Source organism: Erythrobacter sp. WG (assembly GCF_026586795.1).
Taxonomy (GTDB): Bacteria; Pseudomonadota; Alphaproteobacteria; order Sphingomonadales; family Sphingomonadaceae; genus Erythrobacter.
Genome location: NZ_JAPFGY010000019.1, coordinates 1 through 56,258, shown reverse-complemented (window position 1 = coordinate 56,258; position 56,258 = coordinate 1). Strand labels below are relative to the sequence as shown.

Here is a 56,258-nt window from a genome sequence, read left to right as displayed (position 1 = left end):
CTCGCCAAGGCGATTGCCGGCTTCGTCGGGCTGACGCTGGTGCTGGTGGTGCTGTTCAAGTTCGTGCCCGTGCCGATCACCGCGACCATGCTGATGGACGGCAACGGCGCGACCCGCGACTGGGAATCCCTGGACAACATCGACCGCAACCTCGTGCGCGCGGTGGTCGCGGCGGAGGATTCGCGGTTCTGCGAGCATTCCGGCTTCGATGCCGAGGCGATCGAGCAGGCCTGGCGCGAGAACATGGAAGGCGGGCGCATCCGGGGGGGCTCGACGATCAGCCAGCAGACCGCCAAGAACGTCTTCCTCTGGCAGGGCGGCGGTTATGTCCGCAAGGGGATCGAGGCGTGGTTCACCTTCTGGATCGAGCTGATCTGGGGCAAGCGGCGGATCATGGAGGTCTATCTCAACGTCGCCGAAACCGGGATCGGGACCTATGGCGCGGAAGCCGGGGCGCAGCGCTATTTCAACCACTCCGCCGCGCGCCTGACCCCGCGCGAGGCGGCGCGCATGGCGGCGGCCTTCCCCAGTCCCAAGAAGCGCGCGGTGACCAACCCCGGCGGATGGCTGGCGCGCCACGGCCGGCGCATCGAACGCCGCATCGGCATCGTCAGGCGTGACGGGCTCGATGCCTGCGTCTACAAGTGACCGCGTGATGCACGCTCATGCCCATCCGCACGATCATCATGGCCACGGGCACGGCCATGGCCACGGACACGGGCACGGGCACAGCCATGCGCCCAAGGATTTCGGCCGCGCCTTTGCCGTAGGCATCGCGCTCAACACCGCCTTCGTGGTGTTGGAGGCGGGCGCGGGGCTGATCTACGGCTCGATGGCGCTGGTCGCCGATGCGGGGCACAACCTGTCCGACGTGCTCGCCCTCGCCCTCGCCTGGGCCGCCAGCATCGCCGCCAAGCGCCCGGCCTCGGGGCGGTTTACCTACGGCTACAAGAGCTCGACGATCCTCGCCGCGCTTGCCAATGCCCTGCTGCTGGCAGTGGCGATCGGCGCGATCGGGTTCGAGACCCTCCACCGGATGCTGAACCCCGCCGAGCCGGAGGGCACCGCGATGATGGCCGTCGCCGGGATCGGGATCGCGATCAACGCGTTGACCGCCATGCTGTTTTTGCGCGGTCAGGACGATCTCAACATCCGCGGCGCCTATCTCCACATGGCGGCCGACGCGGCGGTGTCGCTGGGCGTGGTGGTGGCGGGGCTCGCCATCGTGCTCACCGGCATCGCGTGGATCGACCCGCTGGTGAGCCTCGCGATCCTCGCCGTCATCGCCTGGGGCACTTGGGACCTGGCGCGCGACAGCTTCGCGATGGGGCTGCTCGCCGCGCCCGCGCGGATCGACATTGCGCAGGTGAAACAGCATCTTGCAAGCCTCGAGGGGGTCGTGGCGGTCCACGATCTGCACGTCTGGCCGATGTCCACCACCGAAGTCGCGCTGACCGCGCACCTCGTCATGCCGGGCCGCCCGGCCAAGGACAGTTTTCTGCGCGACCTCGCCCAAAGCCTCGAGCGCCGCTTCGGCGTCCACCACGTAACGATCCAGGTCGAAAGCGGCGAGGAGCCTTGCGGCGCGCCCTGCGGGACCGGCTGCTGATGGCGGCCCACCCTCGCCCCCGCCCCACCAACGACGAGGCCCGCGAGGCGCTGCGCGATGCGATGGCGCGGCTCGCCGCCGGGGACCAGGCCGCGCTCGAGGAAATCTACCGCGCGACCCGGGTGAAGCTGTTCGGCATCACCTTGCGTATCTTAGGAGACAGGAAGGAAGCCGAGGACGCCTTGCAGGACGTCTATGTGAACTTGTGGCAGCGGGCCGACCGCTACGATCCGGCGCGCGCCAGCCCCATCGCGTGGCTGGCCGCTTTCGCGCGCAACCGCGCGATCGACCGCCTGCGCACCGGCAAGGTGCGCGGCGGCGCCGTGCCGGTCGAGGAGGCCGCGCCCCTCCCGGACGAGAGCCCGTTGGCTGACGCGCTGCTGATCGATGCCGAGCAGAGCGCGCAGATCCACAAGTGCCTCGCCGAACTCGACCCGCGCACCCAGGAGCACATCCGCGCGGCCTTCTTCGAAGGCTACACCTACGCCCAGCTTGCCGAGCGCGCCGGGGTGCCGCTCGGCACGATGAAGAGCTGGGTGCGCCGCGGGCTCCAGCGGCTGCGCGCCTGTTTTGAAAAGAGCGAGGCGGCATGAGCGGCCCCGAGACCACACCGGACAACGGCGTGACGCGCGACGATCCGATGCTCGCCGCCGAGTGGGCGCTCGGCCTGCTCGAGGGCGAGGAACTGCTCGCCGCGCGCGGGAAATATGCCACCGACCGCGATTTCGCGTGGCGCAAGGAATGGTGGGACGGCTGGTTCGCCCCGCTCTCCGACGGCTTCCCGGGCGCGGAACCGGGCGCGCACGTGTGGGAAGCGATTGCCGCCCGCATCGCCGCGCAGCAGCCGGCCGAGGGGCCCGCAGCATCCGCCGCGAACGTCGTCGCGCTCGAAGCCCGGCTGCGGCGCTGGCAATGGGTCGCGGGGCTTTCGAGCATCGCCGCGGCGGTCGCGCTGGTATGGGGATTTGTGCTCGCGCCCGCGCGCTCGGGAACGGACGCGCAGCAGGCCAGGACCATCGCTGCCGCACCGCTCGTCGCAACCGTGCCGATCGGCGAGAGCGGCCTCAGGCTCGACGTCACCTATATCCCCGAGAGCGAGCGGATGGTGATCGCCGCGATCGGCCTGACGCCCGACGGGGTGCACGATCACGAGCTGTGGCTGGTGCCCGCCGGGGGCGGAATCCCGCAGTCTCTGGGCGTCGTTGCGCCAGGCGAGGTCCACTCCATGCCGCTGCCGCATCCTCTCGCCGAGGCGCTTGAGAAAGGCGCGGGCCTCGTGCTGACGCGCGAACCGCTCGGCGGCAAGCCCGAGGGCCAGGACGCGGGGCCGGTGGTCGCCACGGGCGCATTCAGCCGCGTCTAGGCGCTTCGCCGCAACCGTGCGACCACTCGTCCCTGTCTTGGGCGAGCAGCGCATCCGATCCGCCGTTTGCGCGTAAACCCTTGTGCAAGCGGGAGGGCTTGCACACGTGACATTCAAGAACGGAGAAAAATCGTGAACCCCAAGACGACCCTGACCCTCGCCGTCGGTGCCGCCCTCGCCGCCACCAGCGGCCTCGTTGCCGTGCCCGCCATGGCCGATATGCACAACGCGGCCGCCAAGGCCGACGCGAACATCGTCGAGACCGCGACCAGCACGGGGATGCACAACACCCTCGTGACCGCCGTGAAGGCTGCCGGCCTCGTCGACACGCTGTCCGGCCCCGGCCCCTTCACGGTCTTCGCGCCCACTGACGCTGCCTTCGCCAAGCTGCCCGCCGGCACCGTCGAGACGCTGGTCAAGCCCGAGAACAAGGCGACGCTCACCGCGGTCCTCACCTACCACGCCGTCCCCGGCGCGGTGACCTCGGCCGATCTCGTCAAGCTCATCAACGCCAACGGCGGCAAGGCGACGATCACCACCGTGCAGGGCGGCAAGCTGACCGCCGCGCTCGAGGGCGGCAAGGTCGTGATCACCGATGCCAAGGGCGGCCGCACCACCGTCACCAAGGCGGACGTGAAGACCTCGAACGGCGTGATCCACGTCACCGACGGGGTGTTCCTCCCCGCTTGAGCGGCCTGATCGGCGGGCGCGGTTTCTCGCCCCCATCCCCTCAACCGAGGGGCCGCGCCTTGCCCGACCCCGCCGGACCTTCCCCTTGGGTCCGGTGGGGTTTTTCTTGGCCGGACAGCAAAGCGCATCGGGACAGGGCTCTGCATCCGGCTGCCGCAGGGTTCCGTAGCATTCGAGGCAGGCGGGAGGGCTTGCCGACCGACCCAACCATCCCGCCACGAAAGGCCCCGCCATGAATACCAAGCACATCCTTGCCGCCGCCGCCGCCGCCCTCGCCATGACCGGCGGGCTTGCCGCCCTCCCCGCCGCCGCGCACGGCCACAAGGCGGCGGCCGCTGCAAGGCCGAACATCGTGGAGGTGGCGATGAGCACCGGCGTCCACAACACGCTGGTCACCGCAGTCAAGGCGGCGGGGCTGGTCGACACCCTGTCGAGCCCCGGCCCCTTCACCGTCTTCGCCCCCACCGACACCGCATTTGCCAAGCTGCCTGAGGGCACCGTGGCGACCCTCGTGAAGCCCGCTAACAAGGGCACGCTGACCGGCATCCTCACCTACCACGCGGTCGCAGGCAAGGTGACCAGCGCCGACCTCGTCAAGCTGATCAAGCAGGGGCACGGCGAGGCGGTGATCGAAACGCTCGCGGGCGGCGAACTGACCGCGCGCCTCTCGGGCGGCAAGATCGTGATCACCGACGAAAAGGGCCGTGCCACCGCCGTGACGCAGGCCGATGTCGCGACGTCGAACGGCGTGGTCCATGTGACCGACGGGGTGTTCCTGCCGGCCTGAGTCCGGTTTTCCGGCTGGCGCTGCCCCTCTCCCCCTCATCCCCCACCCGAGGGGCAGCGCTTCCTCCGACCCCGTCCGGCCTTCCTCCAGGGCCGGGCGGGGTTTGGTTTGCGTCGCCGGCAGGAAAGCTTAACCTTTGGCCATGAAAGTCGCCCGAAACGCTCGCTTTCGCACCACCATCATCGCCTCCGCGATCGTTCTCACACTCTCGGCCGCCGCTGTCTGGCAGCTCTCGAAGGCGCGCTGCTTTCAACTGGTGGGCGAAGTGACGTGCCGCGTGAACACCGAGGGCAAGGTGGTCGCCCTGACGTTCGATGACGGGCCCACCCCGGAAGGTGTCGACGCGGTGCTTGCCGCCTTGGGGCCGCGCGGGATCACCGCCACCTTTTTCCTCATAGGCAACCGGATGGAGCGATTCCCCGGTCAGGCCGAGCGCCTCGTCGCTGCCGGGCACGAGCTCGGCAATCACACCTACTCGCACCAGCGCAACCTTGGCCGCTCGCAGGCCTTCTATGCCGCTGAAATCGCGCGAACGGACGCACTGCTGAAGGCCGCGGGAAGCGACACGAACCTATTCCGCCCGCCATTCGGCAAGCGGCTGATCGGCTTGCCGCTGGAAGCTGAGCGCGCCGGTTACCGGACGATCATGTGGGACGTCGAGGATCAGCCCGAGAGATTCACCGAGCCCCGCGCCTTTGCGCAGGACATTCTGGCCCGTGTCCGGCCGGGATCAATCATCCTGATCCACCCGATGTATCAACACAATCACGTCGCGCGCGAAGCGCTGCCGATCATCCTCGATGGCTTGCATTCGCAGGGCTACGAGGTTGTCACCGTCTCCGAGCTGCTGAGGCGCTCCGGGAGCCGCTGACCGGCCGCGCAGCAACCGCAAGGCTGTACACCCGCCCCAGCTTATGGCCTCAAATAGCGAAGCGATGGGCCAACAAAGACGTGAGGAAAGCCAGGGCGGACGGATTTCCGCCGCCCGGCTATTAAGGGCGCAATGACTTACGCCGCCTCTTCCTTCTTCGCAGCCTCGCCGCCATGCACCCGGATCGGTTCCTTCTTGCCCGCGACCACATCGGCGTCGATCACGATTTCGGTGACGCCTTCCATGTCGGGCAGGTCGAACATCGTGTCGAGCAGCAGGCCCTCGACGATCGAACGCAGCCCGCGTGCGCCGGTCTTGCGCTTGATCGCACGCTCGGCGATCGCCTGGAGCGCATCGTCGGTGAAGGTAAGTTCGACGTCTTCCAGCTCGAACAGCTTGCGGTACTGCTTGACCAGCGCGTTCTTCGGCTCCTTGAGGATCGTCACCAGCGCGGGCACGTCGAGATCGTGCAGCGTGGCGATCACCGGCAGGCGGCCGACGAATTCGGGGATCAGGCCGAACTTGAGGAGATCCTCAGGCTCGGACTTCTCGAGCAATTCACCCACGCGGCGCTTATCGGGATCGGCGACATGCGCGCCGAAGCCGATCGAGCGCTTCTGCAAGCGGTCGGCGATGATCTTGTCGAGGCCGGCAAAGGCGCCGCCGCAGATGAACAGGATGTTGGTCGTGTCGACCTGCAGGAATTCCTGCTGCGGATGCTTGCGCCCGCCCTGCGGCGGAACGCTCGCGGTGGTGCCTTCCATCAGCTTCAGCAGCGCCTGCTGCACGCCCTCACCCGAAACGTCGCGGGTGATCGAGGGGTTCTCGGCCTTGCGGGTGATCTTGTCGATCTCGTCGATATAGACGATCCCGTGCTGGGCCTTCTCGACATTGTAGTCGGAGGCCTGGAGCAGCTTGAGGATGATGTTCTCGACGTCCTCGCCCACGTAGCCGGCTTCGGTCAGCGTGGTGGCATCGGCCATGGTGAAGGGCACGTCGAAGGTGCGCGCGAGCGTCTGCGCGAGCAGGGTCTTGCCCGAGCCGGTGGGGCCGACGAGCAGGATGTTCGACTTCGCCAGTTCGACATCGCCCGCCTTGCCGGAGTGCTTGAGCCGCTTGTAGTGGTTGTGCACCGCGACCGAGAGCACGCGTTTCGCCCGGTCCTGGCCGATCACGTAGTCGTTCAAAGTGGTGAAGATGTCCATCGGCGTGGGGATCTCGCCGTCCTTCTTGCCGGCGATCCCGGCCTTGGTCTCTTCACGGATGATGTCGTTGCAGAGCTCAACGCATTCATCGCAGATGAACACGGTGGGGCCGGCGATGAGCTTGCGCACCTCGTGCTGCGACTTCCCGCAGAAGCTGCAGTAGAGGGTGCTCTTGCTGTCGGATCCGCTCAATTTGGTCATTCCTGTGTCCTCGAATCCGCGGCCCGGGGTGCCGAGACAGCCCGGGCGGATTCTGCAAGTGTATCGTTCGCGCGCGATGAATCAACACATCGCGCGGGTTTTCGTGCCCTTACCATGGGGCACGCCTTCGCGAAGGCGCGGGAAAACCACGGCTTGTCGCAGCCTGTCCCGCCGCGGTGCAGATGGCGGGCGCAGCGAGGTAGGGGGTGTTACTCAGGCGCGCCGCCCGAACCGTCCTCGACGCCGGTTTCCTCGTTCTCGGGCCGGGTCTCGAACACCTTGTCGACGAGGCCGAAGGCACGCGCCTCCTCGGCCTCGAGGAAGGTGTCGCGGTCCATCGCCTTCTCGATCTCTTCAAGAGAGCGGCCGGTGAACTTGACGTAGAGATCGTTCATGCGCGCCCGGATGCGCAGGATCTCGCGCGCCTGGATCTCGATGTCGGCGGCCATCCCGCGCGCCCCGCCCGAGGGCTGGTGGACCATGATCCGCGCATTGGGGAGCGCGATCCGCATCCCCGGCTCGCCCGCGGCGAGCAGGAAGCTGCCCATCGACGCGGCCTGGCCGATGCACACCGTCGACACGCGCGGCTTGATGTACTGCATGGTATCGAAGATCGCGAGGCCCGCCGTCACCACCCCGCCCGGCGAGTTGATGTACATGGAAATCGGCTTCGAAGGATTTTCGCTTTCGAGGAACAGCAGCTGGGCGATGATCAGCGAGGCCATGCCGTCCTCGACCTGGCCGTTCACGAAGACGATGCGCTCACGCAGCAGGCGGCTGAAGATGTCGAAGCTGCGTTCGCCCCGGCTGGTCTGCTCGACCACCACCGGCACCAGCGCGCCGGTGACCGGATCGCGGGTGAATTGCCCCTGGGTGCCGTAGGTCTCGCCGGAGTTGCCGAACAGGTCGATCATGTGGGTTCTTCGTCCTTCAGGTGTTTCGTCACGGCTATGTCGGAGCCTCAGGGGCAATTTCAAGGGCGTTTACCTTGTCCCTGTGAATTGCCCGGGGGCGCGCGCCGACGTCACAGGTGTTTTCCCACTTGAGCCGTGGCGCAGGCGTGGCACATCTGTCGGCCATGATCCATCGCACCATCGGCCGATCGGCCCTCGCCCTGCTTCTTGTTACCACCGCCAGCGCCGCGTTTGCACAGGAAGCCGCCGCAGACGACAAGCCGGTGGTCCGGATCGAGGTGCCGAAAGTGGAGCTGCCGCCCGGCGTCGAGAAGCTCGGCCCCAGCAGCGGCCCGGCCGAGGCCACCGCCGTCGGCCAGGTGTACCGGATCATGCGCTTCGACGACGGGCCGCAGGGAATCAACGCGGTGATCGCCCTGGCGCCCGACATCACCGCGCAGGTCCGCGCGGCCCAGCGCCTCCCGCTCAAGGGGCGCACGGTGCTCGTCAAGGACAACATCGAGACCCGCGAACTGCCGACCACCGCCGGCTCCCTCGCCCTCAAGGACAACGCGACGGGCCGCGATGCGCCGCTGATCGCCAAGCTGAGGGCCGCGGGCGGCGTGGTGCTGGGCAAGGCCAACCTCTCCGAATGGGCGAACATCCGCTCCAGCGGATCGACCAGCGGCTGGAGCGCGGTCGGCGGCCTCACCCGCAACCCCTACGCCATCGACCGCAACACCTGCGGCTCCTCCTCCGGCAGCGGCGCAGGCGTGGCGGCGGGCTTCGCATGGGCGGCGATCGGTTCGGAGACCAACGGCTCGATCACCTGCCCCGCGAGCATCAACGGCCTCGTCGGCTTCAAGCCCTCGGTCGGCATCGTCAGCCGCACCCACGTGGTCCCGATCTCCTCGAGCCAGGACACCGCCGGGCCGATGACGAAGACCGTCTACGATGCCGCCCTGCTGCTCACCGCCATCGCGGGCGAAGACCAGGCAGATCCCGTCACGCTGGAGGCGAAGCGGGTCACCGACTACACCGCCGGGCTCGACACAGCCTCGCTGAAGGGTGTGCGGATCGGCGTGCTTCGTGATGCGGCAGGGAGCCGTGCCGACGTGAAGACGCTGTTCGAGGCGGCGCTCGCAGACCTGAAGCGCGCGGGCGCCGAGGTGGTCGATGTCGAGTACAAGCCCTCGCCCGAGATGTGGGCGGCCTCGCTGCCGGTGCTGCTCTACGAGCTGCGGGTAGAGATGGACAAGTACCTCTCCACCCGCCCGGGCACCGGCGGGCCGCGCAGCCTTGCCGACCTCGTCACCTTCAACGCCGCCAACGCGCGCGAGGAGTTGCGCTGGTTCGGGCAGGACCTGTTCGAGCAGGCGCTGAAGACCACCGACGCCGAGGCCTATGCCAAGAACATCGCCACCCTGCGCCGCCTGACCCGCGCCGAGGGGATCGACAAGCTGCTCGCCGACAACAAGGTGAGCTTTCTGGTCGCCCCCACGCAGGGGCCCGCGTGGAGCACCGATCTCGTCAACGGCGACAACTTCAGCGGCCGGATCGGCGCGGGCTATCTCGCCGCGATCGCGGGCTATCCGCATATCACCGTGCCGATGGGCGGGGTCGAGGGGCTGCCGATCGGCCTCAGCATCATGGGCGGCCAGTGGCAGGACCACGAGGTGCTGAAGGCCGGCGCGGCCTACGAAAAAGCGCGGACAGCCAAGCTGCCCGCGCTGACCTTCGCGCCGTGGAAACCGTCGCCCTGATTCTCCCCCTCCCCTCGGGGAGGGGGTCAGGGGGTGGGGGCTCTACCGTCAAGGGAAGGGAGAAGCCCACCCCCCAACCCCTCCCGCAAGCGGGAGGGGAGTTTGGCGCCTTACTTCTTGGCAGCCGCCTTCTTGGCCGGGGCCTTCTTGGCAGGCTTGTCCTCGGCCGGAGCCGCATCCGCCTTGGGCGCGGCCTTCTTGGCGGCAGCCTTCTTCGCGGGCTTGGCTTCTTCTTCGGCAGCAGGCGCTTCCTCGGCGGCCGCTTCCTTCTTGGCCGGAGCCTTCTTCTTGGCGGCAGCCTTCTTCGGAGCCGGAGCGGGCGCGGCGCCGTCCTCGGCCTCGATCGCGGCCTGGAGTTCCTCCACGGTCACTTCACGTTCCGTGACTTCGGCCTTGTCGAACAGGAAGTCGACGACCTTGTCCTCGTAAAGCGGCGCGCGCAGCTGGGCGGCGGCCATCGGCTCGGACTGGATGTACTGCACGAAACGCTCGCGATCCTCGGGGCGATACTGCATCGCCGCCTGCTGGATCAGCATGGACATTTCCTGCTGGCTGATCTCGACGCCGTTCGCCTGGCCGATTTCCGAGAGCAGCAGGCCGAGGCGCACGCGGCGCTCGGCGATGGAGCGGTACTCGTCCTTCTCGTCCTCGATCTGCTTGAGCGCGGCAGCCGGATCTTCCTCGCTGGCGGCTTCCTGCTGGAGCTGCTGCCAGATCTGCGCGAACTCGGCCTCGACCATGGTGCCCGGCACCTCGAAGCTGTGACCCGCGGCCAGCTGATCGAGCAGGGCGCGCTTCATCGCGGTGCGGGTGAGGCCGGCGGTCTGCTGTTCGAGCTGGCCCTTCATGATCTCGCGCAGCTTGTCGAGGCTGTCGAGGCCGAGGCTCTTGGCGAAGTCCTCGTCGATCTTGGTCTCGCCCTCGACCTTCACCGCCTTCACGGTGATGTCGAAGGTCGCTTCCTTGCCGGCGAGGTGCGCGGCCTGGTAGTTCTCGGGGAAGGTGACCGTGATGGTCTTTTCCTGCCCGGCCTTAACGCCGACGAGCTGGTCCTCGAAGCCGGGGATGAAGGTGCCCGAGCCGAGCACCAGCGCGGCGTCCTCGGCCTTGCCGCCTTCGAACTCGACGCCGTCCAGCTTGCCGACGAAGTCGATGATCAACTGGTCGCCGTCAGCGGCCTTCTTCGTCTTGGGCGCGTCGGTGTAGCTCTTGTTCTGCGACGCGATGTTGCCCAGCGCCTCGTCGACCTGTTCGTCGGTCACGGGCACGACGAGCTTCTCGAGCTTGAGGCCGTCGATCGCCGGCGCCTCGATGGTCGGCAGCACTTCGAGGCTGACGGTGATCGCGGCGTCCTTGCCTTCCTCGTAGTCCTCGTTGAGGCCGATCTCGGGCTGCATCGCCGGGCGCAGCGCCTCGTCGCGGATCAGCTTGTCGACCGATTCGCGGATCGTGTCGTTGACCACTTGGCCGTGCAGCGCCTCGCCGTGCATCTTCTTCACGAGGTTCGCGGGCACCTTGCCAGGGCGGAAGCCGGGCATGCGGACCTGCGGCGCGATCTTTTTGATCTCGGCCTCGATCTTGGCGGCGAGTTCCGCGGCGGTGATCGTGATCGTGTAGCCGCGCTTGAGGCCTTCGTTGACGGTCTGCTGGGTCTGCATGGGAACTGGTGGTGCCTTCTACGCTAGAAATCCGTAAGGTCGGGACTGGCCGCGCGCGGCGAATTGGTGCGGGCGAAGGGACTCGAACCCCCACATCTTGCGATGCCAGAACCTAAATCTGGTGCGTCTACCAATTTCGCCACGCCCGCTTGCCCGAACGAAGCCGCGCGGGAAGCATGGCCCCCCGCGCGTATCAGCGAGCGCCCTTATCCGTCTCGCGGGAAAAGGGCAAGCGCAACACGCTTGATGCCCGGCCAATCCACCGATAGAGGCGCGGGCCATGAGCGAAGAAACCCCCGAAACCGCCCCCGTCGCGTCCGGCAACGACGTTCCGCCCGATCGCCTGTCGGTCAATCCGCGCAGCGAATTCTTCGACGCGGAGAAGCTCCAGCGCGGGGTCGGCATCCGCTTCAAGGACCGGGTGCGCACCGATATCGAGGAATACTCGATTTCCGAAGGCTGGGTGCGGGTGCAGGCGGGCAAGGCGGTCGATCGCAAAGGCCAGCCGCTGACGATCAAGCTCACCGGCCCGGTCGAGGCGTGGTATGAGGATCTGGGCGACAACCCGCCGGTCGCCCGAAAGGACTAAGGCGCAGGGCTGAGGCCCCTCCCAGCTTGCCAAAAGGGGCGTTTGCGCCCACTTGGGCCGGGCCATGTCCCTCCCCAAGAAGCCTGAAGTCGTCATCATCGGCCGCCCCAACGTGGGCAAGTCCACGCTGTTCAACCGGCTGGTGGGCAAGAAGCTCGCGCTGGTCGACGACCAGCCGGGCGTGACCCGCGACCGCCGGATGGGCGACGCGGTGATCGCGGGGCTACACTTCACGATCGTCGACACCGCCGGGTGGGAGGACGAGGACGAGCTTTCGCTCCCCGGGCGGATGCGCAAGCAGACCGAGGCGAGCCTCGCGGGCGCGGACGCGGCGGTCTTCGTGGTCGACGCGCGCGCGGGGCTGACGCCGCTCGACGAGGAAATCGCCCGCTACCTGCGCGAGCAGGAGGTCCCCGTCGTGGTCGTCGCCAACAAGGCGGAAGGGGCGGCTGCCGAGGCGGGGGTGCTGGAAGCCTACGCCCTCGGCCTCGGCGAGCCGCTTGCCATGTCGGCCGAGCATGGCGAGGGCGTCGCCGATCTGTTCGGCGGGCTGTGGCCGATCATCGGCGCCAAGGCCGAGGAATGGGAAGAGGCGAACGAGATCGCCCGCGCCGAGTGGCGCGAGATGGACGAGGAAGACCGCCCCTCCGGCCCTCTAAAACTCGCCATTGTCGGGCGGCCCAATGCGGGCAAGTCCACTCTCATCAACCGGCTGCTCGGCGAAGACCGCCTGCTGACCGGCCCCGAAGCCGGCATCACCCGCGATTCGATTGCGATCGACTGGCAATGGACCGATCCCAAATCGGGCGAAACCCGCGAGATCCGCCTGATTGACACCGCGGGGATGCGCAAGAAGAAGAACGTCACCGAGAAGCTCGAAAAGCTTTCCGTGGCGGATGGGCGCCGGGCGGTGGACTTTGCCGAGGTCGTGGTGCTGCTGCTCGACGCGACGCAGGGCCTCGAGCATCAGGACTTGAAGATCGCCAGCCTCGTCCTCGAGGAAGGCCGCGCGCTGATGATCGCGATCAACAAGTGGGACGTGGCGGAGGACGCGAGCAAGCTGTTCAACGGCATCCGCGCGGCGCTCGACGATGGGTTGGCGCAGGTGCGCGGGCTACCGCTGTTCGCGGTGAGCGCCAAGACCGGCAAGGGCTTGGACCAGATGCTCGGCGCCGCCTTCGAGCTGCGCGAGGCGTGGTCGAAGCGTGTCTCCACCTCGGCCCTCAACCGCTGGTTCGATGACGCGATGGAAGCCAACCCGCCTCCTGCCCCCGGCGGCAAGCGGATCAAGCTGCGCTACATCACCCAGGCGGGAACGCGCCCCCCGCGCTTCGTGATCTTCGGTAGCCGCCTCGACCTCCTCCCCAAGAGCTACGAGCGCTATCTCGTCAACGGCATCCGCGCGAAGCTCGGCTTCGATGCGGTGCCGGTGCGCGTGACGCTCAAGACCAACAAGAACCCCTACGCCAAGGACGGGTGATGGCGAGCCTCGACCTCCTTGCAGCGGTCCTCCACACACCCTTCGCCAGCGAGCTCCTCGAGCGCACCGCCTCCACCCCGCGCGTGCAGCAGGTGGTACAGCTGAGCCTTGCGCCCGCCTTCCTCCTGTCGGGGATCGGCGCGATCATGAATGTCATCATGAGCCGCATGATCTGGATCGCCACGCGGATCGAGAACCTCGAGGCGCGGATCGAGGAGCAGCGCACCGCCAAGCAGGCGCGCGAGATCGCGTGGCTGATACGCCGCCGCAAGCTGATGCAGGGCGCGGTCATGTTCACGACGGCGGCGGCGGTGATGATCAGCCTCGTCATCGGCCTGTTGTTCATCTCCGCCTACATCCTCGCGCAGATCGGCACGCTGATCGCCGGCTTCTGGGTGCTGACCATGGCGCTGCTGGTGACGGGCCTCGGCTTCTTCCTGTTCGAAACGCGCCTGGCCGCGCGCGGGCACCAGCTGCACAAGGATTAGGCGGCGCCGCGGGTAGCGAAAAGGCCGAAGGTCTGGCCGCGCCCGATCGTGTGCCAAGAAGCGGCAGACGACGAGCGACCCGCGGGGACAATCCATAAACGAAGGGGCAGGATCGCGCCACGACCCTGCCCCATTTTTCATCAGCCCTTCGGCTTTCCCTTAGCGACTCAGCTGTCGCCTGCCGGGGCGCTCTGCAGCTGCACGTAATTGTGCAGGCCCATGCGCTCGATCAGCTCGAACTGGGTTTCGAGGAAGTCGACGTGCTCCTCCTCGTTCTTGAGGATGTATTCGAACAGGTCGCGGCTGACATAATCGCGCACGCTCTCGCTGTATTCGATCGCGTCGCGCAGCAGCGGGATCGCCTCCTCCTCGAGCGCGAGGTCGGCGCGCAGGATCTCCTCGACGGTCTCGCCGACCTTCAGCTTGTGGATTGCCTGGAAATTGGGCAGCCCGTCGAGGAACAGGATCCGCTCCGCCAGCTTGTCGGCGTGCTCCATCTCCTCGATCGATTCCTTGCGCTCATAGGCGGCAAGCTTGGTCACGCCCCAGTGCGAGAGCACGCGGTAGTGTAGCCAGTACTGGTTGATCGCGGTCAGCTCGTTGGTGAGCGCCTGGTTCAGATAGTCGATGACCTTGGGGTCGCCCTTCATGGGAATGTCCTTTGCGCAATGTCAAAGCCGGGTTGCGGCATTGGCGTCAGTTTAGACGCTGCCGAGGGCTCTACGCAAGGGCGGGCGAGGAAAAATCTTTGCGAATCAGTCGCTTGCGAGCCGTTCGCAATCGCGGGTCAGGCGGCTTCTACTGCGAGGAAATCGCAGCGCGCAGCGGCGCGTTCGGCGTCGATGATTTCCTGCGCTTCATCAAGGCACTGGCCGCAATTCGGGCGCTTGCCGAGGCAGGCATAGGTCGCCTCGGCATCGCCATCACAGGCGAGCGCGGCTTTGCGCAAATCATTCTCACGGATGGCGTTGCAAATGCAGATGTACATGACCGCTCGAATCACTCCTGCGAGGCGTTTGCAGGAGCGAATGTATGCGAGTTATTCTCAATAACAAGGGCGTTCTCGCAGGAGCCCTCATCGGACGAACCCTGATGCGGCTCACTTCCTGAGCGGGAAGACCTTCCGATAGGTGAGGCAGCGCCACAGCCACTCGAGCGGGCCGTAGTTGAAGCGCGCGAGCCATGGCTTGGACCACACCAGCATCGCGATCCAGGCGAGCACCATGACGATGTAGAGCTTCGGCCGGTTCAGCTGCCCGAACAGCCCGAGCGCCCAGCCGTGGAAGACGAACATCATCACGATCGAGGTGCCGAGGTAATTGGTGAAGGCCGCCCGCCCTGCCGCGCGCACCCGCTCGCCCAGCCAGCCGGTCGCCGAGGGTGCCCAGGCGACCAGCAGCGCGGCAAGGCCCACGGTCATCACGAGGCGCGGCAGTGCGCTCATCCCGATGAAGGCGGCGAAGGTGCCGTAGAAGCTGAAGCCGTCGGCCTGCATGACGAGACCGATCGCGAGGTGCGCGAGCGCGCCGAGGACGAAGGCGGCCGCGCCCCAGCGGATCATTGTCGCCCGCGCGAACGCGCCCGAAAAGAAGCCGAACCGGTAGAGCGCCATGCCGATCAGCATCAGCGGCAGGGTCTCGAAGCCGAACAGGAGCAGGTTCTGGAACGGCTCCAACCCCTGCTCGCCGAGGCGGTGCGCGGTCAGCGCTGCGTAGTCGCCCGAAGCGATTGCGTCGCTGGGGATGTCGTCGCGGGCGAGCTCGGTGGCGATGCCCTGCGTGAGGGCGGTGCGCTGCTCGGCCAGCTCGGGCGTGGATTCGCCGAAGGGCGTCGTCAGGATCAGCCACGGCACCACCGTTCCGGCATAGAAGAGACAGCCGAGGAGGTAGCCCGCGATCCCGATGCCGAGCTGGGTCTTGGGACGCCACTTCATGCACAAGAGCGCGAGAAGGCCGTAGGCGGCGTAGCCGAACAGGATGTCGCCGAACCAGATGAAATAGAAATGGATGAGGCCGAAGCAGGCGAGGATGACAAGGCGCCAGGCCTGGAGCCAGCGCGTGCCCCCCCGCGCCCAGGCCTTCTCCATGAACAGCACCATGCCCGCGCCGAACAGGAGCGTGAACAGCCCGCGCATCTTGCCGTCGATGAGGACGAACTGGACGATCCACAGCCAGCCGCCGGGATCGCCCGCAGGCACAAGGAAGGAGGCGGGTTTGAAGTAGGCGCTGGCGGGCTGGCCGAAGGCGACGATGTTGGCCCACAGGATGCCCATCACGGCAAGGCCGCGGATGAAGTCCAAGGTCTCGATGCGCTCGGCCGCCGCGACGGGCGCGATCGCGGCGCCTGCGGCAGCGGGCGTGACGGTCTCGTAATCCGCGGCGCCCGCGACAATGTCGGTCATGGCTGATCCCCCAAAGCCTGTTGACGGGCGGGAGATTAGCGGTTCCGCGCGCCTTGGGAAGACCCTCCCGCCCTGCTCTGCACGTCTTTCGCCGAGCGGGTCAGCCCTGCCCGGCGACCACGCAGGCCTTGCCTTCGCGCTTCAGGGAGGCACAGGCGCGGGCCGCGTCGGCCTCGCTGGCAAAACCGGTGGCGAGCAGACGGGTGAGATTGCCGCTCGGCACCAGCGCCTTGCTGGTGCCCGAAAGCGCGGCGTGCCTGCCGACCTCCTTCCACATCCGCTCGGCATTCGCCGCAACGCCGAAAGCGCCGAGCTGCACGCGCCACCGGCCCTTGCCGGCATTCGCCTGCGGTGCAGGGCGCGGCGCCGGGACCGCGCCGGGCGCGGCAGCGATCATCGTCGCAGGGGCAGCGGCCGATTTCGGGGCCGGCGGCAGCCCGGCGGGCTTGGGAGCGACGATGGCAGCGGCGGCGCGGCCCGGCTGGGTCACGGCAGCAGGCGACCGGGGGCCCGGCGCCTTGCCGGAGACAGCCGCAGGCTGGACCGCAGGCCGCGCCCCCAATTCGGCGGCGGCGAGCTCGGCGGAGCGCTGCGAACGCGCGCGCGCCTCGAGGTCGCGCGCGAGCGACTGCGCCTGCACCTTCTGCGGCTGCGGCACATACTTGTCCATCTGCGCCAGCGCATCGCGCGCCTGCGGCAGCCCCGCCCCGTTGGCCAGGGTCATCAGCGCATAGGCGCGCACCCAGTCCTTCGCCACGTAATCGGCGTTGAAGTGCGACAGGCCCAGCACATATTGCGCGCGCGGATCGCCGCGCTCGGCAGCCGCCTTGATGAGCGGCATCGCCTTGGCCTGCTCGCCCTCCTGGAACAGCATCAGCCCGTAATTGTCGGCCGCCTTGACGTGGCCGAGGCTGGCGGCCTGTTCGTAGAGCTTGCGCGCCCGGGCATTGTCGATCTCGACCCCGCGCCCGAGGCGATAAGCCTGGGCGAGGTTGAACAGCGCATCGGGATCGCCCGCAGCGGCCGGTCCCTGCCATTCGACCACGGCCTTCTTGAAGTCGCCCGCGCTCCAGGCGTCGACCCCGGCCTTGACGTCGGCCAGCGCCGGCCCTGCCAGCATCGCCAGCGCCGCCACGCCTGTCGCGGCAGCGGTCAGCCGAGCGCCCATGCCCGCAAGGTTCCACAGCTTGGTCATCGTCATCGCTTTGCCTCGTTCAACGCGGATGGTGAGATTCCTTCGCTCGGCTTTAGCGCGAATATGGTTAGCAAATGGTAGCCAACCGATCAGGCCCCGACCGCCGGCACACGGCCATTCGGCGTGCCGCGGGATGTTTGTCGCCCTCAAGGCGTTAACCCTAAATTAGGGGTATCCTGCGAAGCCATGCACGACCCGCCGTTGTCAGGCGCCGCAATCGGGCGGCACGCAGCGGCATCATGCATGGGGGACCCAGGCGTTGCGTGTACTCGCTTTGGCATCGCAGAAAGGCGGATCGGGGAAGACCACCCTGTCCGGACATCTCGCCGTTCAGGCCCAGCGCGCCGGCGCCGGGCCGGTCGTGCTGATCGATATCGACCCGCAAGGGAGCCTCGCCGACTGGTGGAACGAGCGCGAGGCGGAATATCCCGCCTTCGCCCAGACCACCGTGGCCCGGCTCGCCAATGACCTTCAGGTGCTGCGCAGCCAAGGCTTCAAGTTGGCGGTGATCGACACCCCGCCGGCGATCACCATGGCGATCCAGTCGGTCATCTCGGTCGCCGAACTGATCGTCGTGCCGACCCGCCCTTCCCCGCACGATCTGCGCGCCGTGGGTGCCACCGTCGACCTGTGCGAGCGGGCGGGCAAGCCCCTGGTGTTCGTCGTCAACGCCGCGACGCCCAAGGCGAAGATCACCTCGGAGGCCGCCGTCGCGCTGTCGCAGCACGGCACCGTCGCGCCGATCACGCTCCACCACCGCACCGACTTCGCCGCCTCGATGATCGACGGCCGCACCGTGATGGAAGTCGATCCCGAAAGCCGCTCGGCGGCCGAGATTGCCGCGTTGTGGCGCTATATCGCCGACCGGCTGGAAAAGAACTTCCGCCGCACCGTGTTCTCGCCCGCCCCGAACGGCGCGATGCAGATGGGCGGCGTCCCGCGTCCGGCCGGCGGCTTCGGTCGCCGGGTGGCCCAGTAAGCGCGAACGGGGGCCCGAGCACCATGTCCGAATCCGGTTTCGCCTCGCTCGGCCCGTCGCTGCTGGCCCGCAAGGGCGGCGCCAAGCCCGCCATGCGTCCGCAGGTCGCCCCGCTGGTCGCCGACGCGGTGCCCGCCGGGCCCATTGCCGAGGAACAACTCGAGGATCTCGGCTGGAACGACATGGGCCACGATGACGACGCCGGCGGCGAAGTGGTCCCCATCAGCACCGCAATATCGCCCGATTTCGAAGCGCCCGGTCCGATCATCCGTCGCCAGCAGCGCCGGCTCGAGGAACGCGTGCTCGCCGATGCGGCGATGACCGGTCCCGAAAATCACGACGCGGCAGGTGACGAGGAAGAGGATTACGAGGAAGCCGACGAAGCGCTCGACGGCGAGTATGCCGGCGAATCGCTCTACGCCCCGCTCGCGCCCGCGCCGGTCGCCGCAGCCGCGCCGCGCGTCACGGCGGCCCGCACCTACACCCGCGTGCCCGCCGTGCAGTCGGGCCGCCGCGCTGCCTTCACCCTGCGGCTCGATGCCGACCGCCACCTCAAGCTGCGCCTCGCCGCGACCATGCAGGGCGTGAGCGCGCAGGTGCTGGTGACCGAGGCACTGGACCGCCTGCTCGCCGAATATGACGAACTCGATCTCATCGCCAACCACCTCAAGCGCCACTGACCGGCGCGAAGCACGACACATGAACAGCCAGGATCAACGGGGGAATTCGACCATGGACCGCAAGCTCAAGACCGGACGCCTGACGGGCCCGCGCCTCGCGATGGCCGCCACCACCGCCATCGCCGCGCTGGCCCTGCCCGGCTGCACCACCGCCTCCGCGCCGCCCGCCGACCTGTCGTTCAGCAGCGCCAAGGGCGCGCTCGCCAAGGGCCAGGTCGACAAGGCCATTGCGCACGCCGAGGCCGCCGTGCTCGCCGATCCGCGCAACCCCGGCTTCCGCGCCCTGCTCGGCGCCGCCTATCTCGAAGCGGGCCGTTTCCAGTCCGCCGCGACCAGCTTCGGCGACGCGCTCGATCTGGGTGACGAGAACCCGCGCACCGTGCTGAGCTTCGCGCTCGCCAAGATCGGGCTCGGCCAGGGCCAGGCGGCGGCGGCGCTGCTCGATCAGTATGCCGACATCCTCGATCCCGCCGACCTCGGTCTGGCCCTGGCGCTGGCCGGGCAGCCCGAGCGCGGGGCGGGCGTGCTGGTGAACGCGGTCCGCGCGAGCGAGGAGGCCTCGCCCAAGCTGCGCCAGAACCTCGCCTACACCTACGCGCTGGGCGGCAACTGGCGGATGGCGCGGGTCATGGCCGCCGAGGATGTGCCCGCCGACCAGATCGACGCGCGCCTTGCCGAATGGGCAGCGAATGCCGCGCCCGAACTGTTCCAGCAGCGGATCGCCGCGCTGCTCGACGTGACGCCGCGCGCCGACAGCGGCCAGCCGCAGCGTCTCGCGCTCGCCAACTTCCCGGCGCAGGCCACCATGGTCGCCGAGGCTGCGGCGCAGGCCGATGTCCCCGCCGCGGACGAGGCGCCGGTGCAGGTTGCCTCCGCCGATCCCTCGCCGGCGTTCAACGAAGCCTTCGCGCCGGCCGCGCCCTCGGTCGAGACGGTCGATCCGGCCGCCTATGCGGCTCCGCGCTATGTTTCGAACCCGGTGGTGCAGCAGCTCGCCAGCAGCGCCGCACCGCGCCGCACGGCCGGCGCTCCGCGCGTTGCCGAGGTCGCCCAGCAGCGCCGCATGGCCGCGACCGCCATGGCGGCGGAAGCGCCCGCATCCAAGGAGCCGAGCACGCACCTCGTGCAGCTCGGGGCCTACGACAGCAAGCTTGAGGCCGAGCGCGGCTGGACCATGCTCAAGGCAAAGTTCCCGCAGCTCAAGGATCGCAAGGGCGTGATCACCCAGGCGGTGGTCGACGGCCGCACCTTCTGGCGCGTCGCCGCCGAGGGCTTCGGCCAGTCGGGCGCCAAGGCGATGTGTTCGACGGTCAAGTCGGCCGGCCGCGGCTGCTTCGCCTATGCCGCCACGAACCCGCCCAAGGGCGCGGTCGCGGATCGCCCGGTGCAGGTCGCTGCGCGCAGCCGCTGAAACGCATCACGGTTCACCCAATGAGCACTTTGGCTCCCGGAAGGCTCCGCGCCTTCCGGGAGTTCTTTTGTGTCGCATGTAGGAAATGGTCTGGTTGACGTTCGCGGCCGCGGACCTGCGCACCGAATGACTTTTGTGAACAAGACGGCTCAGATGCCGAGCCGGACCCCGCCCTTCCACAGGCCCAGCACACGCCCCTGCGCACCTTGACGGTCGAAGGGGGTGTTGTCGGCGGTCGCCTCCATCTTGCGCCGGTCGATGATCCACGGTGCATCGGGGTCGATCAGCGCGAGGTCGGCTTCCAGCCCTGCCGCGAGTTCCCCGGCGGGCACGCCGAGCAGACGGGCCGGGTTGCGCGAAAGGCAGTCGAAGGCGCGCTCCAGGCCGATCACCCCGTCGCGCACCAGCCCCAGGGTGATGGCGAGCAGCGTCTCTGCGCCTGCCATCCCCGGCGCGGCATCGGCGAAGGGCAGGCGCTTGTCCTCGGGCCCGCGCGGATCGTGGCCGCTGGCGATGACATCGACCGTGCCGTCGGCGATCGCGGCAAGCGCCGCCTGCCGGTCGGCCTCGCTGCGCAAGGGCGGCGAGAGGCGGGTGAAGGTGCGGAAGTCGGCGATGGCGAGGTCGGACAGCATGAAATGCGCTGGCGTGATCCCGCAGGTCACCGGCAGCCCCCGCGCCTTCGCCGCGCGGACCAGATCGAAGCCGCGCGCGGTCGTCACCTGCCGGATATGCAGCCGCGCCCTTGCCAGCTCGGCCAGCGCGATGTCGCGGGCGATGGCGAGCGCTTCGGCCTCGGCGGGTGCGGCGGGCAGGCCGAGCCGCGTGGCGATCTCGCCCGCGGTGGCCGCCGCCTCGCCGACCAGGCCGCCGTCCTCGGCATGAGTGACGACCACCAGACCCAGCATCGCCGCATACTGGAGCAGCCGCAGCATCACGCCGCTGTCGGCGATCCAGCGCCGCCCGGTGGCGATACCCTTGGCGCCCGCCTCCTGCATAAGCGCCAGCTCCGCAAGCTCGCGCCCCTCGAGCCCTTTGGTGGCGGCGGCGAGCGGATGGACCCAAAGGTCGGGCTTGCCGGACTTGGCGATGAAGCCGACCCGGCTAGGCAGGTCGAGCGGCGGCGACTGATCGGGCATGAGCGCTGCGCGGGTGATCCCGCCGAAGTGGAAGGCGGGCTTGTCGATCGCGAAAACCCCGAAATCGACGAGGCCTGGAGCGAGAAGCTTGCCGCGGGCATCGACCACCATGTCGCGGCTTTGCGCCGCGACTCCGGCCCCGATCGCGTCGATGACCCCGCCACAACATCGCAACGCACCGTCGATGACCCCCGCACGAGTGACCAGCTGCGCGTTGACGATGGTGAGCGGCTCCGCCTGTCTCATCCCGACCTCCGTTCGTGTCGAGCGCAGTCGAGACACCGATGCGCAATGCCTCTCGACTTCGCTCGAGGCGAACGGGAAGAACCACGCCGGATCACGCCCAGCCCTCCAGCCCGCGTGCGCCGCGCGTCAGCACATCGAGGCAGGCCATGCGGATCGCCACCCCCATCTCGACCTGCCGGGTGATCAGCGAGCGGCCCGCAAGATCCGCGACATCGCTGTCGATCTCGATCCCGCGGTTCATCGGCCCGGGGTGCATGACAAGCGCATCGGGCCGGGCGAGCGCGAGGCGCTTTGTCGTCAGCCCGTAGAGATGACGATATTCGCGCGGGGACGGCACGAACTGCCCGCTCATCCGCTCGGACTGGAGGCGCAGCATCATCACCACCTCCGCGCCCTCGAGCGCCTCGTCGAAGCGGTGGTGGACCTCCACCCCCATCGCCTCGACGCCGGCCGGCATCAGCGCCGGCGGCGCGCAGACCCGCACCTTGGCGCCCAAGGCAGTGAGGCACAGGATGTTCGAGCGCGCGACCCGGCTGTGCAGGATGTCGCCGCAGATCGTCACCGTCAGCCCGGTGAAATCCTCCGCCCCTTCCCCGCGCTCCGCAAGTGCATGGCGCAGGGTCAGCGCATCGAGCAAGCCTTGCGTCGGGTGCTCGTGCTGCCCATCGCCGGCATTCAGCACCGGGCAATCGACCTTGTCCGCAATGAGGCGCGTCGCACCCGAAGAGCCGTGGCGGATCACGATCGCATCGGCGCGCATGGCATTCAGCGTGATCGCGGTGTCGATCAGCGTCTCGCCCTTCTTCACCGAGCTTTGCGCGGCGTGCATATTGACCACGTCAGCGCCGAGCCGCTTGCCCGCGATCTCGAAGGAGAGGAGCGTGCGGGTGGAATTCTCGAAGAAGGCGTTGATGATGGTGAGGCCCGCCAGAAGGTCGGTGTGCTTGGCGCTCTGCCGGTTCAGCGCCACCCACTGCTCGGCCTCGTGGAGGAGGTAGAGGATCTCGTGGCGCTGGAGATGGCCGATGCCGGTGAGGTCGCGGTGCGGGAAAGCAAGGCGCCCGGCCGGAAAGCGGCCCGGCGTCGAGGAAGGTGCGGTCGTTGCCATCGAAGCCACGCCCTTAGTCGAGCCGCATCGCCCGCTCAACCCGCCCTCTTGCGCTTTCCGATAGAAGTTGCCCGGCAAAGCCCCTAGATCGTCCCGGCAAGGCAAAAGGGACATCGGATGAGCTTCGTCGGCAAGGTGTGGAAGGTCCTCGTCGGGATCAAGGACGGGCTCGTCCTGTTGTTCATGCTGCTGTTTTTCGTGGCCCTGTTCGGCATCCTTTCGGCGCGGCCCAATCCGGGTGCGGTCAAGGACGGTGCTCTCCTCGTCGACCTGTCGGGGACCATCGTCGAGGAGAAGTCCTCGCTCGATCCGATTGCGGTGCTCCTCTCGCGCAGCGCCCCCGTCGGCGAGGTGCGCGCGCGCGACGTGACCCGCGCGCTCGATGCCGCGGTGACCGACGCCCGCGTCAAGGCGGTGGTGCTCGACCTCGGCACCTTCCTCGGCGGTGGGCAGGTCCACCTCACCGAGATCGGCGCGGCGATGGACCGCGTGCGCAAGGCCGGCAAGCCGGTGCTCACCTGGGGCATCGGCTATGCCGACGACCATATGCTGCTCGCCGCCCATGCGAGCGAGGTGTGGCTCGATCCGATGGGGGTGGCGGTGATCGCCGGACCGGGCGGCAGCAACCTCTACTATGCCGGCCTGCTCGAGAAGCTGGGCGTGACCGCGCGCGTCTACCGGGTGGGCGAGTTCAAGGCAGCAGTCGAACCGTGGACGCGCACCTCGATGTCCGAGGAAGCGCGGGCCAATATCGGCGGGCTCTACGGCGCGCTGTGGGAAGAGTACAAGGCCAGCGTCACGCGTGCCCGGCCCAAGCTGCAACTCGCCAAGGTCACGGGCGATCCCCAGGCGTGGATCGAGAGCGCGCAGGGCAACATGGCGCAGGCGGCGCTCGCGGCGGGGCTTGTCGACAAGCTCGGCGACAAGACGCAGTTCGGCGCGCGGGTCGCCGAACTGGCCGGCAAGGACAGCTTGGACAAGACGCCCGGCAGCTTCGCGAAGAGCGAGCTCGCCCCCTATCTCGCCGACATCGGCGACAAGCGGCCGGGCAAGAAGATCGGTGTCGTCACCATCGCCGGCGAGATCGTCGACGGCGAGGCAGGCCCCGGCACCGCCGGGGGCACGCGGATCGCGAAGCTGCTCGACGATGCGCTCGACGATGATCTGGCCGGGCTGGTGGTGCGAGTCGATTCGCCAGGGGGATCGGTGACCGCCTCCGAGGAGATCCGCCGCGCTGTCCAGCGTTACCGCGACCGCAAGATTCCCGTCGCCGTGTCGATGGCCAACCTCGCGGCGAGCGGCGGTTACTGGGTCGCCACCCCCGGCGAACGGCTTTTCGCCGAACCCGCCACCGTCACCGGCTCGATCGGCGTTTTCGCCGTCCTGCCGACCTTCGAGAACGCCGCCCCGCGCCTTGGCGTGACGGCGGACGGGGTGCGCACCACGGCACTGTCGGGCCAGCCCGACCTCGTCGGCGGCTTCACCCCGGCGATGGACAGCCTGCTGCAAGCCAACATGACCGGCACCTACCGCAACTTCCTCGGCCTTGTCGCCAAGGCGCGGCGGATGCCGGTGGAGCGGGTCGACGCGATCGGCCAGGGACAGGTCTGGGACGGCGGCACGGCCCGGCAGAACGGGCTGGTCGACGAATTCGGCGGCCTCCCCGAAGCGCTCGCCTGGGTGGCGGGCAAGGCCGGGGCCAAGGAGGGGGAGTGGCACGCGGTCTATCTGGGCGAAAGCGGCAACGATTACGATTCCCTGATCCGCCGCCTCGTCACCGAGCGGAGCAGCCCGGCGACGGGGGCTGGAGATCTCTTCGCGATGACCGCGCTGCGCGGCGAGGGCCTCGCCAGCCGTCTCGGCCGCGACCTCGCACGGCTGACCGGCACCCGGGGCATTCAGGCGCTGTGCGTGGCGTGCCCGGCGGGGGCTCAAGTGCCGGACGGCGGTGGATCGCGGCAATCTGGCGGGCTTCTCGGCGTGCTGGCCTGGCTCACCGGCGACTAAATGCGCCCGGCCCGACGGCGGTGCTTGCCAAGCCTGCCCGACCCCATTAAAGGCGCGCCCCTGTCCGGGCCGCATGGCCTTCCGGGCGGGCGCGTAGCTCAGCGGTAGAGCACACCCTTCACACGGGTGGGGTCACAGGTTCAATCCCTGTCGCGCCCACCATCTTTCCGATGGCTTGGGAGAGATGGCGCTGGTTCTTGCCAGAAAAACTTGGAGATGGGCCGCGAGCTCAGCCGGCCAGATGGCTCGATCACGCGCGTACCTTTGAGCATCCCGTCACCCGCGATCAGCGATAGGTCGTGATCGATCCCGGATCCATTCGACAGCCGCATCAGTCATTCTGATCGGGTCCGGCGGGCCGCCGCACGCCAATGCCTCAGCAAGCCGCGACGTTCACCGCAAGCCCGCCAAGGCTGGTCTCCTTGTATTTCGAGGACATATCGATGCCCGTCTGGCGCATCGTTTCGATCACCTGATCGAGCGAGACCTTGCCCACCTCGTGGCTGTGGAGCGCGAGGCGTGCGGCGTTGACCGCCTTGACCGCGCCGATGGCATTCCTCTCGATGCAGGGGATCTGCACGAGACCGCCGACCGGATCGCAGGTCAGGCCGAGGTTGTGCTCCATCCCGATCTCGGCGGCCGCGGCGACCTGCTGCGGTGTGCCGCCCCACACCGCAGCAAGCCCGGCGGCCGCCATCGAGCAGGCGACGCCGACCTCGCCCTGGCAGCCCATCTCCGCGCCCGAGATCGAGGCGCGCTGCTTGTAGAGAATCCCGATGCCGCCCGCCGTCAGCAGGAAGCGCCGCGCCTGATCCTGCGCCCGCTCCCCATCGGAACAATATTGCCGCAGCACCGCCGGAATGATCCCCGCCGCGCCGTTGGTGGGGGCGGTGACGACCCTTCCGCCGGCAGCGTTCTCCTCGTTTACCGCCATGGCGAAGAGGTTGAGGCGGTCCATCAGCGCCTCGGCCTCGTTGGCGGGGGCGGCGGTGAGCTTGCGCCACAACTCGGGCGCGCGGCGGCGGACCTGGAGGCCGCCGGGCAGGTGCCCCTCCTGCGTCAGCCCCCGGTCGATGCAGGCGCGCATCGCGGCGAGCAGGCGGTCGATCCCGGCGAGCGTCTCGGCCTCCGGGCGCCATACGGCCTCGTTGGCGAGCACCACGGCGGCGATGTCGCGATCATGCGTCTCGCACAGCTGGAGCAGCTCCGCGCCCGACGCATAGGGCAGCGCCGCGCGGACCGGGCTCGCGACAAGATCGTCGGCGCTCGGCGCGGCAAGCTGGCGCGCCGAGGCGATGAACCCGCCGCCGGTCGAATACCAGGTCTCGTCGGCAAGCGGCGCCGCGTCCTCGCCATAGGCGCGCAGGCGCATCCCGTTGGGATGAAGTTCGGGCACCACCTCGCAAGCGAGCACGATGTCGCGGCCTCGGTCGAAAGGGACGGGCTGCGTGCCGAGGAGCCGGATCTCCCCCGCTCCCGCTTCGGCGAGCAGCGCGGGCACGGCGTCCGGATCGACGCTGTCGGGCTCCAGACCCATCAGCCCCAGGACGCAGGCATTCACCGACCCGTGACCCACCCCCGTCAGCGCCAGCGAGCCCTGCAGCTCGATCGCCACCCTGCGCACATCGCCGAGCTTCCCCGCCTCGGCCAGAGCAGCGACAAAGCGCCGCGCAATGCGCATCGGCCCGACGGTGTGCGAGCTCGACGGGCCGATGCCGATGCGGAACAGGTGGAGGATCGAGAGCATGGGGTGCGGCTCTGGCAAGAGGATGAGTGATGAATGCGGATGCAAAGCCGGCGTCGAGCGTCCGAACCGATTGTTTGGAATAGGCGCAAATCGAACGGCCCTCAAGCCACCTCTTCTCCCGGTATATGCGGACTTTGTCACGAGCGGGCGGGACGTGGTACAAAAAGTTTGCCAGTGCCTATTTGTCATTGACTGCGAATGCAAATGGGCCTGTAGTCGGACTGACCGGAGGAGGAATAGCAGTGGCAGCTTCCAGCGCCGATGGCGACGCGGACAAGCAGAGGGTGGATGCTGGCCTGCGCGCGCTCGCAGCCGCCCCGGCCGATGCGCGCGCCCAAGCTGCTGCGGCGATCTTCGCACCCGAGTGCCGCTTCCACATAGCCCACCCCTTCAACGATCTGGCGGGACTGGACGCGGGCCTCGATGGCTATTTTACCCCGCTCCTTTCCAGCCTGCACCACGCCGCGCGCACCCACGCCATCGTCGCGACCGACACGTTCGAAGGGGCGCGGCTGGTCGCGGTGATGGGGCACTGGCACGGCACCTTCACCGCCGACCTCGTCGGCATTCCGGCGAGCCACAAGGCGGTGTGGATCCGCTTCGGCGAAATCCACCGCATCGGCGCGGACGGACGGATCGCCGAAAGCTGGATGCTGCCCGATATGCTCGATCTCATTCGGCAGGCAGGGCTGTGGCCGCTCGCACCCAGCCTCGGCGCGGAGCACCAGTGGCCCGCGCCGGGCGGCAACACCCGGGCGCTGTCCGCGACCGACCACGCCGCCGGCCACGCCAACCTCGCGCTAGTAAGGGGGATGCACGCCGCGCTCGGCACTTTCGACGGCACGTCGCTGGATTCGATGGACCTCGCGCCTTGGTGGACCCCCGATTTCGCCTGGTACGGCCCGGCGGGGATCGGCACGTGTTTCGGTCTCGAGGGCTTTCGCACCGTCCACCAGATCCCCTTCCTCGCCGCCTTTCCCGACCGGCGCGGAGGCCAGCACATCGCCCGGATCGGCGACGGCGATTTCGTCGTCACCGGCGGCTGGCCGAGCGTCACGGCCACACACTCAGGCGACGGCTTCTGCGGGATGCCCGCCACGGGCCGTTCGGTGGGAATGCGGGTGATGGATTTCTACCGCTGCGAGAGCGGGCTGATCGCCGAGAACTGGGTGCCGCTCGATATCACCCACCTGCTGCTGCAGATGGGCTACGACCTGTTCGCGCGCATCGCCCATTTGCGCGGCCATCCCCGGACCAGTCTGTGACCCTCGCGCCCGCCATCGAGAGCAGGATCGTGCGCTATGCCGATCTGGTGCCGTGCCGCGATGCCTTCATCGACACCCGTTCGCCGGGCTCGGATCAGAAGGAGAACTTCACGATCATCGGCCCGGGCGTTGCCGAAAACCCCAACCAGCACGTCCACATCAGCGAGCCGCACGGCTTCAACATCGGCGGGGCGCGCCAACCGCCGCGCTGCCTCAATTCGCAGCACTCTCACGAGACGGTGGAGGTGTTCTACGTCCACTCCGGCCAGTGGCGCTTCATGAGCGGTGAGCACGGCACGGACGGAGAGGTGTTCATGGGGCCGGGCGACCTCATCTCGCTGCCCACCCGGATGTTCCGCGGGTTCGAGAATGTCGGCGAGGATGAGGGTTTCCTGTGGGCGGTGCTCGGCGGGGACGATGCCGGGCACGTGCTGTGGGCGCCCTATGTCTTCGCCATGGCGCGCGATTACGGCCTCGTGCTGCTCGAGGACGGCACGCTGATCGACACCGCCAAGGGCGAGGCGGTCCCCGCAGGCGCGAAGATCATGCCGGAGACCACGGCTCAGCAGGTCGAGGCGCTGACCCGCGCGGATTCGCAGGCGCTGGCGGCTTGCGTGGTCCCGGCGGGGATGGCGCGCCCGCCAGCGGGGGCGACGGCCCCGCTCGGCGTGACGGAGCGGCTGCTGATCGGTGCTCCCCCGATCGACTGGCCCCACGGCTTCACGCTGAGCGAAGCGACCCTCGCCCCCGGCGCCGCGCTTCCGCCGCATCGGCTGCGCGTGCCCGACGTCTGGTTCGTGCAGGAAGGCGCGGTCGCGGTCGCGATCGGTGAGGAAACCGCGCTCTGCGGCCCTGGCGACACCATCACCGTTCCGGTCGGCACGGTGCGCGCGCTGTCGAACCCCGGCGCGACGCCCGCGAAAGTGGTGCAGGTGCGCGGGGGCGACGGCCTGACCATTGTCGAGGCGGTCTGACCCGTGGCGGGCGTGCTCGCCGGAAAGCGCGCGCTGGTGACGGGCGCAAGCAAGGGGCTGGGCCGCGCGATCTGTCATGCATTGGTTGCGGAAGGCGCCCACGTGACCGGCGTCGCGCGACCCTCGCCCGAACTTGACGGCCTCGCGCAGGAACTCGGCTCCGCCTTCGAAGCCTGGCCCCATGACGTCACCGGCGAGACGGTGCTCGCCGCCATCGCCGCCGCCGCGCCCTTCGACATCCTCGTCAACAACGCGGGCACCAACCGCCCCCAGCCCTTCGCCGACGTCGAAGACGAGGCGCTCGACCTCATGCTCGGCCTCAACGTGCGCGCGCCTTTCCGCATCGCGCGCGCCGCTGCGCGGCGGATGGAGCGCGGCGCCGCGATCATCCACATGACGAGCCAGATGGGCCATGTCGGCTCGCCGAACCGCACGGTCTATTGCATGACCAAGCACGCGCTCGAGGGGCTGTCGAAGGCGATGGCGGTAGAGCTGGCGCCGCAGGGCATCCGGGTCAATTGCGTCGCGCCGACCTTCGTGAAGACGCCGCTCACGGAAGGCTTCTTCGCCGATCCGGCGTTCAGGGCCTTCGTAGACCGGATGATCCCGATGGGCAAGCTTGCCACCCCCGAACAGGTCGCCGCTGCGGTGGTTTATCTCGCCTCGCCCGCGGCGGCCATGATCACCGGCCACAGCCTGCTGATCGACGGCGGCTGGACCGCGCAATAGGAGAACCGAGCCCCATGTCGCCCCCCGTGATGCGCGTCGCCACCACCGACATCACCGACATGATGAACCCCGGCACCGAACGGCGTATGGCGCTGCCGGGCTTCGCGGACGAATTCGTCGATTTCCCGCACTACATCATCCGCATCACCGATCGCATCTGGCACGACCGCGAGGTCGAACTATGCCTCGAATGGTATTCCGAGGACTGCTCGATCCACACGCTCGCGGGGCCGATCACCGGGGCACAGACCGTGGTGGACAACACCTGGGCGACGCTCGCCGCGTTCCCCGACCGCAGGCTCGATGGCGACAACGTGATCTGGTCGGACGAGGGGGACGGGAGTTTCCTTTCCTCGCACCTCATCACCTCGAAGATGACCAACTTAGGCGACAGCGACTTCGGCCCCGCCACGGGCAAGCGCGTGCTGGTGCGCACGATCGCCGATTGTCTGTGCCGCGAGAACCGCATCGTCGAGGAATGGCTGGTGCGCGACAACCTCGCGCTGGTCGAACAGCTGGGCTTTGCGCCCGCTAAGGTCGCCGCACAGCAGGCCGCCCGCGATGCCAAGAGGGGCAGGCCGCTCACCCAGATGCTCGCCCCCTACCACGCCGAGGCGCTCACGGGCACCGACGCCGCGCCGCGGACCGATGCGCAGACCGTCGCCGCCGACCTACTGCGCGCCCGCTGGCAGGAGGGCGACGCGGCCCGCGCCGCCGCCCTTTCCGACTTCCGCCTGAATGCCTGGGTGCCGGGCGGGCGTTTCCTCTACGGGCCCGATCAGCTCGCCGAATGGTCCGCCCCGATCCGCGCCGCCTTCGGCCCCCGCGCGCGTCTGCGTCTCGAGCACATCGCCGAGGTGCCCTACCTGGGCGAGGCGCGCGACGTGGCGGTGCGCTGGTCGCTGGCGGGCGCGCACGCGGGCGAGGGGGTCTACGGCGCGCCCACCGGCGTGCCTTTGCTCATCATGGCGGTCAGCCACTTCCGGGTCATCGAGGGCCGTGTGCGCGAAGAGGTCACCATCTGGGATGATATTGCAGTGCTGCGCCAGATCGCCGGCGGCGCGGCAGCCTGATCGCAGCTAGCGCAAAAGAAGGGGGGCGGGAATGATCCCGCCCCTCCGCTTGTGACGCCTATGTCGCCCTCGGCAGTCAGAACCGCAGGCTCAGGATCGCGCCCCACTGGCGCGGCGGTGCAAAGCTCGCCTGCAGCGCCCCGCCCCCGCCCCACACGAAGCGGTTGATGGTCTGCTCGTCGGTGACGTTGTTGACGAAGGCCTGGATCGAGACGTTCTCGTTGTAGGCCCAGGTCAGGCGCAGGTCGATCTTCTGGAAAGCTTCCTGCCGCTCGAGGATCGAGTTGAACGGCTGGCCGAAGAAGCTCGACGAGAAGTTCATGATCGCAAACGGCGTCAGCGTGCCGAGGTCCCCGAGGTCGATCTCGTAGCTGGCGAAGACGGCGCCGGTCCAGTCGGGCGAGTGCGGGATCGCATTGCCACCGATATTGCAGCCGAAGGCTGCTGCGGCCTGTCCGGGGCCGCCGGTGCCCGGGATCAGCGCGCAGTTGTAGCCCGGCGCAAAGACGCGGCGCTGCCCGGCGGGCGCGATCGTCACGCCGTTCACGACTGTCGGCGCAAGCTGGGTCGTGTCGGCGACGAGAATGCTCGTGCCGAAGGGTGCGGGCACCTGGTCATATTGGGAGTAACGGGCATTGAGATAGGCCACGTTCGCCCCGATCTCGAGCCCCGGCGTCGGCCGCCACAGCAGCTCCGCCTCGGCCCCGTAGGCACGGGCGCGGGCACTGTTTTCGATGATCGAGAGCGTCGTTGCGCCCTGGGGCACCTGCCGCTGCTCCTGCAGACCGCTGAAGCGGTTGTAGAATGCCGCAAGGTTGAGCTGCAGGGTGTTGTCGAGGAAGCGGTTCTTCGACCCGATTTCGTAGGCCGTCACCTCTTCGGGAGCGAAGGTCGGCTGCAAGGCCGCCGGCCCTTGGCCTGAATTGAACCCGCCCGACCGGAAGCCCGTCGACACGCTCGCATAGAGGAGGTTCTCGGGGGTCAGGTCGTAATCGACCGCCAGCCGCCAGGTCGCCTTGCGGAACTTGGCCGTGTCATAGGTCGCCCCGGTCAGCACGGTGGTGTTGGCCGCAAGGCACTGGAAACCCGGGCGCGGCGGAGGGAAGCTGGTGAAGGTGCAGTTGGTGGCCGCACCCTGCACCCCGAAGGCGCTGTCGGGGATCGGCCCGGTCGCCAGCGTGATCGCGTTGCCCTGCGGCACCGGCGGGGTGCCGGCCGTTGGCAGCACGGCGTTGGCATTGGCGAAGGCGAAATCCTTGGTGTCCTGGGTCCAGCGCAGCCCTGCCGTAAGGCGCAGATTGTCGACCACCTCGTAGCTCGCCTGCCCGTAGAAGGCGATGCTTTCGGTCGAGGCGCGCTGCTGGTCATAGAAGCCCGCGCCGTTCTGGGCGAGGTTGAGGTTGGGCGTGACGTTGCGGATGATGCGCGGCAACTGCTGGTTGATGAAGATGCCGGTCAGGTCGTCCTTGAAGTAATAGGCCCCCACCACCCAGTCGAGCCGGCTGGTCGTGTCGCTGGACAGCAGCTGGATTTCCTGACTGAAGGTCTCCGCGCGTGTGTCCTGGAAATCGATCGCGATCTGGTTGCCGGAGAAATCCGAATCCGACGTGCGCACCGCGCCGAAATCGGTGTAGCCGGTGATCGAGCGCAGCTTCACCCCGCCGAAATCATAGGCGATATCGGCGGTGAAGGCGATGTTCTCGAGATCGAGGATGGTCGGCTGGTCGGTGTCGATGGTGTAGCCATCACCCGGCGCGACGATCGGCACGCCCAGATCGCTCGTCGCAGCGCCGCCCGGCAGCGCGTCGTTGATCGCGTCCCGGTTGCCGGGGCGGGTGTTGAGGAACACCGGCGTCGCGTTGTAGAGCTGCTGGCGCGAGCCGACGTCGAAATAGGACCCGATGATCTTGTAGCCGAAGGCCGAGCCGCCCGCACCCTTGCGGAGCGAATAGTCGAACTTGAGGTAGGCCGAGAAGGCGTCGTTCGGCTCCCACTGGATCGCGGCGCGAAGGTAGCGGCTATCGTCGTCGAACAGGTTGTTGCCGAGCGGATTGACGTTTTCGACCCAGCCGTCGGAGGTCTCGTATGACCCGGCGACCCTCACCGCCAGCGTATCGCCCAGCGGCAGGTTGACGAAGGCATCGCTGCGGAACCGCCCGAACTCACCCACATGGATGTCCGCCCCGACCAGCAGATCACCCAGCTTGGGGCGCGCGGAGCGGATCTCGATGTTACCGCCGAAGGTGTTGCGGCCATAGAGCGTGCCCTGAGGACCGCGCTGGACCTCGACCCGCTCGATGTCGACAAAGCCGGTGGTCGCCTGGCTGGCGCGCGACTGGTAGATGCCGTCCACGAAGAAGCCGATTGTGGTGTCGCCGTTGACGCCGACATTCTCGGTGCGCACCCCGCGGATCGCGGGACGGGCATCGGAGCCGGAACGGCCGAAGGTGAAGCCCGGCACGAGCCCCTCGAGGCGCCCGATGTCGAAGGTCCCGCGGGCGAGAATCTGCTCCGCGCTGAAGGCCGAGACCGAGAGCGGCACATCCTGCAGGTTTTCCTCCCGCCGCTGCGAAGTGACGATGATCTCGCCGATGCCGACGCTCTCATCCTTGCTTGCGGCATTTTCCTGCGCCTGAGCCGGCAGGGCGGCGCCGAGTGCGATGATGCTGACGCCGACGGTGATAGCGTCCCTGAACTGACCGGCCATGTGATTTCCCCTCGGATAGCTTGCCGATGACGAGAAATGCCACACTTGACTTCGGATGCAACATGAATCGTTCCAACACCGACTTATTGACGCACATCAATTGCGATTGTTGCAGAAATGCCATGCAAACTACGCTTTTCCTCGGCCTGCCTCTCGCCTTGGCAACCTGTTGCGCTTGCATCCGAAGTCACTTGTGCATACGATCGGTTCGTTCGTAGGGAGACGACAGACGTGGCACGCTATCTCAAGACCGGCATCACCGAGGATGCCGCCGCCGAAGCCGATGCGCAGGTCCGCGCCACGGTCGAAACGATCATCGCCGACATCAAGGCGCGCGGTGACGATGCAATGCGCGAGTGGTCGGAAAAGTTCGACGGCTGGAACCCTGCCGACTTCCGCCTGTCCCAGGCAGAGATCGACGCCGCCTATGCCGAGCTCGACCCGCAGGTGATCGAGGACATCCGCTTCGCCCAGGCACAGGTGCGGAACTTCGCGCAGATCCAGCGCGATGCGTTGAAGGACGTCGAGGTCGAGACGCTGCCGGGTGTGGTGCTCGGCCACCGCAACATCCCGGTCAATTCGGTCGGCTGCTACGTGCCGGGCGGCAAGTATCCGCTGGTCGCCTCGGCGCACATGAGCGTGGTCACCGCCAAGGTCGCAGGGGTCAAGCGGATCGTCTCGGTCGCCCCGCCCTACCAGGGCAAGCCCAACCCGGCGATCGTCGTCGCCATGCACATGGCGGGCGCGGACGAGATCTATTGCGTGGGCGGGGTGCAGGCGGTCGCGGCGATGGCGCTCGGTACCGAGACGATCGCCAGCGTCGACATGATCGTGGGTCCCGGCAACGCCTATGTCGCCGAGGCCAAGCGCCAGCTTTTCGGGAAGATCGGCATCGACCTTCTAGCAGGTCCCACGGAGACGCTGGTGATCGCCGACGAGACGGTCGACGGCGAGCTGTGCGCCGCCGACCTCCTCGGCCAGGCCGAGCACGGGCCGAACTCGCCCGCCGTGCTGCTGACCAATTCGGAAAAGCTCGCGCGCGACACCATGGCCGAGATCGAGCGCCAGCTCACTACCCTCCCCACCGCGCCCATCGCCGCCAAGGCCTGGGCGGACTATGGACAGGTGATCGTCGCCGACAGCTACGAGGAAATGGTCGCAATCGCCGACCAGATTGCTTCCGAGCACGTCCAGGTGATGACCCGCGATCCCGACTATTTCCTCGCCAACATGACCAATTACGGCGCCCTGTTCCTCGGCGAGCGCACCAATGTCTCCTATGGCGACAAGGTGATCGGCACCAACCATACCCTCCCCACCCGCGGCAATGCCCGTTTCACCGGGGGGCTGTGGGTTGGCAAGTTCATCAAGACGTGTACCTATCAGCGCGTGCTGACCGATGCGGCGAGCCGGATGGTGGGGGAATATTGCTCGCGCCTGTGCGCCATCGAGGGCTTTGCCGGGCACAAGGAGCAGGCCGACATCCGGGTGAGACGCTATGCCAAAGAAGAAGCTGCCTGAGGCGGCGCACGCTGGCTCGGGCGCGACGTCGTATGACGTGGCGGAACTCGCCGGCGTCTCCCAGTCGGCGGTCAGCCGCGCGTTTCGCAAGGGCGCCTCGATCGCGCCCAAGACGCGCGAGAAGATCATGCGTGCGGCCAAGCAGCTGGGCTATCAGCCGAACGCCTTCGCCCGCGGCCTCATCACCCGGCGCACCAATCTCGTCGCGGTGGTGATCTCGAACCTCACCAACCTCTATTACCCCGAAGTGCTTGCCGAGCTGACCCAGCGCCTGTCTGCGACCGGACACCGGGTGCTCCTGTTCAGCCTAGCAGCGGAGAGCGAGATCGACGAGATGCTGGGCCTGATCTGGCCTTACCGGGTCGACGGGGCGATCATCGCCGCGCGCTTGAAGGACGAGCAGATCCGCCAGTTCCACGACCGCGGCATCCCGATCATCCTCTACAACCGCGTCGGCGATGCCGAACCGGCCGCCAGCGTCGCCTGCGACAGCGCGGCGGGGATGCGCGAGCTGGTCAAGCACCTGCTCGCCGCCGGGCACCGCCGCTTCGGGATCATCGCCGGGCCGGAGGACAGCTATGTCGGCGAGGAGCGGCTCGATTCCGCGCGTCGTCATCTTGCCGCGGCGGGGATCGAGGCGCCCCTCCATCGCGGCCGCTTCGACTATCGCTCTGGCGAGGAAGGGCTGCGCGCGCTGATGGAGGCTGCGGGCGGCAAGCTCGATGCGGTGATCGCCACCAATGACGCGATGGCGATGGGCGCGATCGATTGCGCGCGCGGCACTTATGACCTCGCCATCCCCGAACAGCTGTCTATCGTCGGCTTCGACGGGGTGGGCCCGGCGACCTGGGGCGGCTACCAGCTCACCACCATCCGCCAGCCGGTGCGGCGCATGGCGCAGGCCGCGGTCGATATGCTGATCGAGCGGATCGAGCAGCCCGGCATGATTCCCGAACAGCGCCTGTTCGGCGGCGAGTTCCTGCCCGGCCGCTCGGCGCGGCTGGGATGAACGCCGCCCCGCTCCCGCTCCTGATACCGGGCAATATGTGCGATGCCCGGCTGTGGACCGAGACGGTCCGGCAGACGCTTGAAGCGGCGACAGGGCACGCGGCGGTGGATGCCGACACCACGCGCGACGACAGCATCGCCGCGATGGCCGCTCGCGCACTGGCGGCACGGGACGGGCCGTTCCTCGCCGTCGGCTTCTCGATGGGCGCGATCGTCGCGGTCGAGATGGCGGTGCTGGCGCCCGAACGCGTCGCGGGCCTTGCCCTCATCGGCTACAACGCCACCGCCGACTTGCCGGAACGTGCCGCGCACCGCCCCGCCCAGCAGGCCGAAGTCCGTGCAGGTGGCCTCGAGCGGGTGCTGGTGGAGGAGTTGAAGCCCAACTACCTCGCCGCTGCCAACCGCGGCAACCTGCCCCTCCTCGACCTGCTGCGCGACATGGGAATGGCGCTCGGACCCGAGGTGTTCATCCGCCAATCCGAGGCGCTGCGCCGGCGCGCCGACCGGGTTGCGGCGCTCGCCCGCCTCGCCTGCCCCGTCCTGCTGATGGCGGGCGCGGAGGACGCGCTCTGCCCGCCCGACTGGCACCGCCGCTGGCAGGCGCTGATCCCCGGTGCGCAGCTCCACATCGAGTCTGCCGGCCATATGCTCCCGCTCGAGGCGCCCCGCGCGCTCGCCGGGCAGCTGGCCGCGTGGCTCGCCGCGACACACGCCCTTCAAGAGAGGACCGCCTGACCCCATGCCCCAACGCATCCTGACCACCCACGTCGGCTCGCTCCCGCGCTCCAGGGACGTCACCGATCTCGTCTTCGCGCAGGAACGCGGCGAGGCCATCGATCAGGCCCGGTTCGATGCGGTGATCGGCGCGGCGGTGGATGATGTGGTGCGCCTTCAGGTCGAGGCCGGGATCGATCTCGTCTCGGACGGGGAGATGTCCAAGATCAGCTACGCGACCTATATCAAGGACCGCATCACCGGCTTTGACGGCGACAGCCCGCGCACGCCGCCCAAAGACCTCGAGATGTTCCCGAGCTTCCTCGAACGGCAGGCCAAGGGCGGCGGGACGCCCACCTACCGGCGGCCCAAGTGCATCGGGCCTATCGAAGTAAAGTCGATGGCGCCGCTCGAAGCAGACCTTGCCCACATGGCCGCCGCGATGGCGAACCACGCGCCGGTCGGCGGTTTCATGAATTCTGCCTCGCCCGGCGTGATCGCGCTGTTCCAGCCCAACGAGCACTATCCCTCGCAGGACGCCTATCTCGAGGCGCTGGCCGAAGCGATGCGGCCCGAATACGAGGCCATCGTCGCGGCGGGGCTGCTGCTGCAACTGGACAGCCCGGACCTCGGACTGGGCCGCCACATGATGTACAAGGACCGTTCGGACGAGGAATACCTGCGCCTTATCGGCGGCCATGTCGAGGCGCTGAACCACGCCCTGCGCAACGTTCCTGCCGATCGCGTGCGGATGCATGTGTGCTGGGGCAATTACGAGGGCCCCCATTGCTGCGACGTCGAGATGGGCGTGATCCTGCCCACCCTGATGCAGGCCAAGCCCGCCGGCCTGCTGTTCGAGACCAGCAACCCGCGCCACCAGGCCGACTGGACCTATTTCGCCGAAATGGCGCACCTCATCCCTGAGGAGAAGGTCCTCATCCCCGGCGTGATCGACAGCACCACCAATTTCATCGAACACCCCCGCGTCGTCGCCGAGCGGATCGAGCGTTATGCCAACATCATCGGGCGTGAGCGGGTGATCGCCGGAACGGACTGCGGCTTTTCGACCTTCGCAGGGTTCGGCGTGGTCGATCCCGAGATCGTCTGGGCCAAGCTCAGGACGCTGGCAGACGGCGCAGCGCTGGCGAGCGAGCGCCTGTGGCGCGGCGTGGCGGCCTGAGGGCGATGGACAGCTTCAAGACCCGCCTCGCCAGCGGCGCCCCCTTGCTGGGCACCTTCGTCAAGACCCCGCACCCGCATATCGTCGAGGTGCTGGCCGGCACGGGCCTCGACTGCCTGTGCCTCGATGCCGAGCACGCCCCCTTCGACCGCCGCGATCTCGATGCCTGCATCCTCGCCGCGCGCGCCGGGGGGATGCCGGTGCTGGTCCGGCCCGCCTCCTCGGCGGCGCACGAGATCCTCAATGCCCTCGATTGCGGCGCGGACGGCGTGCTGGTGCCGCACGTGCGCTCCGCCGCCGAGGCCGAGGCGATCGCCGCCAGCGTCCACTACGGCCCCGGCGGCGGCCCCGCGCGGCGCGGCTATGCCGGATCGAGCCGCGCGGCGGGATACGGCACCACGCCGATCCCCGAACACCTCGCCGCCAGCGCCGCGCGCAGCGTGGTGATCGCGCAGATCGAAGACCTTGAAGCGCTTGACGAAATCGACGCCATCGCCGCGGTGCCGGGGATCGATGCGCTGTTCATCGGGCGCATCGATCTCACGATTGCCCTGGGCTGCACATCGCCTGACGATCCCGACGTGATCGCAACTGTGGAGCGCATCCTTGCCGCCTGCCGCGCTGCCGGGCGGGCCTGCGGGATGTTCACCCCCCGGTCGGCAGACGTGGCCCTGTGGCGCGAACAGGGCGCGAGTTTCTTCCTGCTGGGATCGGACCACGGCTTCATTCGTGAAGGGGCCGCCAGCCTCGCCCGCGCGGCGGGTTTTGCCGCGTGAGCGCGCTCACCCGCGCCGAGGATATCAGCGCGGCCCGCCGCATCGCCGCGCTCGTGTTCCTGCTGGTCGGCTATTTCTTCTACGCCTGGTCGTGGAACACGGTCGATATCCTGCGGCCCTATATCAAGGACGATCTCGGCCTGACGCTTACCCAGTCGGGCTCGCTCTACACCGTGCAGGCGGTGGGCGCGATCCTTGGCGCGGTGGTGATGGGGCAGGTCGCCGACACCATCGGGCGGCGCAATGCGCTGGTGATCGCGATGATCGGCTATGGCGCGATGCTGCTCTCCGGGCTGGTGGTGGCCGATTATGGCGCACTCGTCGGCCAGCGGGTGCTGATGGGCTTCTTCATGGGGGCAATGTATCCGATTGCGGTCGGCATCTATTCGGGCCTGTTTCCGGCCGGGGTGCGCGGGCTGATCGCGGGCTTCGTGCTCGGGACCTACAATGTCGCGGTCTCGGCCCTGGGGTTCCTGTCGGCAGCAGCATTCCGTGCCGGGGCCGACTGGAAGGTGCTGCTCTATGCCGGCGCTGTGCCGGTGGTGCTGGCGCTGTTCGCCTTCCTCGTGGTGCCCGACGACCGGCGGATCATCCCCTTCGGCGGGGCCGTGGGCGGGAGCACGACCGCCGCTTCCAAGCTGCCCATTGCCGAACTGTTCAGGCCCGGCGTCGCCCGGCAGACGCTGCTGCTGGCAACCATGTCGGGACTCAATTTCTTCGCATATCAAGCCTTTACGGGCTGGGCGAGCACCTATCTCAAGACCGAACGCGGTATCCCCGACACCATCGTGGGCGATGTGCTGGGCTGGCAATTCGTCGGTGCGGCGCTGGGGGGCCTCGTGTGGGGCTGGATCAGCGACCGGCTGGGGCGAAGGAGCGGCGCGGCGGGCTTTGCCATGGCGGCGGCGATCATCCCGGTCTACCTCTTCGTCCCCCTGCCGCTGACGCTGCTGGAGGCATTGGGCTTCCTCTACGGCGTGATGCTCAGCGCCTCGGCGATCTGGGGTCCGTGGCTGTCGGAACTCTACCCGCCGCACCTCAGGTCGACCGCGGCCTCGATCTACAACTGGGGCAGGGTCATCAGCATGACCGCGCCGCTGATCACCGCCCCGCTTGCCGAGGCGGTGGGGCTGGGCCCGGTGATGTCGCTTGCTTCGGTCAGCTTTCTCATGGCGGCCGGGATCTGGTTCGCGCTTCCCGAGACCGCGGGACGCAGGAGAGCCTGACCGCTCGATGTTTCACGTGAAACATCGCCCCAGAGGCCTGCCGACGGCGGGCTGGCGGGGGTCTGGAAGGGGTCTGACGGGGGTCTGGCAGGGGTCTAGGCGGCACCAAGCGGCTCGCAATGCGCCCCTGCCCTTTCGCCCCCCACCGCTTGCGCGCTTGACCACCCCCACCCTGTCGCGGCAACACTCGGCGCGTGCGCCGTCCGGCGCGATCATCAGGGGTTTTCGATGCGATACGGTTTCCGGGGCGGCTGCCTCCTCATGGCTGCGGCGTTGCTGGGCGCGGCGACGACCTCCCCGGCCGCCGCGCAGTCCTTCGCCGAAGGGACTTTCGACCCGGCGGTCCCGACCCTCACCCAAAGCGCCGGCCATGCACCGGGCACCCGCATCACTTCCCCCGACCAGGCGATCGCCTATATCCGCGCGCTCGCCGCCGCCGCGCCCGATCGTACCCGGCTGGTGCAATATGCGACGAGCTGGGAGGGCCGCCCGCTCGTCTATCTGGTGATCTCCGCCCCGCAGAACATCGCCCGGCTCGACGCGATCCAGGCCGATCTCGCCACCATCGCCGCCGGGCGCCCGGGCAATGGCGCGGCGGTGCCGGTCACCTGGCTCGCCTACGGGGTCCACGGCAACGAGATCTCCTCGACCGACGCCGCGCTGATGACCGCCTACCACCTGCTCGCCGCCCGGGACGATGAAGAGGCCGCCAAGATCCTCGCCAACACCATCATCGTCATCGACCCGATGCAGAACCCCGACGGGCGGGCGCGTTTTCTGGGCAACTTCCTCGCCGCCACCGGCATCGTCCCCGATCCCGACCGGCAGGCGGCCGAGCACGACGAGCCCTGGCCCTCGGGCCGGGTCAACCACTATATGTTCGACCTCAACCGCGACTGGTTCACCCTCTCGCAGCCAGAAACGCGCGGCAAGATCGCCGCGATCCGCCAGTGGAACCCGGTCGTCGTCGTCGACCTGCACGAGATGGGCGGCGACCAGTCCTATTTCTTCTCGCCCGCGGCCCAGCCGTTCAGCCCCAACCTCACCCCGGCGCAGATCCGCGCCTACGAGCTGATCGGCCGCTACAACGCCGCCGCCTTCGACGCGCGCGGGGAGCCCTATTTCACCCGCGAGGTCTATGACCTCTTTTACCCCGGCTACGGCGACACCTGGAACGCGCATCACGGCGCGATCGGATCGACCTACGAACAGGGATCGGCGCGGGGCCTCGTGTTCCGCCGGCGCGACGGGACCGACCTCACCTATGCCGACGGGGTGAGGAACCACTTCACCACCAGCCTCGCCACCGCCAGCGCGGTCGCCGACAATCCGGCCAAGTTCCTCGCCGATTTCGCCGCCTACCGCGCTGCCAATGCAGGCGGCGCGGCCGGCCGGGGAGCCTATGTGATCGACCTCGCCAAGCGGCGCTGGAATGCCGAGAGGCTCGGCCGGCGCCTTGCCGCGCAGGGCATCACCGTGCTGCGCCGCGATGGCAGCGCGAGCCTGTGCGGCAAGACCTATCCGGCCGGCTACCTTGCCGTGCCGCAGGCCCAGCCCGCCGCGCGGCTGGTGCGCAGCCTCCTCGACAAGGACACGCCGCTGCCGCCCGATTTCCTCGCCGAGCAGGAGCGCCGCCGCGCGGTCGACCTCCCGCACGAGCTCTATGACGTCACCGCCTGGTCGGTGGGGCCGATGGCGGGCGTCGATGTCAGCCTGTGCAACGCCGCCGCGCCCGGCGAGCCGCTGCGCGCCGATGCGCCGATCGCCGCCCGGACCTCGGGGTCGGGCAGCTTCGGCATCGCCGTGCCGTGGAGCGACAGCGGGCAGGCGCGGCTTGTCACCCTTGCGCTGCGCGAGGGGATCGAGGGGCGCGTCACCGACCGCGCCTTCACCGCCGGCGGGCGCAGCTTCCCACGCGGCACGGTGGTCTTCCCCGCCGGCAGCAACACCCCCGAGAAGATGGCCCGCCTTGCCGCGCTCGCGGGCGAGGTGGGCGCCGAGACCGTGGGGCTCGCAAACGGCTGGACCGACAGCGGCCCCAACCTCGGCAGCGCGCATTTCGTGCGCCTCAGCCTGCCGCGCGTCGCGGTGGCGTGGGACGACGGCGTGGACCAGCTTTCGGCAGGCGCGCTGCGCTATGTGCTCGAACAGCGCATCGGCCTGCCGGTGACGCCGATCCGCACCAGTCGCCTCGCCCGCGCCGACCTGTCGAAATATGACGTGGTGCTGGTGCCCGAGGGCGACCCGGGCCGGGTGCTCGGCGATGGCGGACAGCGCGCGATCCGCGCCTTCGTCCAGCGCGGCGGGGTGCTCGCGGTGATGGGCGAGAGCCTCGAGGCCTTCACCGCCGGCGACAACCCGCTGCTCGCCGTGAAGCGCGAGGCAGCGCTCGGCCGCGAACCCGATGCCAAGGACGACAAGGGCAGTCTCGCCGAGGCGGTCGAGATCACCGGCGATGCCGACTATCGCGAGGCGATCAAGGACAAGGCGGCGTTGCCCGATACCCTGCCCGGCGCGCTGCTCAACGTGGTGGGCGAGCCCGACCACTTCCTGTCCGCCGGCTATGACGACGGCGCGGTGGTGCTGGCGACGGGGGCGCAAATCTGGACCCCGCTGGGCCGCGACGAGGGCGTGAACGTGCTGCGCTTCGCCGCGCCCGCGGGCCTCGTCGCCAGTGGCTATGTGTGGGGCGAGAACAAGCGGCAGCTCGCCTATAAGCCCTATCTGATGGCGCAGCGACAGGGGCGGGGGCTGGTGATCGGCTTCGCGCACGATCCGGCGACCCGCGGCTATCTCGAGGGGCTTGACCTCGCGATCGCCAACGCGGTGCTGATTGCCCCGTCGCGGGTGCGATGAACACGCGCTTCTCGAGACTGATCTAGGATAAGCTCAATTGATGTGCCATGCTGCCGGGCATGGCGCTGTTCGAGGCCCTTGTCATTGCCCATGTCGTCACCGGCGCGGTGGGGCTGACGGCGTTCTGGGGGCCGATCGCGACGAAGAAGGGCGCGGCACGGCACCGCAAGTGGGGCCGCGCCGCGTGTTATGGCTTCATCGGGGCGGGGAGCCTTGCCATCGCCATGGCGCTGCTGTCGCTTTACGGGCCCGAGGCGCGCCATCCCGAGATCACCGACCGGGCGCTGTTCGACGGATTGTTCGGGTGGATGATGCTCTATCTCGGCACCTTGACGCTCGGCTTCGTCGATTATGGGCTCGCGGTGGTGCGGCACAGCCGCGACCGCCGCGCCTTGCGGGCGCTGCGCTATCAGGGGGTGATCGCGGCGGTGATCGTGTCGGGCGCGTGGTGCGGCATCTATGGCTGGCGGGTCGGGCACCCGCTGATGATGCTGGTGGCTGTCATCGGCATCGCCGCGATGCTGATCCAGCAGCGCTACATCTGGCGCGCGGCGGACTTTCCGCGCGGCACGCATATCGGCGAGCATTTCCGTGCGCTGATCGGGATGGGAATCTCGGCCTACACGGCGTTTCTTTCGGTGGGCCTCATCCGGATGGTGCCCGAACACGTCTTCAACCCGGCGATCTGGGCGGGGCCGAGCGTGATCGGGGTGGGCCTGATCCTCTACTTCACGGTCAAGGGCAAGAAGCCCGCCGCCCCGCGCGCGGCATCAGGGACGCGCCCACATCCGCAATAGGTTGCCGATGGTCTTGTCGAGCGTCAGCATCTCGGCCGACTGGCTGGCATATTGCTGGCGCAGGCTCGCCCGCAGGTTTTCCAGATCGAACAGGGTCTCGCGCCGGGCGGGATCGGGGATCAGGCTCTCGATCCAGCCGACGCACACGATGCGCGTGCCGCGGGTGACGGGCCGCACCTCGTGGATCGCGCCCGAGGGGTAGAGCACCAGGTGCCCTTCCTCGCCCTTCACTTCCTGCGTGAGGCCGGCGGTGTGGATGACCAGCTCGCCGCCCTCGTAGTCGCCGGGCGGGGTGAGGAACAGGGTGAAGGAGATGTCGGTGCGCACCCGCGCCGGCCCCTGGCCCATCAGCGGGTTGTCGACGTGGCGGCCGTAATGGTCGCCGGCGCCGGTCTTGCTGATCAGCAGCGGGGAGAAGCGGCGCGGCCAGGCGGCGGCGCGGATCACGGGGTGGGCGGCGAGGCGGGCGGTCACCTCGTCCTGCAAGGCGCGGCCGGGGGTGCCGTCCATCACCGCCTGCTCGTTGCGCTTGACCTCGCGCGCCACCGCGCCCGCCGTCTCGCGCCCGTCGCGCCAGTGGAGAAGCGCGATGCGCTCGTCGATGGCGGCAAGGTCGGCGGGGTCGGTGATGGCGTCGATGACGAGGATCATGGGCGAGGTTCTAGCGCCGCGCGATGCCTTCCGCCAGCAGGCGGTTCACGCCCGCGGCAAGTTCCTCGGCGGCGACCGGCCCCTCGCCCCACACCACATACCGCAGGCCGACGAAGACGTTGATGCCCATCATCGCCCACGCCTCGAGCTCGCCCAGCCCCTCGCGCAGTTCCCCCGCCGCCGTGCCCGCGCGCAAGCGCTCGGCAAAGCGCGCCGCGATCGTCTCGTAATGCGCGCGGTAGCTCGCCGGGTCGACGAATTCGGCCTCGTCGATGATGCGGTAGATCTCCTTGTGCTCGGCCGCGAAGCGCAGGAAGGCGGCGAGCGCCGTGCGCTCGATCTCGAGCGCGCCCATGCCCTCGCGCAAGGCCGAGCGCGCGCTGGTGCGCACCATCTGGCTCATGTCGGCGACCAGGGCGCGGAACAGCGCGTCCTTGCTGTCGAAATAGGTGTAGAAGCTCCCCAGCGCGACGCCCGCGCGCCGCGTGATCGAACTCACCGAGGCCTCGTGGAAGCCCTTCTCGCCGAACTCCTCCGCCGCCGCATCGAGCAGCTTCCTCAGCGTGCGCCGTCCGCGCTCGGTGCGCGGCGCCTTGGGGTCGCCGTCAGCCTCGGCTGCGGCCGCGATCCGCTTCGCGCTGCTGCGAGTGTTGCTCATCCGCACCTCCCTCCCCGCTTTCGGTAAGCGGGGCAAGGGGCGCGCACAAGCAAAACTTGAAAGCTGGTTCACCTTTCAATATGGATGCGCCCCACAAGAAGGGCGACAGGAGAGGAAACCCGCCATGACCATGCTGAACTGGACCCGTGCCGCGCTGCTCGCCGGCTGCGCCGGGATCGCCGCCACCGCCGCGCCCGCCGCCGCGCAGGATGCCGTCACGGTCGACACCGCCACCACGCAGGCCGACAGCAGTGGCGAGATCGTCGTCACCGCCCGCCGCCGCGAGGAGCGCCTGATCGACGTGCCGGTCGCGGTCACCGCCTTCGACCAGGCCGATCTCCAGCGCATCCAGGCGATCGACCTGTCGGGCATCCAGGCCGCCGCGCCCAACTTGAACCTCGTCCAGGGCCGCGGCTCGGCGGCGAGCGCCAACATCTTCATCCGCGGCCTCGGCCAGCCCGACGCGCTCCAGACCTTCGATCCGGCGGTCGGCGTCTATGTCGACGGCGTCTACCTCAGCCGCATCCAGGGCGCGCTGCTCGGCCTGTTCGATGTCGAGCGGATCGAGGTGCTGCGCGGGCCGCAGGGCACGCTCTACGGCAAGAACACCACCGGCGGGGCGATCTCGATCGTCAGCCGCAAGCCGGACCTCGGCGAACTCAAAGCCGCCGGCTCGGCGCTCTACGGGCGCTTCGACCAGATCGTGCTCAACGGCTACGTCAGCGCGCCGCTCGTCACCGACAAGGCCGCGCTGAGCCTCGCCGGCCAGTGGGACAAGCGCGACGGGATCGTCACCGATCCGCGCACCGGGCGCAGGTACAACGACCGCGACAGCCTGACCCTGCGCGGCATCCTGCGCGTCCAGCCGACCGAGCGGCTCGAGCTCATCGCCAGCGGCGATTACAACCGCCAGCGCAACGCGCTGACGCTCGGCTACCCGACCGCGCCGCTGCTCCGCACCAACTTCGCGACCGGCGCCCAGCAGCTCGTGCCCGCCCAGCCCTATGGCCGTTACGACTTCCGCGCCTCGACCAGCTTCCGCGGCAACGAGGGGCAGAGGCTCAATCACTGGGGCGCCAGCCTCACCGCCAATCTCGAGCTCTCCGATGCGATCACGCTGACCAGCATCACCGCCTGGCGCAAGCTCGAACCGGACCTGTTCATCGACATCGACGCGAGCCAGGCCGAACTGGGCGACGTCTTCGTCGGCATCGACCAGCGCCAGTTCAGCCAGGAGCTCCAGCTCAAGTGGGATACCGAGCGCTTCCGCGGCGTGTTCGGCCTGTTCTATCTGAACGAGACCATCGCCTCGAACCAGCTGGCCTTCGCCAACGACCTGTTCGCCTTCGGCGCGCTGCCGCTCACCTTCCTGCGCACCATCAACGACAGGCAGAACACCAAGAGCTACGCTGCCTTCGGCCAGGCGACCTATGACCTCACCGATGCCTTCAGCATCACCGCCGGCCTGCGCTACACGAAGGAGGATCGCACCTACGATCGCTTCACCACCACCTCATCGACGCTGGCAACGCTCAACAACCTGACCTTCCGCTTCCCCGGCAGCCTGCCGGCGCCGCTCAATGTCGACAACGACATCAGCTTCGATGCATGGACGCCGAGCCTGACGCTCTCCTACAAGCCGAGCGCCAACGCCCAGATCTACGCCTCGGCCGCGCGCGGGTTCAAGTCGGGCGGGTTCAACGGGCGCGCCAACGGCCTTGCCGATCTCACCCTGGTGGTGAACGGCCAGAACCAGCTGGTGACGAGCTTCGCGCCCGAGACGGTGTGGACCTACGAGACCGGCGCCAAGGCGAGCTTCCTCGGCGGGCGGGTCTATCTGGCGGGCAACGTCTTCTACAGCGACTTCAAGAACTTCCAGGCGCGCGTCGGCGGCGGCGCAGTGGGCGTCTTCCCGGTGCTCAACGCGGGCAGGATGTCGATCTGGGGCGCCGAGGTCGAGATGGTGGTCAAGCCGACCACCGCGTGGACCGTGCGCAGCAGCCTCGGCTATCTCGATGCGCAATACGACGAGTTCAACGACGGCCGCCGCGCGCCCGCCTTCAGCTGCAACCCGACCGGCACCCGCATCACCTGCGAGCCGGCCTTCGCCCCGCCGATCAGCTTCAACATCGCCAGCGATTACCGCTTCGACCTCGGCGATGCGGGCAGCCTGACGGTGGGCAGCGACGCGCGCTTCGTCGACAAGCACTTCCTCAGCGTCGACAACCGCCCGGGGCTGGTCGAGGACGGCTACTGGCTGGTCAACGCCTTCGTGCGCTATGACGATGCGAGCCGCCGCTGGTACCTGCAGGCGGGCCTGCGCAACGCCTTCGACGCGCTCTACAAGACCGACGGGCAGGAGTTCAGCTCGGTCGGGAACATCCAGACCGTCTACTACGGCGATCCGCAGACCTGGAACGTGATGGTCGGCTTCAACTTCTGAGGACGGAAGGAAAAAGGCGCGCGGCGACCTCGAAGGAGGCCGCCGCGCGCTGCTTTTCGGTCAGGGGTGTCAGTAATCGACGTGGCTGGCGACCGGCACGGGCTTCGTCGCCTGCGGTGCCGGGAGCCGGGCGGGCTCGGCCGCGCGCTTGTCCATGTAGCGCTTGGCGACATAGCCGCCGGCGGCCAGCGCGATCATGCCGGGCAGGCTGAGCCGGCCGATCACCCACGGCACGGCCGCACCCAGCGCCGCGCCGGTCGCGCCGCCCACGGCGGGCGAATTCTTGGCAAGCTTCGCGCCGACGGCGGCGCCGATGATTCTCTTGAGCATTGTTGCTTCTCCTTCCCAGGGTCTACCGCCGGAGAGCGGACCGGTTCCCCCGGTCGTCGCAGGCCGGGTGCGGCTGGCCTGCGCCGCCAAGCCCCCTTCCCTTGGGCAACGCGAGAAGGCATAGGCCCGCCCCATGCACGACATCAAATGGATCCGCGAGAACCCCTTCGACTTTACCAAGGCACTCGAGCGTCGAGGCTTGGACAAAAAGGTCGTGACTGAAATCCTGTTGCTCGATCTCAAAGTCAGAGGTCTAAAAGTAGAGATACAACGCTACCAGAGCGAGCGCAATGAGCTAGCCAATCAACAAAAAGAAGCTCAAATCGCTTTGAAAAACATAAAAAAAGAAAAAGATAAAGAATTTGAACTTTTTGAACGCGGCGAAATTTCCGAAGATGAGTATTTCGAGAAGGCAGAAAAACGCCTCACTCGTTTAGAGGGTATGAAGCCAAAGGCCGATGCCTATAGCGCAAGAGCGCAAACGGTGAAGGCACTTCTACCTTTCCTGGAAGCTGGGCTGAAGACAGCCGAGACCGAACTGAGAAGGGCGCTCGAGATTATCCCCAACCTCCCCGCCGAGGACGTTCCCGACGGTGCGAGCGAGGAGGACAATAGGGTAGAAAAAGAATGGGGCGAGAAGCGCGCGTTCGACTTCACCCCCAAGGAACACGCCGACATCGCCCCTGCCCTCGGCATGGATTTCGAGACCGGCGCAAGGCTCTCGGGCGCGCGCTTCACCTTCCTTAGGGGCGGCATGGCAAGGCTCCACCGCGCGCTCGGCCAGTTCATGCTCGACGTCCAGACCGGCGAGCACGGCTATGCGGAGTGCAACCCGCCGGTGCTGGTGGGCGATGATGCCATGTATGGCACAGATAAGCTGCCGAAGTTTGCTGACGATTCTTTCCGCGCTGGCGAGGATCACTGGCTTATTCCCACCAGCGAAGTCTCCCTCACCGCCAGCGTCATGGGCGATCTGCTCGACGAGTCGGCCCTCCCCATGCGCCTTACCGCTCTCACCCTGTGCTTCCGCTCCGAGGCCGGGGCGGCGGGGCGCGATACGCGGGGGTTCATTCGCCAGCACCAGTTCGAGAAGTGCGAGCTCGTCTCCATCGTGCGGCCCGAGGACTCCGAGGCCGAGCACCAGCGTATGACGCGCGCCGCCGAGACCATCCTCGAGCGCCTCGCCCTCCCCTACCGCAAACTGCTGCTGTGCACCGGCGACATGGGGTTCGGCGCGCGCAAGACCTATGATCTCGAGGTGTGGCTCCCCGGCCAGGGCGCCTATCGCGAGATCAGTTCCTGCTCGAACACGGGCGACTTCCAGGCGCGGCGGATGAACACCCGCTACCGGGTGGCCGGGGAAAAACGCACCGAGTTCGTCCACACCTTGAACGGCTCCGGCCTCGCGGTCGGGCGCACGCTGGTGGCGGTGATCGAGAACTACCAGAACGCCGATGGCAGCGTGACCGTGCCTGACGCATTGCTGCCCTACATGGGCGGCATCACCCGATTGGAACCCACCGCCTGATGCGCATTCTCCTCACCAACGACGACGGCATCCACGCCCCCGGCCTCAAGGTGCTGGAAGAGATCGCGCGCCAGTTTTCCGACGATATCTGGATTTGCGCGCCGTCCGAGGAGCAGTCGGGGGCGGGCCACTCGCTCACCCTGACGCGGCCCGTCCGGCTCCAGACCCACGGCGAGCGGCGCTTTGCGGTCACCGGCACGCCGACCGACAGCGTGATGATGGCGCTGCGCACCGTCATGCCCGCGCCGCCCGACATCATCCTCTCCGGCGTCAACCGCGGCGCCAATCTCGCCGACGACATCACCTATTCGGGCACGGTCTCGGCCGCGATCGAGGGCGCGCTGGCGGGCGTGCGCGCAATCGCCTTCAGCCAGGTCTATGCCCGCGAAGGCATGGGCGACGACGTCCCCTTCGGCGCGGCGCGCGAATGGGGCGCGAAGGTGCTCGCCAAGCTGATCGACGCGCCGATGGCCGAACGCACGCTCATCAACGTCAACTTCCCCGCCCTGCCGCCCGAAGAGGTCAAGGGCATCCGCGTCGTCCGGCAGGGCTTCCACGACTATTCGCGCGGCACCATCGTCGAGGGCCGCGATCCGCGCGGCTATCGCTACTTCTGGTTCGGATTGGACCCCATCGAGCACACCCTCGACCACGGCACCGATCTGGAAGCCATCGAGGACGGCTACATCGCGGTCACCCCGCTCCAGCTGGACCTGACCCACTATTCGACCATCGGCATTCTCGCCGAACGGTTCGCGGACTGATGGCCGAGCCGAAAGGCCGCACCCTGTTCCAGCGCAAGGCGCTGCTCGCCGACCAGTTCCGGCCGCTCAGACGGGAGGTGCGCCTGCCGGTGTGGGGCGACCTCGGCATCCGCGCCGGGATCGCCTTCCTGCTGCTCGGCATGGTCATCATGATCCACTGGTGGGACCGCGCCGGGCTGGTCGACAACTTCGACAAGCACATCAGCTTTCTCGACGTCGTCTATTTCACGATGATCAGCGTCACCACCACCGGCTTCGGCGACATCGCCCCCGTTTCCGACCGCGCGCGGCTGATCGAGGCGGTGATCGTCACCCCTGTCCGCATCGCTGTCCTGTTCATCTTCGTGGGCGCGGCCTACGATTTCGTCATCAAGCGCAGCTGGGAGAAATGGCGCATGGCCCGCATCCAGGAACAGCTCACCGGCCACGTGGTGGTGCTGGGCTACGGCATCTCGGGCGCGCAGAGCGTGGGCGAGCTGATTGAGCGCGGGGTCGATCCGCGCAGCATCGTTGTCATCGACCCCTCGGAAGACCGCCTCGCCGCCGCCGAGAAGCTCGGGGTCAACGTCATGGCCGCCGATGCCACCCGCGACGAGACGCTGAAGGCGGTGCGGATCGCCGAGGCTTCGAGCGTGCTGGTCTCGGCCGGGCGCGACGACACCTCGATCCTCATCGTGCTGACGGTGCGCCACCTCGCCCCGGACGTGCCGATCAGCGTGGTGGTGCGCGCCGACGACAACGAACTGCTCGCCCGGCAGGCCGGCGCCAACAACGTCATCAACCCGGTGCGCTTCACCGGCCTCTTGCTGGCGGGCAGCGTCAAGGGCGCGCACATCGCCGATTACCTCGCCGACCTCGCCAGCGTGGGCGGGCGGGTGCAGCTGGTCGAGCGCGAGGTCACGGCGCAGGAATGCGGCCGCCCGATCACCGATCTGACGAGCGGCGGCCAGGGCCTCAGGGTCTACCGAAATGGCCGCGCCATCGGCTTTTGGGAGGACGAATGCCAGGTGCTCCGCCCCGGCGACGTGGTGGTGGAAATCGTGCCGACGGCGGGGAGCGAAGCGGAGTAACCCGGCGCCCAGGCCATCGCTTTGGAACGGCCCAGCGGGATCGAAGGCTTGCGCATGGTGCTGCACGGCAGGCGGCCCCGATGCGGTTCACAACGCCCCGCAACCGCTCTATGGCCTGCCGACTTGGGAGGGGGGGGGCGCATGACCGCGATCGACTACGCGGCCGGGTTCATCTCGATACTTGTCGGCCTGTCACTCGCCGAGATTGCCCAGAGCACCCACCGGCTGCTGCGCTGCCGACATCGGGTGCGCTAGCACTAGTACCCCTTCGCCGCCGCGCTGCTCCTGCTGTTGATCATCATCGAGCTGTGGTGGAACACCAACCAGGTGATCGTGCCGGGGCGGCCGGTGACGATCGGCATCTTCCTGCCGATCGTGGGCGGGTTCCTGCTCCTGTAACTGACCTGCGCGGCGGTCCTGCCGGATGAGGTTCCGACCGAAGGCCTCGACCTGCGCGCCAGCTATTTCGCCAATGCCCGGTATTTCTGGACCCTGTTCGCGATCCTGGTCGCCGGCTTCGTCATCATCCGCATGGGCCGCAGCATCGCCTTCGTCGGCTGGGCGAGGACGGTTCCCGCGCTGCCTTCGGTGGTGCCGAATGGGGTGCTGGTCCTGCTGTTCCTGTCGCTGGGCTGGGTGCGGCGGAGCTGGTGGCATACGCTGCTGCTGCTCATCCTTCCGCCGGTCCTCTTTCTGTCGCTGGTCAACCGGCCCCTTCCGCTGGAGGAGAAGGCACAGGCTCCGGCAATGTCCCCCGAAGGCAGGCCCTGAACTATCGTGTTACCGGTGCCGGATGCACGGCCTGACGCCCCGGCCGAAAGCCGCCTCACTCAGCTCCTGAACCACACGAACACCCCGCCCATCGCCGCCATGCCGACGAGGAAGTGCCCGGCATCGATCAGGAACAGCGCGAGCGGCTTTCTGAGGAACAAGTAGTTCACCCCGATCGCGGGGATCATCACGCCGAGTGCGAAGCCCATCGCCATCATCATGACGACGAACGGCTTGGGATCGGTGCGCGCGAGGAGGTGCCACAGCACCATCGCGATCAGCATTTCGAAGAGGAAAGCGAGGCCGAAGATCAGGCCCATGTTGCCGGCCTGGAGCTGCCTGTTGGTAAGCCCCGCCGCGCGCTGCCAGGGCTTGGCGAAGATCACCCCGTACCACAGCGCGCCGACGATGAAGAAGGCGGCGGTCCCGGCCAGCACCGGCCACAGGGCGAAGTCGTTCATGCGGGCGCTCCCACGCTAAATCACGTAGGCGAATTCCTCGGCGCCCGGGGCGGGCTTGCGGCCGCGCATCTCGGCATCGAGCTGCACCACGGTGCGGCTCGCGGTCTTGACGAACAGGCCGGGGACGATGGCGTGGACCATGCAGGCGAGCCCGCCCGTCACCATGCGCGCGCCGAAGCACAGCGCGGTGCGGGCGTGCTGGCCATAGGTTTCGCCGATGGCGCGAGGGTGTTCGGTGAAGAGTTTGGCGATCATGCGGCGGGAATGCCTCTTTTCTTGCCCCCGGGTCAACCCCGGGGGTGTCATGGCGCTGTGAGGATATGGTGGCGCAATCCCCCGCCCTGGTGTAGGGGCGCGCCGCGATGAACACCCCCGTCACGACTCTCCCGGACCAGAAGAGGATCGGCATGGTCTCGCTCGGCTGCCCCAAGGCGCTGGTCGATTCCGAGCGGATTCTCACCCGCCTGCGTGCCGATGGCTATGCCTTCGCCGAGGACTATGCGGGCGCGGACGTGGTGCTGGTCAACACCTGCGGCTTCCTCGATTCCGCAAAGGAGGAGAGCCTTGCCGCGATCGGCGAGGCGATTGCCGAGAACGGGAGGGTGATCGTGACCGGCTGCATGGGCGAGGAGGCGGACGCGATCCGCGCCGTCCACCCGCAGGTGCTCGCGGTGACCGGCGCGCACCAGTATGAGCAGGTGGTCGAGGCGGTGCACACCCACGCGCCGCCGAGCCAAGGGCCGTTTGTCGACCTCATCCCCCAGCCCGACATCAAGCTGACGCCCCGGCACTACAGCTATCTCAAGATCTCCGAGGGCTGCAATCACTCCTGCGCCTTCTGCATCATTCCCGCCCTGCGCGGGAAGCTTGCCAGCCGGCGCATTGATGCCGTGCTGCGCGAAGCGGAGAAGCTGGTCGCGGCGGGGACGCGCGAGCTGCTGGTGATCTCGCAGGACACCAGCGCCTACGGGGTCGACATCCGCCACGAGGCCCGCCAATGGCACGGTCGCGAGGTGCGCGCGCACATGACCGACATGGCGCGCGAACTGGGAAGCTTGCGCACCCCCGACGGCCAGACGCCGTGGGTGCGGCTCCATTACGTCTACCCCTACCCCCACGTCGATCAGGTCATCCCGCTGATGGCCGAGGGGCTGCTGACGCCCTATCTCGACATTCCCTTCCAGCACGCCAGCCCCAAGGTGCTCAAGCTGATGCGCCGCCCCGCCAACGAGGCCAAGGTGCTCGAGCGGCTGAAGTCCTGGCGCGCGATCTGTCCCGATATCGCGATCCGAAGCTCCTTCGTGGTCGGCTTCCCGGGCGAGACCGAGGACGACTTCCGCTACCTCCTCGACTGGCTGGAAGAGGCGCAACTCGACCGAGTCGGCGCCTTCCGTTTCGAACCGGTCGAGGGCGCGGCGGCCAATGCCTTGCCTGATCAGGTGCCCGAGGCGGTCAAGGAAGAGCGCTACGCCCGGATCATGGAAGTGACCGAGCGGATCAGCGCCGCCAAGCTCGCCGCCAAGGTGGGCCGCACGCTTCCGGTCATCATCGACGAGGTCGGCGAGGCAGACGAGGACGGCGATATCGGCGCCACGGGCCGCAGCCAGGCCGACGCGCCCGAGATTGACGGGGCGGTGTATCTCAGGAACGTGCCCGCGACGCTCCAGCCCGGCGACATGGTCAGCGCCACGATCGAGGATGCCGACGCGCACGATCTGTTTGGCGCGATCGCCCGTTAATCCCTGCCGGGCGCGCGTCCCCCGCCGGGACGCGGGTTGGTTAACGTCTGGCAACCTGCGGCCCGACGCGGCATAATCACCCCATGATCCGCGCCAACGCCTTCTTCATCGCCCTCGTCGTGCTGCAATATGCAGCCTCGGCGCAAACGTCGACCGCGCGCGCCGCAGATGCCGCACAAGAGGTTGCCGCGCGCGCCGCAGGGGCCTTCGAGGCCGTCGATCCCGACACCGAGGACGCGCGGGGGGCTGATACGCCGGGGATCGATCCGGCGGCGGTCTATGCCGGTCTCCCGCCGCTCGCCGGCGCGCCGGAAGCCGCCGTGCCCGAGGAAGAACCGGCCCCGCGCGGCCCGGCGGTGCGGATGATCCCGCGCGAGGTGGTCCAGCCGCTCCCCGCCACCGCCCCCGCCGCAGCCCGCACCCCCGCGTCCCGCCCGGCAGCGGCGCGCAGCCAGGGCTTCGTCGTCAGGTCGATCCTCCCGGTCGAGGGCGCGTTCCGGTATGGCGACTGGTACTGGGACGACAGCGCCGCCCCCGCCGCAGGCCAGCTGGTCATCACCGTCGACCTTCAGGCGCGGGTGATCAGCGCCTTCCGCGACGGGCACGAGATCGGCACGGCAGTGGTGCTGGTCGGCACGCAATCGCACCCCACCCCGCTCGGCACCTTCCCGATCCTCACCAAGGAGCGCAACAACGTCTCCGAGAAGTACAACAACGCGCCGATGCCCTGGACGCTGCGCCTGACCTGGGACGGGATCGCGATCCACGGCTCGCCGGTCATGAACGGCTATGCCAGCCACGGCTGCATCGGCGTGCCCGACGAATTCGCCGCCAAGCTCTTCGCCGAGGCGAAGCGCGGCGACAAGGTGATCATCACCCGCGGCAAGATGATCGGGCTGGGCGACAAGGTTCTCTGATTATCGGCCACCTTCGGTGGCGCAGACCCCCCGCCCCGCCTCCCCACCCGACCACCAATAGTACCACTATGCTGTGGTGGCCGGGTGGGGAGGCGGGGCGGGGGGTCTGCATCGCTCGTGAGCGCGATCAGTTCAGGGAGCGCGCCGGTTCCGGCCTGAAACGCCACACCCGCATCAACACCCCGATCTTTGCGACCGTCTCCACCGCCGGCACCGCCAGCACGCCGCCCAATGAGGCGTTCTCGCCCGCCCACAGCCGCTCCCACGCCCGCGCCGCCTCGCTGCGCGTGGCATGGCCGCCGAGTTCGCGGATGATCCTGAGGATCGTCTCGATGCCGATGATGCGAGGGGCGTTGGCGCAATAGGTGAAGCCGGGCGCATCGCCCGCATCGCGCATCACCATCTCGTGCCAGTCGAGCTCGGCATACCATTCGAGCGCCTGCCAGCCCTCGGCAAGATGCGCGGCGCTGGCGGCGACGCGCAGCGGATCGAGCCAGTCGGCCTCGGCGAGGCGCGCGCGCAGCCGGGCGCGGTCGAAGGCGGGATCGGCGTTCGAGGGGTCCTGCGCCGCCATCAGACCCTCGCCCGCGACGATCGCGCCGAGCTCGGCCTTGCGCCAGCCGAGCAGCGGGCGCAGCAGCGGAAGCTCGGTCCCCTCCAGAACGGTGCGGGCCCGCACCCCGGCAAGGCCCGCCAGCCCGCTCCCACGGTTGAGGCGCATCAGCAGGGTCTCGGCCTGGTCGTCGGCATGGTGCGCCGTGGCGACGGCGCCCAGCGCCGCCTCGGCAGCCCAGCGGGCGAGTGCCCGATAGCGCGCGGCGCGTGCCTCGGCCTGCACGTTCCCGGGCATCAGGGTGACGCGCATAGGCGTGAAGGGAACGCCGCGCTCGGCGGCGATCCGCTCGACCAGCGCAACCTCGCCCGCCGCCTCGGGCCGCAGGCCGTGGTCGATGCTGGCGACGGCGATGCCCCCCGGCAAGGCCGCATGGGCGAGCAGCAGCAGCGCGAGGCTGTCCGGCCCGCCAGACACCGCAAGGCCCAGCGGGCGCCCGCCGCGCTCTGCCTCGGGCCACAGGGCCGCAAGGTCGGCGGCGAAGCGGTCCCGCGCGGCGGCGTCTAGCTGCACTTCACCTTGGCGCGGTTCGCCTGATAGTCGGTCGCGAGCCGCCCCGAAGCGACCAGCGGGTAGGTCTCGGCGAATTCGGCGAGCGCGATGCAGGCGCGCTTGGTGTCCTTCATCGCGATCATCGCCGCGCCGAGATAGAGCAGGCTGTCCGGCGCCCGCTCGCCCGCCTTGTTGGCCTGGTAGTTGCGCAGGAACCACCGCGCCGCGTCCTCGGGCATCTTGTCGTCGAGGAAGGCACGGCCGAGCAGGTTGCGCCCGTAGCTGATCTTGGAATGGTTCGGATACTGCTCGACATACTTGGCGAGCTGCTGGCGGGCCTCGGGGAAGAAGCCGGCGTTCCAGAGGCGGAAGCCGTAGGAATATTCGTCGTCCGCCGCGTCCGCCGTCTGCGGCTTGGCGATCGCCTGCACCGCCGCGAGGCGGGCGGCGCTCGGCGTGGCGGCGGTGGCAGCGGGCGCCGGGGC

The 56,258-nt window shown here is 68.4% G+C and carries 52 protein-coding genes and 2 tRNA genes (1 of these 54 running past the window's edge); 35 read left to right on the top strand and 19 right to left on the bottom strand.

Features of this window, described 5'->3' with window-relative positions; translation table 11 throughout:
- The 7 genes from mtgA to OPU67_RS10845 form a co-directional block, all read left to right on the top strand.
- A protein-coding gene (gene mtgA, locus OPU67_RS10875; protein ID WP_267619560.1) for a monofunctional biosynthetic peptidoglycan transglycosylase crosses the window boundary here: on the top strand, positions 1–648 show its 3' portion. 24 nt of this gene lie to the left of the window's left edge; 648 of the gene's 672 nt are visible here — the last part of the coding sequence; its start codon lies beyond the left edge, outside the window; its stop codon occupies positions 646–648.
- Between the two features lie 7 nt (positions 649–655).
- Entirely contained in the window at positions 656–1,609 is a 954-nt protein-coding gene (locus tag OPU67_RS10870) for a cation diffusion facilitator family transporter (RefSeq protein ID WP_267619559.1), read from the top strand.
- Positions 1,609–2,202: a sigma-70 family RNA polymerase sigma factor gene (locus OPU67_RS10865; RefSeq protein WP_267619558.1), complete on the top strand. Its 594-nt coding sequence runs from the start codon at positions 1,609–1,611 to the stop codon at positions 2,200–2,202. Before OPU67_RS10870 ends, OPU67_RS10865 begins: the two co-directional genes overlap by 1 nt.
- Complete coding sequence (locus OPU67_RS10860) at positions 2,199–2,972, top strand: anti-sigma factor (protein ID WP_267619557.1); 774 nt, start codon at positions 2,199–2,201, stop codon at positions 2,970–2,972. Before OPU67_RS10865 ends, OPU67_RS10860 begins: the two co-directional genes overlap by 4 nt.
- Before the next feature lie 132 nt (positions 2,973–3,104).
- Complete coding sequence (locus tag OPU67_RS10855; protein WP_267619556.1) at positions 3,105–3,662, top strand: fasciclin domain-containing protein; 558 nt, start codon at positions 3,105–3,107, stop codon at positions 3,660–3,662.
- Positions 3,663–3,894: 232 nt separating this feature from the next.
- Positions 3,895–4,449, top strand: a complete 555-nt coding sequence (locus OPU67_RS10850) for a fasciclin domain-containing protein (RefSeq protein WP_267619555.1) — start codon at positions 3,895–3,897, stop codon at positions 4,447–4,449.
- Positions 4,450–4,591: 142 nt separating this feature from the next.
- Positions 4,592–5,320: a polysaccharide deacetylase family protein gene (locus OPU67_RS10845; RefSeq protein WP_267619573.1), complete on the top strand. Its 729-nt coding sequence runs from the start codon at positions 4,592–4,594 to the stop codon at positions 5,318–5,320.
- Positions 5,321–5,457: 137 nt separating this feature from the next.
- Here the strand turns inward: OPU67_RS10845 and clpX are convergent, their stop codons facing one another.
- Together clpX and OPU67_RS10835 are read right to left on the bottom strand one after the other, a co-directional pair.
- Positions 5,458–6,726 carry an ATP-dependent Clp protease ATP-binding subunit ClpX gene (gene clpX, locus OPU67_RS10840; protein WP_267619554.1) on the bottom strand — a complete coding sequence of 423 codons (1,269 nt, stop codon included), beginning with the start codon at positions 6,724–6,726 and terminating at the stop codon, positions 5,458–5,460.
- A gap of 209 nt (positions 6,727–6,935) precedes the next feature.
- Positions 6,936–7,640: an ATP-dependent Clp protease proteolytic subunit gene (locus OPU67_RS10835; protein ID WP_267619553.1), complete on the bottom strand. Its 705-nt coding sequence runs from the start codon at positions 7,638–7,640 to the stop codon at positions 6,936–6,938.
- A 164-nt stretch (positions 7,641–7,804) separates the two neighbouring features.
- Between OPU67_RS10835 and OPU67_RS10830 the strand changes: the two genes are divergently transcribed.
- A complete protein-coding gene (locus OPU67_RS10830; protein ID WP_267619552.1) occupies positions 7,805–9,382 on the top strand; it encodes an amidase in 1,578 nt (525 codons plus the stop codon).
- A 110-nt stretch (positions 9,383–9,492) separates the two neighbouring features.
- On the opposite strand, the gene tig is transcribed toward OPU67_RS10830, so the two are convergent.
- Together tig and OPU67_RS10820 are read right to left on the bottom strand one after the other, a co-directional pair.
- On the bottom strand, positions 9,493–11,040 hold the full coding sequence (gene tig / locus OPU67_RS10825) for a trigger factor (protein WP_267619551.1): 1,548 nt from the start codon (positions 11,038–11,040) through the stop codon (positions 9,493–9,495).
- A 64-nt stretch (positions 11,041–11,104) separates the two neighbouring features.
- Positions 11,105–11,189 (bottom strand) — tRNA-Leu (locus tag OPU67_RS10820).
- 131 nt (positions 11,190–11,320) lie between these two features.
- On the opposite strand from OPU67_RS10820, the gene OPU67_RS10815 reads away from it, so the two are divergent.
- The 3 genes from OPU67_RS10815 (at position 11,321) to OPU67_RS10805 (ending at position 13,597) form a co-directional block, all read left to right on the top strand.
- Positions 11,321–11,629: a DUF3297 family protein gene (locus OPU67_RS10815; protein WP_267619550.1), complete on the top strand. Its 309-nt coding sequence runs from the start codon at positions 11,321–11,323 to the stop codon at positions 11,627–11,629.
- 64 nt (positions 11,630–11,693) lie between these two features.
- Positions 11,694–13,109 carry a ribosome biogenesis GTPase Der gene (gene der, locus OPU67_RS10810; RefSeq protein ID WP_267619549.1) on the top strand — a complete coding sequence of 472 codons (1,416 nt, stop codon included), beginning with the start codon at positions 11,694–11,696 and terminating at the stop codon, positions 13,107–13,109.
- Positions 13,109–13,597, top strand: a complete 489-nt coding sequence (locus tag OPU67_RS10805; protein ID WP_267619548.1) for a DUF2721 domain-containing protein — start codon at positions 13,109–13,111, stop codon at positions 13,595–13,597. The genes der and OPU67_RS10805 overlap by 1 nt, the downstream gene beginning before the upstream one ends.
- Before the next feature lie 167 nt (positions 13,598–13,764).
- On the opposite strand, the gene bfr is transcribed toward OPU67_RS10805, so the two are convergent.
- From bfr to OPU67_RS10785, 4 genes are all read right to left on the bottom strand, one after another.
- Positions 13,765–14,247: a bacterioferritin gene (bfr, locus tag OPU67_RS10800; RefSeq protein WP_267619547.1), complete on the bottom strand. Its 483-nt coding sequence runs from the start codon at positions 14,245–14,247 to the stop codon at positions 13,765–13,767.
- Positions 14,248–14,384: 137 nt separating this feature from the next.
- Positions 14,385–14,585, bottom strand: coding sequence for a (2Fe-2S)-binding protein (locus OPU67_RS10795; protein WP_267619572.1), 201 nt, complete (start codon positions 14,583–14,585; stop codon positions 14,385–14,387).
- A 111-nt stretch (positions 14,586–14,696) separates the two neighbouring features.
- Positions 14,697–15,998, bottom strand: a complete 1,302-nt coding sequence (locus OPU67_RS10790) for a DUF418 domain-containing protein (protein WP_267619546.1) — start codon at positions 15,996–15,998, stop codon at positions 14,697–14,699.
- Between the two features lie 100 nt (positions 15,999–16,098).
- Positions 16,099–17,199, bottom strand: a complete 1,101-nt coding sequence (locus OPU67_RS10785) for an SPOR domain-containing protein (RefSeq protein WP_324255364.1) — start codon at positions 17,197–17,199, stop codon at positions 16,099–16,101.
- 253 nt (positions 17,200–17,452) lie between these two features.
- Here OPU67_RS10785 and OPU67_RS10780 point away from each other — a divergent pair, with 253 nt between their 5' ends.
- From OPU67_RS10780 to OPU67_RS10770, 3 genes are read left to right on the top strand one after another with little or no spacing between them, the layout of a single operon-like run.
- Positions 17,453–18,172, top strand: coding sequence for a ParA family protein (locus tag OPU67_RS10780; RefSeq protein ID WP_267619545.1), 720 nt, complete (start codon positions 17,453–17,455; stop codon positions 18,170–18,172).
- A gap of 23 nt (positions 18,173–18,195) precedes the next feature.
- Positions 18,196–18,852: a hypothetical protein gene (locus tag OPU67_RS10775; RefSeq protein WP_267619544.1), complete on the top strand. Its 657-nt coding sequence runs from the start codon at positions 18,196–18,198 to the stop codon at positions 18,850–18,852.
- Between the two features lie 52 nt (positions 18,853–18,904).
- Positions 18,905–20,263 carry a tetratricopeptide repeat protein gene (locus OPU67_RS10770; protein WP_267619543.1) on the top strand — a complete coding sequence of 453 codons (1,359 nt, stop codon included), beginning with the start codon at positions 18,905–18,907 and terminating at the stop codon, positions 20,261–20,263.
- Between the two features lie 149 nt (positions 20,264–20,412).
- Here OPU67_RS10770 and OPU67_RS10765 read toward each other — a convergent pair whose 3' ends face one another.
- Positions 20,413–21,648 (bottom strand): dihydroorotase, encoded by a 1,236-nt coding sequence (locus OPU67_RS10765; protein WP_267619542.1) that lies wholly within the window; start codon positions 21,646–21,648, stop codon positions 20,413–20,415.
- Positions 21,649–21,739: 91 nt separating this feature from the next.
- Positions 21,740–22,756 carry an aspartate carbamoyltransferase catalytic subunit gene (locus OPU67_RS10760; RefSeq protein WP_267619541.1) on the bottom strand — a complete coding sequence of 339 codons (1,017 nt, stop codon included), beginning with the start codon at positions 22,754–22,756 and terminating at the stop codon, positions 21,740–21,742.
- Between the two features lie 117 nt (positions 22,757–22,873).
- Between OPU67_RS10760 and sppA the strand changes: the two genes are divergently transcribed.
- The gene (gene sppA, locus OPU67_RS10755) at positions 22,874–24,763 is read left to right on the top strand and encodes a signal peptide peptidase SppA (protein WP_267619540.1); all 1,890 of its coding nucleotides are present in this window, start codon (positions 22,874–22,876) and stop codon (positions 24,761–24,763) included.
- 87 nt (positions 24,764–24,850) lie between these two features.
- Positions 24,851–24,925, top strand: a tRNA-Val gene (locus OPU67_RS10750).
- A 214-nt stretch (positions 24,926–25,139) separates the two neighbouring features.
- Here OPU67_RS10750 and OPU67_RS10745 read toward each other — a convergent pair.
- Positions 25,140–26,510, bottom strand: a complete 1,371-nt coding sequence (locus OPU67_RS10745; RefSeq protein WP_267619539.1) for an L-serine ammonia-lyase — start codon at positions 26,508–26,510, stop codon at positions 25,140–25,142.
- A gap of 242 nt (positions 26,511–26,752) precedes the next feature.
- On the opposite strand from OPU67_RS10745, the gene OPU67_RS10740 reads away from it, so the two are divergent.
- The 4 genes from OPU67_RS10740 to OPU67_RS10725 are packed head-to-tail and all read left to right on the top strand — an operon-like array spanning position 26,753 to position 30,551.
- Positions 26,753–27,775 carry an ester cyclase gene (locus OPU67_RS10740; protein ID WP_267619538.1) on the top strand — a complete coding sequence of 341 codons (1,023 nt, stop codon included), beginning with the start codon at positions 26,753–26,755 and terminating at the stop codon, positions 27,773–27,775.
- The gene (locus OPU67_RS10735) at positions 27,772–28,749 is read left to right on the top strand and encodes a cupin domain-containing protein (RefSeq protein WP_267619537.1); all 978 of its coding nucleotides are present in this window, start codon (positions 27,772–27,774) and stop codon (positions 28,747–28,749) included. Before OPU67_RS10740 ends, OPU67_RS10735 begins: the two co-directional genes overlap by 4 nt.
- A 3-nt stretch (positions 28,750–28,752) precedes the next feature.
- Positions 28,753–29,478: an SDR family NAD(P)-dependent oxidoreductase gene (locus OPU67_RS10730; protein ID WP_267619536.1), complete on the top strand. Its 726-nt coding sequence runs from the start codon at positions 28,753–28,755 to the stop codon at positions 29,476–29,478.
- 14 nt (positions 29,479–29,492) lie between these two features.
- On the top strand, positions 29,493–30,551 hold the full coding sequence (locus OPU67_RS10725; protein ID WP_267619535.1) for an ester cyclase: 1,059 nt from the start codon (positions 29,493–29,495) through the stop codon (positions 30,549–30,551).
- A 76-nt stretch (positions 30,552–30,627) separates the two neighbouring features.
- Here OPU67_RS10725 and OPU67_RS10720 read toward each other — a convergent pair whose 3' ends face one another.
- Positions 30,628–33,258, bottom strand: coding sequence for a TonB-dependent receptor (locus OPU67_RS10720; RefSeq protein ID WP_267619534.1), 2,631 nt, complete (start codon positions 33,256–33,258; stop codon positions 30,628–30,630).
- Between the two features lie 231 nt (positions 33,259–33,489).
- Here OPU67_RS10720 and hisD point away from each other — a divergent pair, with 231 nt between their 5' ends.
- The 8 genes from hisD to OPU67_RS10680 all read left to right on the top strand — a co-directional run bounded on the left by hisD (position 33,490) and on the right by OPU67_RS10680 (position 43,336).
- Positions 33,490–34,779: a histidinol dehydrogenase gene (hisD, locus tag OPU67_RS10715; protein ID WP_267619533.1), complete on the top strand. Its 1,290-nt coding sequence runs from the start codon at positions 33,490–33,492 to the stop codon at positions 34,777–34,779.
- Entirely contained in the window at positions 34,757–35,788 is a 1,032-nt protein-coding gene (locus OPU67_RS10710; RefSeq protein ID WP_267619532.1) for a LacI family DNA-binding transcriptional regulator, read from the top strand. The genes hisD and OPU67_RS10710 overlap by 23 nt, the downstream gene beginning before the upstream one ends.
- Complete coding sequence (locus tag OPU67_RS10705) at positions 35,785–36,522, top strand: alpha/beta fold hydrolase (protein WP_267619531.1); 738 nt, start codon at positions 35,785–35,787, stop codon at positions 36,520–36,522. The genes OPU67_RS10710 and OPU67_RS10705 overlap by 4 nt, the downstream gene beginning before the upstream one ends.
- A gap of 4 nt (positions 36,523–36,526) precedes the next feature.
- A complete protein-coding gene (locus OPU67_RS10700; protein WP_267619530.1) occupies positions 36,527–37,681 on the top strand; it encodes a cobalamin-independent methionine synthase II family protein in 1,155 nt (384 codons plus the stop codon).
- Positions 37,682–37,686: 5 nt separating this feature from the next.
- Positions 37,687–38,457: an HpcH/HpaI aldolase family protein gene (locus tag OPU67_RS10695; RefSeq protein WP_267619529.1), complete on the top strand. Its 771-nt coding sequence runs from the start codon at positions 37,687–37,689 to the stop codon at positions 38,455–38,457.
- Positions 38,454–39,683: an MFS transporter gene (locus OPU67_RS10690; protein WP_267619528.1), complete on the top strand. Its 1,230-nt coding sequence runs from the start codon at positions 38,454–38,456 to the stop codon at positions 39,681–39,683. Before OPU67_RS10695 ends, OPU67_RS10690 begins: the two co-directional genes overlap by 4 nt.
- 228 nt (positions 39,684–39,911) lie before the next feature.
- Entirely contained in the window at positions 39,912–42,539 is a 2,628-nt protein-coding gene (locus OPU67_RS10685) for a M14 family metallopeptidase (RefSeq protein ID WP_267619527.1), read from the top strand.
- Between the two features lie 47 nt (positions 42,540–42,586).
- Entirely contained in the window at positions 42,587–43,336 is a 750-nt protein-coding gene (locus OPU67_RS10680; RefSeq protein WP_267619526.1) for a hypothetical protein, read from the top strand.
- Here the strand turns inward: OPU67_RS10680 and OPU67_RS10675 are convergent.
- Positions 43,310–43,987, bottom strand: coding sequence for a Fe2+-dependent dioxygenase (locus tag OPU67_RS10675; RefSeq protein ID WP_267619525.1), 678 nt, complete (start codon positions 43,985–43,987; stop codon positions 43,310–43,312). The two genes, OPU67_RS10680 and OPU67_RS10675, sit on opposite strands and share 27 nt — an antisense overlap.
- Positions 43,988–43,997: 10 nt before the next feature.
- Positions 43,998–44,645, bottom strand: coding sequence for a TetR/AcrR family transcriptional regulator (locus OPU67_RS10670; protein WP_267619524.1), 648 nt, complete (start codon positions 44,643–44,645; stop codon positions 43,998–44,000).
- Positions 44,646–44,769: 124 nt separating this feature from the next.
- On the opposite strand from OPU67_RS10670, the gene OPU67_RS10665 reads away from it, so the two are divergent.
- Positions 44,770–47,088 (top strand): TonB-dependent receptor, encoded by a 2,319-nt coding sequence (locus OPU67_RS10665; protein WP_267619523.1) that lies wholly within the window; start codon positions 44,770–44,772, stop codon positions 47,086–47,088.
- Between the two features lie 69 nt (positions 47,089–47,157).
- Here the strand turns inward: OPU67_RS10665 and OPU67_RS10660 are convergent, their stop codons facing one another.
- Positions 47,158–47,418, bottom strand: coding sequence for a hypothetical protein (locus OPU67_RS10660; protein ID WP_267619522.1), 261 nt, complete (start codon positions 47,416–47,418; stop codon positions 47,158–47,160).
- 133 nt (positions 47,419–47,551) lie between these two features.
- Here OPU67_RS10660 and serS point away from each other — a divergent pair, with 133 nt between their 5' ends.
- The 4 genes from serS to OPU67_RS10640 all read left to right on the top strand — a co-directional run bounded on the left by serS (position 47,552) and on the right by OPU67_RS10640 (position 51,551).
- Positions 47,552–48,946: a serine--tRNA ligase gene (serS, locus tag OPU67_RS10655; protein ID WP_267619521.1), complete on the top strand. Its 1,395-nt coding sequence runs from the start codon at positions 47,552–47,554 to the stop codon at positions 48,944–48,946.
- Positions 48,946–49,710, top strand: coding sequence for a 5'/3'-nucleotidase SurE (gene surE, locus OPU67_RS10650; protein ID WP_267619520.1), 765 nt, complete (start codon positions 48,946–48,948; stop codon positions 49,708–49,710). Before serS ends, surE begins: the two co-directional genes overlap by 1 nt.
- Positions 49,710–50,780, top strand: coding sequence for a potassium channel family protein (locus tag OPU67_RS10645; protein WP_267619519.1), 1,071 nt, complete (start codon positions 49,710–49,712; stop codon positions 50,778–50,780). Before surE ends, OPU67_RS10645 begins: the two co-directional genes overlap by 1 nt.
- Before the next feature lie 531 nt (positions 50,781–51,311).
- Positions 51,312–51,551, top strand: a complete 240-nt coding sequence (locus tag OPU67_RS10640) for a hypothetical protein (protein WP_267619518.1) — start codon at positions 51,312–51,314, stop codon at positions 51,549–51,551.
- A 59-nt stretch (positions 51,552–51,610) separates the two neighbouring features.
- Here OPU67_RS10640 and OPU67_RS10635 read toward each other — a convergent pair whose 3' ends face one another.
- Positions 51,611–52,012 (bottom strand): DUF1761 domain-containing protein, encoded by a 402-nt coding sequence (locus OPU67_RS10635; RefSeq protein ID WP_267619517.1) that lies wholly within the window; start codon positions 52,010–52,012, stop codon positions 51,611–51,613.
- A 15-nt stretch (positions 52,013–52,027) separates the two neighbouring features.
- Positions 52,028–52,267: a DUF6356 family protein gene (locus OPU67_RS10630; RefSeq protein WP_267619516.1), complete on the bottom strand. Its 240-nt coding sequence runs from the start codon at positions 52,265–52,267 to the stop codon at positions 52,028–52,030.
- A 107-nt stretch (positions 52,268–52,374) separates the two neighbouring features.
- On the opposite strand from OPU67_RS10630, the gene rimO reads away from it, so the two are divergent.
- Together rimO and OPU67_RS10620 are read left to right on the top strand one after the other, a co-directional pair.
- The gene (gene rimO / locus OPU67_RS10625) at positions 52,375–53,751 is read left to right on the top strand and encodes a 30S ribosomal protein S12 methylthiotransferase RimO (protein ID WP_267619515.1); all 1,377 of its coding nucleotides are present in this window, start codon (positions 52,375–52,377) and stop codon (positions 53,749–53,751) included.
- Positions 53,752–53,834: 83 nt separating this feature from the next.
- Entirely contained in the window at positions 53,835–54,668 is an 834-nt protein-coding gene (locus tag OPU67_RS10620; protein WP_267619514.1) for a L,D-transpeptidase family protein, read from the top strand.
- Between the two features lie 127 nt (positions 54,669–54,795).
- On the opposite strand, the gene tilS is transcribed toward OPU67_RS10620, so the two are convergent.
- Complete coding sequence (tilS, locus tag OPU67_RS10615; RefSeq protein WP_267619513.1) at positions 54,796–55,794, bottom strand: tRNA lysidine(34) synthetase TilS; 999 nt, start codon at positions 55,792–55,794, stop codon at positions 54,796–54,798.
- On the bottom strand, positions 55,785–56,258 hold a 474-nt coding region (locus OPU67_RS10610), incomplete at its 5' end, for a tetratricopeptide repeat protein (protein ID WP_267619512.1). The genes OPU67_RS10610 and tilS, both read right to left, overlap by 10 nt.

Bases quoted from the DNA above. Each gene is read 5' to 3' on its own strand.
- OPU67_RS10870 (WP_267619559.1), top strand. From the start codon at position 656: ATGCACGCTCATGCCCATCCGCACGATCATCATGGCCACGGGCACGGC.
- OPU67_RS10865 (WP_267619558.1), top strand. From the start codon at position 1,609: ATGGCGGCCCACCCTCGCCCCCGCCCCACCAACGACGAGGCCCGCGAG.
- OPU67_RS10860 (WP_267619557.1), top strand. From the start codon at position 2,199: ATGAGCGGCCCCGAGACCACACCGGACAACGGCGTGACGCGCGACGAT.
- OPU67_RS10850 (WP_267619555.1), top strand. From the start codon at position 3,895: ATGAATACCAAGCACATCCTTGCCGCCGCCGCCGCCGCCCTCGCCATG.
- OPU67_RS10845 (WP_267619573.1), top strand. From the start codon at position 4,592: ATGAAAGTCGCCCGAAACGCTCGCTTTCGCACCACCATCATCGCCTCC.
- clpX (WP_267619554.1), bottom strand. From the start codon at position 6,726: ATGACCAAATTGAGCGGATCCGACAGCAAGAGCACCCTCTACTGCAGC.
- OPU67_RS10835 (WP_267619553.1), bottom strand. From the start codon at position 7,640: ATGATCGACCTGTTCGGCAACTCCGGCGAGACCTACGGCACCCAGGGG.
- OPU67_RS10830 (WP_267619552.1), top strand. From the start codon at position 7,805: ATGATCCATCGCACCATCGGCCGATCGGCCCTCGCCCTGCTTCTTGTT.
- tig (WP_267619551.1), bottom strand. From the start codon at position 11,040: ATGCAGACCCAGCAGACCGTCAACGAAGGCCTCAAGCGCGGCTACACG.
- OPU67_RS10815 (WP_267619550.1), top strand. From the start codon at position 11,321: ATGAGCGAAGAAACCCCCGAAACCGCCCCCGTCGCGTCCGGCAACGAC.
- der (WP_267619549.1), top strand. From the start codon at position 11,694: ATGTCCCTCCCCAAGAAGCCTGAAGTCGTCATCATCGGCCGCCCCAAC.
- OPU67_RS10805 (WP_267619548.1), top strand. From the start codon at position 13,109: ATGGCGAGCCTCGACCTCCTTGCAGCGGTCCTCCACACACCCTTCGCC.
- bfr (WP_267619547.1), bottom strand. From the start codon at position 14,247: ATGAAGGGCGACCCCAAGGTCATCGACTATCTGAACCAGGCGCTCACC.
- OPU67_RS10795 (WP_267619572.1), bottom strand. From the start codon at position 14,585: ATGTACATCTGCATTTGCAACGCCATCCGTGAGAATGATTTGCGCAAA.
- OPU67_RS10790 (WP_267619546.1), bottom strand. From the start codon at position 15,998: ATGACCGACATTGTCGCGGGCGCCGCGGATTACGAGACCGTCACGCCC.
- OPU67_RS10785 (WP_324255364.1), bottom strand. From the start codon at position 17,199: ATGACGATGACCAAGCTGTGGAACCTTGCGGGCATGGGCGCTCGGCTG.
- OPU67_RS10775 (WP_267619544.1), top strand. From the start codon at position 18,196: ATGTCCGAATCCGGTTTCGCCTCGCTCGGCCCGTCGCTGCTGGCCCGC.
- OPU67_RS10770 (WP_267619543.1), top strand. From the start codon at position 18,905: ATGGACCGCAAGCTCAAGACCGGACGCCTGACGGGCCCGCGCCTCGCG.
- OPU67_RS10765 (WP_267619542.1), bottom strand. From the start codon at position 21,648: ATGAGACAGGCGGAGCCGCTCACCATCGTCAACGCGCAGCTGGTCACT.
- OPU67_RS10760 (WP_267619541.1), bottom strand. From the start codon at position 22,756: ATGGCAACGACCGCACCTTCCTCGACGCCGGGCCGCTTTCCGGCCGGG.
- sppA (WP_267619540.1), top strand. From the start codon at position 22,874: ATGAGCTTCGTCGGCAAGGTGTGGAAGGTCCTCGTCGGGATCAAGGAC.
- OPU67_RS10745 (WP_267619539.1), bottom strand. From the start codon at position 26,510: ATGCTCTCGATCCTCCACCTGTTCCGCATCGGCATCGGCCCGTCGAGC.
- OPU67_RS10725 (WP_267619535.1), top strand. From the start codon at position 29,493: ATGTCGCCCCCCGTGATGCGCGTCGCCACCACCGACATCACCGACATG.
- OPU67_RS10720 (WP_267619534.1), bottom strand. From the start codon at position 33,258: ATGGCCGGTCAGTTCAGGGACGCTATCACCGTCGGCGTCAGCATCATC.
- OPU67_RS10710 (WP_267619532.1), top strand. From the start codon at position 34,757: ATGCCAAAGAAGAAGCTGCCTGAGGCGGCGCACGCTGGCTCGGGCGCG.
- OPU67_RS10705 (WP_267619531.1), top strand. From the start codon at position 35,785: ATGAACGCCGCCCCGCTCCCGCTCCTGATACCGGGCAATATGTGCGAT.
- OPU67_RS10700 (WP_267619530.1), top strand. From the start codon at position 36,527: ATGCCCCAACGCATCCTGACCACCCACGTCGGCTCGCTCCCGCGCTCC.
- OPU67_RS10695 (WP_267619529.1), top strand. From the start codon at position 37,687: ATGGACAGCTTCAAGACCCGCCTCGCCAGCGGCGCCCCCTTGCTGGGC.
- OPU67_RS10685 (WP_267619527.1), top strand. From the start codon at position 39,912: ATGCGATACGGTTTCCGGGGCGGCTGCCTCCTCATGGCTGCGGCGTTG.
- OPU67_RS10680 (WP_267619526.1), top strand. From the start codon at position 42,587: ATGCTGCCGGGCATGGCGCTGTTCGAGGCCCTTGTCATTGCCCATGTC.
- OPU67_RS10675 (WP_267619525.1), bottom strand. From the start codon at position 43,987: ATGATCCTCGTCATCGACGCCATCACCGACCCCGCCGACCTTGCCGCC.
- OPU67_RS10670 (WP_267619524.1), bottom strand. From the start codon at position 44,645: ATGAGCAACACTCGCAGCAGCGCGAAGCGGATCGCGGCCGCAGCCGAG.
- OPU67_RS10665 (WP_267619523.1), top strand. From the start codon at position 44,770: ATGACCATGCTGAACTGGACCCGTGCCGCGCTGCTCGCCGGCTGCGCC.
- OPU67_RS10660 (WP_267619522.1), bottom strand. From the start codon at position 47,418: ATGCTCAAGAGAATCATCGGCGCCGCCGTCGGCGCGAAGCTTGCCAAG.
- serS (WP_267619521.1), top strand. From the start codon at position 47,552: ATGCACGACATCAAATGGATCCGCGAGAACCCCTTCGACTTTACCAAG.
- surE (WP_267619520.1), top strand. From the start codon at position 48,946: ATGCGCATTCTCCTCACCAACGACGACGGCATCCACGCCCCCGGCCTC.
- OPU67_RS10645 (WP_267619519.1), top strand. From the start codon at position 49,710: ATGGCCGAGCCGAAAGGCCGCACCCTGTTCCAGCGCAAGGCGCTGCTC.
- OPU67_RS10640 (WP_267619518.1), top strand. From the start codon at position 51,312: ATGGGCCGCAGCATCGCCTTCGTCGGCTGGGCGAGGACGGTTCCCGCG.
- OPU67_RS10635 (WP_267619517.1), bottom strand. From the start codon at position 52,012: ATGAACGACTTCGCCCTGTGGCCGGTGCTGGCCGGGACCGCCGCCTTC.
- OPU67_RS10630 (WP_267619516.1), bottom strand. From the start codon at position 52,267: ATGATCGCCAAACTCTTCACCGAACACCCTCGCGCCATCGGCGAAACC.
- rimO (WP_267619515.1), top strand. From the start codon at position 52,375: ATGAACACCCCCGTCACGACTCTCCCGGACCAGAAGAGGATCGGCATG.
- OPU67_RS10620 (WP_267619514.1), top strand. From the start codon at position 53,835: ATGATCCGCGCCAACGCCTTCTTCATCGCCCTCGTCGTGCTGCAATAT.